We start from the raw sequence: 56,453 nt of genomic DNA, 5'->3' as shown, positions 1-56,453 counted from the left end.
CTCTGGGGCCGCGCCGCCGCCGGTGTCGAGCTCTCCGTCGTGGTGCCGTTCTACAACCCGGGTGCGGCGCTGCGCCGCACGATCGAGCGCCTGGTCGCCTGCCTGACCGACGCCCAGATCGGCTTCGAGGTCATCGCGGTCTCCGACGGCTCGACCGACGGCTCGGCGCAGACCCTGGGCGGGCTGCCCGGCGTGCGGGTCATCGACAACGCCGTCAACCAGGGCAAGGGCGCCGCCCTGCACCAGGGCTTCTCCGCCGCCCGCGGTGCCTGGATCGGCTTCGTCGACGCCGACGGCGACATCGACCCGCAGCACCTCGTCGAGTACCTGTTCGTGGCGCGGGCCGGCGGCCACGCCCTCGTCTACGCCGACAAGCGTCACGCCGACTCGAACAGCGCCGCGACCGGCTTCCGCAAGCTGGTGTCGCTGTCCTACTCGACCATGGTCGCCGGGATGTTCCGCCTCGACGTCCGCGACACCCAGACCGGCTGCAAGATCGTCCGCCGCGACGTCCTCGCCGCCGTCCTCCCCCGGATGCAGGAGCGCCGCTTCGCCTTCGACCTGGAGCTGTTCGTCGCCGCCGGTGCCGCCGGCTTCGACAACCTCAAGGGCGCCCCGGTCCGCCTCGAGGAGCGCGTCGCCGGCTCGACCGTCACCACCAAGAGCATCGTCCGCACCATCCGCGACACCTTCGTCATCTACCGCCGCCAGCGCAGCGCCCACTACCGCCCCGCCGCCGAGGTCGCCACCCCGGCCGCCCCCCGCGCCGCGGTCCGCCTCGCCTACGCCGCCTGAGCCGCCACACCGCCCGAGCCCTGCGCCTGAGCCGCCACACCGGCCGAATCGCTACACCGGCCGAATCGCTCAACGGCTCACGAGGCCGCGGCGAGATCCAGTTCGACCGCGACCGGATAGTGGTCGGAGGCCCACTCCGCCTCGTCACCGCGGATCACCCGCGCACGGACGACCCGGTCGGCCAGCTCCGGGCGAGCCATGACGTAGTCCAATCGCATGCCACAGTTGGAGAACTCCCGGCCGCCGCCCCGGGTCGTCGGCACGGTGAGGCCGTCGCCCTCACCCGCCGCACGCCACACGTCCACGAACCCGGCCCCGCCCAGCGCCTCGATCGCCCGGGTGTCGGGCCGGCCGTCGGCGCCGAGGTGCCGGCGGCGGAAGAGCGGCGCCAGAGCGGCCAGGCGCTCGGTGTGCGCGGTGTGCGGATCCAGGGCGTTGAGGTCGCCGGCGATGACGGTGAGCGGTCCGCGGTAGCGGTGGGCGAGCCAGCGGGCCTCGCGCAGCCGCCGGTACGGCCAGAACGGGTTCAGGTGCGTGCTGACCACCGTCAGCGGCCCGGCGGAGGTGGGCATCTCCACGGCGGCCGCGGCGTGGTGCAGCCGCCAGCGGACCGACGAGCGGCTCGCGACGCGCAGCGGCGGGCGTACCAGCACGGCCACCGGCTGACCGAAGGCCGACGGCGCCAGGTGCGCCACCATGCCGAGCGCCTCGGCCACCTCGCGCATGCGCTGGCCGTCGTGCCGCGCGAAGTCGCGCAGCTCCTGCAGGGCGACGACGTCCGGGCACTCCCGCTTCAGCAGGGCCACGACCGCGTCGAGCCGGCCGCCGCCACCGCCGGTCTTGATGTTCCAGGTGATCAGGTCAAGCGTCACGACGCACGTCCGCGTTCGGCCGGATCGAGAGGTACAGCACGGTCAGCCAGCCGGCGGTCAGCAGCGCGGCGCCCAGCATGTCCGTGGGGTGGTGCATCCCCCGGTACATCCGGGACACCCCCACGCCCAACGGCATGATCACGGCGAGAACCACGAAGATCCAGCGCCACCGGTACGCCCGCAGCCGCGGCAGGACCAGCACGGCGATCGCGGCGTAGAGACACATCGTCGCGGCGATGTGCCCGGAGGGGAACGACGACGTCGGCAGCTTGCCGTCGAGCTGCTCGACCGGCGGGCGGGGCCGGTCCACGGCGGCCGAGGTGCAGAGGAAGAGGGTCAGCTCGCCGACCATGGCGAGCACGACGTAGAGCACCACGCGCCAGTGCCGCCAGACGGCGAGGGCGACCGGGCAGAAGACGAGGGAGACGAGCAGGATGGCGTGCGTGTCGCCGGCCTTGCTCCACGCGTGGCTCACGTCGTCCCACCCCGGTGTCCGCATGCTCTGCAGCCACGTCGGCACGGCGTCGTCGAACCGGCCGATCCAGGTGCCCTCGGTCTGGTTCGTCAGGGTCCAGCCCAGCAGGTAGAGCAGGCCGAAGACGAAGACCCAGCCGACCAGGATCTCCATGGCCCCCGCCCACGGGTGCGGCAGAAGGTGCTCGCCGGGCGTGCCGGGACGCACGTCGGCGGCGGCCTCGGGCTCCAGGCCGTTCTCCAGCGGCACCTCCGGGCGGCCGATCTCGCGGCGCCAGACCCGGAAGGCGTACGCGGTGACGCCCAGCCAGGCGGCGCCGAGCAGCCAGCCGGCCAGCACGTCCGAGACGTAGTGCACGCCGAGCGAGATCCGGGTGACTCCGATCGCCGCGACGATCACGGCCACCACGGTGATGAACCACTTGCGGTGCCGCGCCGAGACGGCCGGGAGGAAGACCAGCAGCAGGGCCCCGTACACGACCATCGAACCGAGTGCGTGGCCGCTGGGGAAGCTGTTGCCGGGCGCGGTGGCGACCGGCACGTCGACGACCGGGCGTACCCGGTCGATCAGGGCCTTGAGCGACGGATCCATCAGCAGTGCGCCGACCCCGGTGACCACGAGATAGATCGCGAGCCGGAACCGCTTGCGGATCAGCAGGGCGACCACGGCGATGGTGACCAGCCACATCATGATCGGCCGGCCGCCGGCCCGGGCGACGAGGTCCAGCGCGTCCACCACCGCCGGTTGCGGCGACACCAGATCGTTGAGGCCGTCCGCGGCACCGGCGTCGAGGCTCTCCAGCGGGCCCCACCGCCCGCGGACGAGCAGCAGCAGCACGCCGAAGCCGAGGCCGAGCGCGATGACCACGAGCAGGCCCAGCAGGCTGCGCTCGGCGAAGTGGGCCAGGGGTCTGGCGCGCACCGGCTCCGGGGCCGCCGTCCTGTCCTGCTGCTCGGTCACCATCGGGGCTCCTGGGCTCGGGAGGGGGTGCGCCCCGGTTTACCCCGAGCGCTCTCCCGGTACACCGGATTCCTCGGTGCCCGGCTCCCAGCGGTCACGCAGCGCGGGCCGGGTGACGCCGACCCGCTGCGCCTCGAGCTGGGCGGCGAAGGCGAGGCCGAGGAAGAGCGCGATGCCGGTGAGGTTGGCCCACAGCAGCAGCGCCATCATCGCGGTGAGCGGCCCGTACGTGGCGCCGAAGCCGTCGCTGACCAGGACGTATCCGGCCAGCAGCAGGCTGGCGACCCACCACAGCACGGTGGCCAGGGCGGCACCGAAGAGCAGCCAGGTGAGCCCGGGCTGGCGGCGACGCGGGGAGTGCCGGAAGAGCAGGCCGACCGCGAAGACGATGAGCACCAGGCTCAGCGGCCACCGGACGATGTCGAAGGCCATGCGGGCGTCGTAGTCCCAGCCCACCTGCCGGGCGATCGACTCGCCGGTCGCGTGGCCGGCGACGAGCAGCAGGAAGCCGAAGAGCGCGGGCAGGCCGGCCACGACGGCCAGCACGGCGGCGCGCACGTACTTCTCCAAGGCCTTGCGGTCGCGTTCCACGCCGTAGATGCGGTTGGCGCCGCGCTCGATCTGTGCCATCGCCGTGGTCAGCGCCACCAGGCCGGTGAGCAGGCCCAGCCCCAGCGCCAGCTCGCCGGTCTCCTCGGTGCGGTCGTCGTCCTGGAGCAGTTCCCGCACCAGCGGTTCGCTGGCGCCGGGCGTAAGCGCGAGCACGGTGTCGGCGACGACCTGACCGCCCTCCTCGACGCCCAGGTCGGTGGCGAGGCCGGACAGCGCGATCATGAACGGCACGATGGCCAGGCAGAGCTGCAGGGCCAGGGCGCGGGAGTGGCTGAAGCCGTCGCCGTACCGGAATCGGACGAACGCGTCCCGCAGCAGATGCCACCGCCCGTAGTGCCGCAACGCGAGAAAGGCATCGTCCGCCGAAAGCTGGTCGCCCGGCATCATCTTGGTCTCGGGTACCGGCTCGGTGCTGCTCACTTCTTCCCCTCGGCCGCGGCGCGCACCTCCTCGGCGGCCTGCTCAGCGGCGCCGCTGTCGTAGGCGAGGTCGGGATCGCCGTCCGGCTGGGGCACGCACAGCAGCAGGGCACGGGGCCGGATCCCGATCGACATGCCCACGCCCGGCTCGATGAGGTCGCCGTCGAGCTGGCGCGGCTGCGGCGAGATGCCGCGGATCTCGACCCGCTTGGCGGTGTACCTCTCCATCCGGGGTATCCGCTCCCGGCGCCGCACCACCGCCCAGGCCAGCGCCGCCCAGTGGGCAAGGTTGCGCGGGCTGAGGATCGCGACGTCGAGGCGGCCGTCGGCCGGGTCGGCCTCGCTGAGCAGCCGTACGCCGCCCTGCAAACGCCCCACGTTGCCGACGATGACGGTCCGGGCCCGGCGCCGCAACGCCGGCTTGCCGTCCAGCGAGATGACCACGGGCATGGGCTTGTCCCGCAGGTGTTTGAGCGCGCCGCCCACGTACGCGATCCAGCCGATGTGCTTCTTGGCGGTCTCGGAGGTGCCCTCGAGCATCTGCGCGTCGAAACCCATCCCGGCCATGACGGCGAAGCACCGGTCGCCGCAGACGCCGACGTCGATCCGGCGCCGGCCGCCCTGCAGCGCGATCTCCACGCCGGTGGCGGCGTCGCCGTTGAGGCCCAGGTTGGCGGCGAGCAGGTTGCCGGTGCCGGCGGGGATGACGGCGAGCGCGACGTCGGTGCCGGCCAGGGCGCCGACGGCCGCCATGAGCGTGCCGTCGCCACCGCAGACGAAGACCAGTTCGGCGCCGTTCTCGATCGCCGCCAGGGTCTGGCCGCGGCCCGAGTCCTCCCGCGTCGTCTCCAGCCACTGCGGCTCGGGCCAGCCGGCCGTCGCCAGTCCCTTGACGATCGTGCGGCGCAGCAGGTCCAGGTCGGGAACCTTCACGGGGTTCACGACGACGGCGGTACGCGGTCCGGTCACGGCGACAGTGTGCCTGACCGGGATCACATCGGCGACCCGAGCATTCAGGGGTTACAGTGACATCAGCAACTTGAACGTGTTCAAAAGAGGAGGGTCGCGATGTGGGTGCTGGTCAACCTTCTGGTCGTGGTGGGCATGCTGCTCGTCGTCCCGGCCGGGCTGCGGCTGCTGGACGACCCGGCCGCGGCATTCGCCCGCCGGTTGTGGCCCTTCGGCGCCGCGGCCGGGGCGCTCAGCCTGTGGCTGCCGCGCGGCGAGGTCGCCACGGCGCTGGCCACCGGCTATGCGATCACGGCCGCGGTGCTCTGTGCGTACGCGCTCGGCAGACCGGCCCGACCCCGCCGCGAGTGGGCCGCCGAGGCCGCGGTGCTGACCGCCCTGATCGGCCCGGCGGTCGCCGCCGGCGCCCTGGTCGCCGAGCGCAGCGGATATCACCTGTTCGGGTTCGAGCTGGACGTGCTGTCCCTGACCGTGGCGCACTTCCACTTCGCCGGGTTCGCGGCGGCGCTCATCGCCGGCCTGCAGACCCGCGTCCGGCCCGGACCGGCCGCCGACGCCGCGGCGCTGACCGTGCCGGCCGGCACCCTGATCGTGTTCGTGGGCTACTTCACCACCGAGTGGGTCGAGCTCGCCGGCGCCCTGGTGCTGACCGTCGGCATGTGGACCGTGGGGGCGCTGACCTGGCTGCACGCCCGCACCGGCGCACCCGACCGGGCCACCGCGGCGCTGCTGGGCGGCTCGGCCCTGGTGCTGGCGGCCTCCATGGTGCTCGCGCTGAGCTGGGCGCTGGGCGAGGCCACCGGCCTGCCGCACCCGTCGCTCGCGTGGATGGCCGCGACGCACGGGGTGGCGAACGCGCTCGGATTCGCGGTGTGCGGCATGGTGGGCTGGCGCCGCGCCGGGGCAATGGTCTAGCTGAGGAAAGGACACCGATGTTCACATACGCCGAGGTCGGCGCCACCCTGCACGAGTCGCTGCCCGCCGGTTACCGGCACCTGCGTTACCGCACCCTGATCGGGCGCGACGCCGGCGGCGCGGTCTTCGACTGCGCGGCCGAGGCGATCCTGACGTTCCGCATGCACCGCCGCACCGGCGCCCGGATCCGCACGGACGCCGTCCGGGCCGCGCCGGGCGTGCGGGTCACCGTCGGGGCCGGGCCGCTGCGCGTGCCCTGCGAGGTGGTGTGGACGGCCGAGGAGCCGCACCGCGCCGGATTCGGGTACGGGACGCTGCCCGGTCACCAGGCCCGCGGCGAGGAGGCCTTCCTCGTGGAACGCGACGCCGACGGGCACGTGTGGTTCTCCGTGACCGCGTTCAGTCGGCCCGCACGCCCGCTGATGCGGCTGGGCGGACCGGTCGCGGTGCTCGCCCAGCATCTGTACGCCCGGGCCTGCGGTCGCGCCCTGAGGAAGGTGTGCGCGGCGTCCCGTACGGTTGATCCGTGACCGACACGAGCGTCACCTGGTGGGGGCACAGCACCATGTGGCTGGCCGACTCCGGCGTCAGCCTGCTCACCGACCCGTTGCTCACCGACCGGCTGATCCACCTGCGCCGGATGGCGGGACCGACACCCGCGCTGCCGGGCGCGCCGGACGCGGTGCTGCTGTCGCACCTGCACGCCGACCACTTCCACATGCCGTCGCTCAAGGCGGTGCCGGGCGAGCCGCTGCTGGTCGTTCCCCGGGGCGCGGCCGCCTTCGTGGCCAGATCTCTGGGCCGGGCGTACGGCGACCGCTGCGTCGAACTGGTCCCCGGCGAGCAGACGACGATCGGGCCGGTCACGGTCCGGTCGGTGCCCGCGGCCCACGACGGCGGCCGGGGACCCTGGTCGCGCCTGCGCTCGGTGGCGATGGGCTTCGTCGTCGAGGGCGCCGGCCGCACCTGGTACGCCGGCGACACCGGCCTGTTCGACGGCATGTCCGCCCTCGGCCCCCTCGACCTGGCCCTGATCCCGGTCGGCGGCTGGGGTCCCACGCTGGGCGCGCACGGCCACCTCGACGCGGCCGACGGCGCGGAGGCCCTGCGCCGGGTCAAGGCCGCCTGGGCGGTGCCGGTGCACTACGGCACGTTCTGGCCGGTCGGCATGGCCCGCATCCGCACGCACATGTTCCGCGACCCGGGCACGGAGTTCGAGCGCCGGGCCGCGACGGCCGCGCCGGACGCCCGGGTGCGGGTCCTGGCCCAGGGCGAGACCCTCACGATCGAGCCGGCCGCGTGATCTCCGAACTCGGCGCCCTGGCCTGGCTCTTCGCGGTCGTGGCCTTCGGCGCGATCGTCCCGGTCGTCCCCACCGGCGCGGCCGTCAGCGGCGCGGCGGTCCTCGCGTTCCATAACCACCCCCTGCTGATCGTCCTCGTGATCGCCGCGGGAGCCGCCGGCGCCTACGTCGGCGACCTCGTCATGTACGCGATGTGCCGGGCCGGCGGCGAGCAGCTCGCCCGGCGCCTGCGCTGGCTGCGCGACGAGGAACGCCTGGTACCGCTGAAGGTGAGGCTCCAGCGCAGCCAGGTCCCGGTGCTGCTGGTCTCCCGCCTGCTGCCCGGGGGCCGCGTGCCGGTCCTGCTGGCGGCGGCGTTCCTGGGTATGAGCTGGCGCACCTTCGTCGTCGCCAACCTGCCGGCGTGCGCGCTGTGGTCCGCCGTGTACGCCGGCATCGGGGTGGCGGGCGGCTCGATCTTCCCGGAGCCGTGGCAGGGCGTGGTCGCGGCCATCGCCCTGGTGCTGGTGATCGGCCAGGCGGTCAACGTGGTGAACAAGCGGCGCGCGGCCGCCAGCAGGGCCTAGAGCGTCAGTACTTCAGGTGCTCGCGGGTCAGCGTGGCAACCTTCTCGACGAGGCCGATGCCGGCATTCATCGACGGGTTGTTGTGCGACAGGACCGCGATCGAGACGTCCGTGTGGTCATCGGCCGACACGACCCGGCCGATCGAGTTGATCGCCCACCGGCCGCCGTCCGCCGTCCGGGTGTCCCAGCCGTTCTTGACCGTCGCCGCCTCGCCCCGCTCGGCGACCTGCGGGACGCCCCACTGCTGGCTGTCGACGACCGTACTCATCATCAAGAACGCGGTCTGGCGGGAGTCGGCGTCGAGCGGGCCGCGGCTGTCCACCAGCACGTCGAGCAGCTTGACCTGATCGTCGACCGTCGTCCTGGTCAGACCCCAGGCGGTCCGGACCTCGGTCTCGGTGAGACCGAGGCGCTCGTTGCACCTCGTGATGGCGGCGCGGCCACCGAGCTGCCCGAAGAGCGTGCTGGTGGCGTCGTTGTCGCTGCGCCGGATCATCGGCTCGGCCAGCGCCCGCTCCCCCGAGGTGAGCTCGCGCTCCTCGTCCTGGGCGCGCAGCAGCAGGCAGGCCAGCACCTGCACCTTGACGATGCTGGCGGTGTCGTAGGCTTCCGAGCCGCGGTAGGAGTAGTGCTGGCCCGTCCGATTGTCGAGGACGGCGACGGAGAACTCGGGGGCCTCGGCGGCGACCTTCTTCAGGGCGGCGTCGAGCTTCTTGGCCCGCTGGGCCCGCTCCGCCTTCGCCAGCTCCTCGGCGCTCGGTCCACGGGAAGCCGGGGAAGCGCGGGGCGTCGACGTGCCGCCGCCGATCGTCAGCGAGCTGGGCAGCAGCCCGCCACCGCCGCGGCCGTCCTGCACCCCGAGCCCGATCAGGGCGACGCCACCCACGATGATCACCACCGCGAGCGCGAGGATCCACTGCCGCGTAAGCCGCACCCATGCATAGTGCCGTGCTTCCGGCGAGATCCCAAGCGTTGAGGCGTCAGGATCACGTCAGAACACCCTGTGCATGATCACTTGTACGGTTCGTCATGGACACGGTGGGCACAATGAGGGGCATGTCCCTCCTCCCCTCCCCCGCTGCCCTCGTCGACCTCTCCCGCTACGCCGTCGGTCAGGTGGTGGGCACGGCCGCGACCCTCGCCACCGTCCCCGTGCGGCTGCTGAGCCTGCTGGGCCAGACCGAGCTGCTCGTCGGCCGGGTCACCATGCTCGCCGAGCGCGCCGACGGCCTGATCGACCGGATCGAGCACGCGGTCGACGCCGTCGAGTCCCTGATCGGCCGCGTGGACGAGACGGTCGCCGGCGCCCGCACCCTGATGACCCGCGTCGACAGCACCGCCACCGGCGCCGACGCGCTGATGGCCCGCGTCGACAGCACTGTCACCGGCGCCGACGCGCTGATGGGGCGGGCCGGTGGTACGGCCGGTGACGTGGAGGCGCTCGTCGCCCAGGCGGGTGGCACGGCGGGTGAGGTCGAGGCCCTTGTCGCGCGGGCCGGCGGCACCGCGGCGGCCGCGGAGGCGATCATGGCGCGGGTGGGCGCCACGGCCGAGGAGGCCGAGACGGTCATGGCCCGGATCAACGGCGCCGCCGCGCAGACCGAGGCGCTCATGGCGCGGGTCCTGCTCACCGCCGCGGAGGCGGAGGCGCTGGTGGCGCGGGTCGATCGCACCGCCGACGATGCGGGCACCCTGGTCGCCGGGGTCGGCGGCACCGTCGGGGACGCCGCCGAGGCGATCCGCGAGACCAGGGCGATCCTCGCGGCGGCGGCGCTCGCGGTGCAGGAGGTCGCGGCGATCACCAGCGCCGCATCCGCCGTGGTGGCGCAGGCCGAGGGCACCTCCACGGAGGCGAAGGAGCTGCTCGACGGCTACGCGCCGACGCTGCGCCGCGCCGCTCCGCTCGCGGCCCGCTTCGTCGAGGAACTGACGCCCGAGGAGGTCACCGCGGCGATCAGGATGATCGACGAGCTGCCGCGCCTGCGGGAGCACCTCAGCAACGACGTCATGCCGCTGCTCGGCAAGCTGGACCAGGTGGGGCCGGATCTGCACGCCCTGCTGGCGGTCACCAACGACCTGCATCTCGCCATCGTGGGCCTGCCGGGACTGAAGCTGCTGCGCCGCCGCGGCGAGGAGCGGGTGGCCGAGGAGAACCTGCCAGACGCACGCTGACCTGTGCCTATTTACCGTCGTAAACATTGACGAAACAAACTGTACACAGTTACGGTGGCGGCACCGTGAGAGCGCTCTCTCACACTCCGGCGACCCCCGATCCCCCCGGAGGTACCGATGCATCCCGCCGTCCCCCGACGCCCGCTCACCGCCACCGTCCCCTCGACCGCCCCTCGGCGCCGCCTCATCGCCGGCGGCCCCTCCGCCGCCTGGCGCCGCCTCACCGCCGGCGGCCCCTCCTCCGCTCTGCGGCGCCGCCTTACCGCTTTCGGCGCCGCCGCCCTGGTGCTCGGCGCCGGGGTGCTGTCCGTGTCCGTTGCCAGTGGCGCCGAGGCCGCGACCGTCGGCGCCGGCAGCTACACCGAGACCCTGCCGCCCGGCGCCAAGCTCCCCACCGGCTGCGGCGACCTCTCCACCAACCCGCGGAAGTACCTGACCGCGAACGCGCCCGCGGGACCCGTGCCCACCAACGACTGGTGGTCGTCCCTGCTGTTCAAGAAGGGCGACGACTGCAACTTCTCCCAGCCGCTCTACGCCGGGCCGGCCGCCTACCGGCCGGTGACGAGCGGGCTGGGACTGTCGTACCAGACCCAGGCCGCGATCAGCGGCAGCGGGACCGGGCTGGGCGAGTACCACTATCCGTACGCCCAGCACATCGTGGTCGGGGTCGACGGGCTGCGCGCGCCGCAGGCGCTGGTCGACGGCTGGAGCGACTGGACCGTCACGCCGTCGTGGAGCGACGGCAGCCGGACGTTGAAGGCCACCATCGGCCACGGTCTGCCCATGTCGTTCTTCCAGGCCACCGGCGGCGACGCGCTGCTGACCATCACCGGGCCGCCCACCGCCTGGCAGAACGCCGGCGGCCGGATCGGCTTCTCGATCGGCGGGCACGACTACGTCGCGTACGGGCCGGCCGGTGCGACCTGGACGCTCAGCGGCAGCACCATCCGCTCCGGCCTGGCGGGCAAGGGCTACTTCTCCGTCGCCGTGCTGCCCACGGACACCGGGACGAGCACCGCCGACAAGATCGCCCTCGCCGACACCTTCGGCCGGTACGCCCACCAGCACGTCACCGGCACCCGCGTGTCGTATGCCTACCACCAGAGCGCCGGCACGGTGAGCACGACGTACTCGTTCACCACGACGGCGCGCGAGGGCAGCGGTTCCGGCACGGTCATCGCTCTCTACCCGCACCAGTGGCGCTACCTGGCCGGCGGATCGCCGCTCACCCGCACCTACGTCTCGCCGCGCGGCACGATGAAGATCATCACGGGTACGTCGTTCGGCACGTCGATGAAGTACACCGGCGTGCTGCCGGAGATCCCCGCGGTGGGCGACTCCACCGGCGCGGACCTGGCCCAGATCACCACCTACCTCAACGATGAGCTGGCGGACCCGGCCGCCTTCCGGGGCGACGACACGTACTGGACCGGCAAGGGCCTCGGCCGCGCCGCGCGGATCGCGGAGATCGCCGACCAACTCGGCCTCACGTCGGTCCGCGACTCGGCCCTGAACGTCATCCGTACCCGGATCACCGACTGGTTCACGGCCTCGCCGGGCAAGACCTCGCGGCTGTTCTACTACGACCGCAACTGGGGAACGCTGATCGGCTATCCGGCGTCGTACTTCTCCGACGAGGACCTCAACGACCACCACTTCCACTACGGCTACTTCGTGGCCGCCGCGGCGACCCTGGCCAAGTTCGACCCCGGATGGGCCGCGGACAGCCGGTACGGCGGCATGGTCGACCTGCTCATCCGGGACGCCAACAACTACGACCGCGGCGACACGCGGTTCCCGTACCTGCGCGACTTCGACATCTACGCGGGCCACGACTGGGCCTCCGGGCACGGGGCGTTCGGCGCCGGGAACAATCAGGAGTCCTCGTCGGAGGGTCAGAACTTCGCCAACGCGCTCATCCAGTGGGGACAGGTCACCGGCAAGGCCACCGTCCGTGACGCCGGCATCTGGCTGCACACCACCCAGGCCGCGGCGATCAACGAGTACTGGTTCGACGTCCGGAACGAGAACTTCCCCGCGAACTGGGGACACAACTACTCGGCGATCGCGTGGGGTTCCGGCGGGGCGTACGCGACCTGGTTCTCCGGCGAGCACGCGATGGTCGTGGGCATCAACATGCTGCCCATCACCGGCGGGCAGTTCTACCTCGGCGACTACCCGGCGGCCGTGCGCAACACGTACGCGGAACTGGTCCGCAACAACGGCGGCGAGCCGACCGTCTGGCGCGACATGCTGTGGCAGTATCTCGCGCTCGGCGACCCGGACGCGGCGCTGGCCAAATTCCGGGCGAGCGGCGCCTACTCACCCGAGGAAGGTGAGAGCAGGGCGCACACCTTCCACTGGATCCGCAACCTCGCCTCCCTCGGACAGGTCGACACCGGGGTGACCGCGAACCATCCGCTGGCCAAGGCGTTCACGAAGAGCGGCTTGCGGACGTACGTGGCATCGAACATCACCGGCGCGCCGCAGACCGTGACCTTCTCCGACGGGAAGATGCTGAACCTGGCTCCGGGCCGTACCGTCGCGAGCGGCGCCACGAACTGGGCCGGCGGCACCGCGACCGGCGGCACGACCTCCTGATCCCCGGCAGGGAAAGGCCCCGGCGGGCGGCCGGGGCCTTTCCTTGGTGGAGGTATGGCTCAGTAGACCGAGACGCCGTAGACGGCCAGCGGCTCCGTCACGGGCTGGAAGAAGGTCGTGCCACCCGAGGAGCAGTTTCCGCTGCCACCGGAGGTCAGGCCCATCGCGGTGGTGCCGGCGTAGAGCGGGCCGCCCGAGTCACCCGGCTGGGCGCACACGGTGGTGCGGATCATGCCGTAGACGGTGCCCTGGGCGTAGTTCACCGTCGCGTTGAGAGCGGTGACCTGGCCGGAGTGCGTACCGGTCGTGCTGCCGCGGCGGTAGACGGTGGTGCCGACGGCCGGGGTGCCGGCGTTGGTGATGTCCTGCGAAGCCACGTAGCCCGGCTTCGAGATGCTGGTGTTGGTGTAGCGCACGATGCCGTAGTCGTTGGTCGGGAAGCTGCTGCCGGCCCGCGTGCCGAGCGTCGTGGAGCCGTTCGTCCACGTCGAACCGATATTGGTGCAGTGCCCGGCGGTCAGGAAGTAGTAGGTGCTGCCGCTGCGGACGTTGAAGCCGAGCGAGCAGCGCGAGCCACCGGTGTAGATCGCGTCGCCACCGGAGATGAGGGGGCTCAGCGTGCCGGGTAGGGACTCGACCCGGGCCCGGTCGCCCAGGGTGGCGACGGCGGACTTCACGGCGGCCAGCTTCGCACCGGTCACGGTGCTGTCGGCGGTGACCAGGATCTGGTTGCTCACGGGGTCGAGGGCGAACGAGGTGCCGGGCGTCTTGAGGGTTGCCTTGAGGGTCGCGTCGGCGGCGGCGAGCGCGGCGCCACTACGGGTGACGTAGCGGGGAATGGCGCCGGCGGCGCTCACGGACTGCGCGGTGGCCGCGTCCGTCACGTTGACGACGACCTTGCCGGCCGAGTCGACGTACGAGCCGGCGGCCCGGTCGCCGAGCCGGGTTTCCAGGCTGGCGGCGAGAGCGGAAGGCGCGAACGAGGGGTCGGCGGCGGGACCGGCCGGGACAGCGGACGCGGGTGACGCGATGACGCTGACGGCCAGCAGTGCGACGGCGAGGCCGACGGTCGGTCGGCCGAGCTTGGAGCCGGGGATACGCACGGGGTCCTCCCAGGGGGATGGGTGGTACGCCGGGAGCCCGGCGCACCGAGTGCCATCCGTAGTATTGAGAACAATCAATGACAACTCAAGGCAACAATGTCCTACCGAACGTCACCGAGATGGTTGTCAAATCACCCCTGAGCTGCGGATTCTTTCCTTGCATATCACCGGGCTATCACTCAGCCGGGATGCCGAGGCTGTTCATGATTAACATTCCGGCAATCCCGTCCGGAGACGGTCGACCGGGGACTGGGGCGCTCTTCCGGCATTTCGCCTTCGCGATTCCGCTCCGGGATTCCCCACTCCGCCGTTACCGACTCGCCGGTCCCGGTCGGCGCGCCGCCGCTTGCTGGACGCACCCCGCTCTTGCCTCGCACGCCCCGCTCTCGCTGCGCGCGCCTTCCACTTCTGCTTTGTGGACCGCGCTGCGCGCCTTCTGTTACGCCACTCCGGCGAGCACCGGGCGAGGGCGTAGATCGGTGGCGAGGCGGTGCGCCTGCGCCCGGATCTCCGGCACCGCCGTCGTCTCCCACTGGGCACCACGGCGCAGCGGGCCGATCAACCAGAGCCGCTCGTGGACCCGGCCGTCGGCGGCGACGAGCCGGCCCGCCGGGTCGATGTCGAGCCCGAGATCGTGCGGACCGAGCCGCACCAGACCCCTCTCCAGCAGGCCACCCACCAGCGGACCCGCGGCACCCGGAAGCCGGCCCGGCCCGGCACAGTTGACCACCGCGGCGTAATCGGCAAACCCCGGCCAGGCGGCGACGCCACCGCGGCGGATCTCCAGCAGCCCGGCCTCCCGCAGGGCCACGACCCGGGCGGCGACCTCGGGCGCCATCCGGTGCCGGTGGCACTCCCACGTCCGGGCCAGATGCCGCAGGAAGGCGTCCTGCTCCTGCGGAGTCAACGCGGTCCAGAGCTGATCCAGGTACGGCCGCATCCCGTCCACCACCGGCCGCCAGTCCCCCGCCTCGCCCGCGGCGGACCGTACGGCCCGTACCACGTCCCGGAGGGTGGCACAGTCGTCGAGGGCGGGCTCGGCGGGCGGCGCGGCGTCGACGGTGTGGGTCAGCGGGAGCAGCCCCCGCCGGCTGATCGCGACCACGGGCGCACTGCGGCGGTCGTCGGCCGTCAGGGTGAGCGCGACGTCGACCGCGGTCAGCCCGGTGCCGACGAGCAGCACGGGCCGATCGGTCGGCAACGCCTCCAGCACGCCGGGTCGCCACGGGTCGTCGATGTAACGAGGATGCTCGAACGGCTGCGGGGCGACCGTGGGACCCCCGACCGCCAGCACGACGTGATCGGCGCGCACGAGCGTGCCGTCATCGAGTACGACCGCGGCACCGCCGTCCTCCGGCACGATCCGCGTCGCCCGGGCGCGCCGCACCCCGACCCGGCCGGGATTCGCCGCGACCGCCTCGTCGAACACCTCGCGAAGGTAGCGGCCGTACTCGCGGCGGGGGCGGAAATCCGCGGGGGCGGCACCGGACCACCGTACGAAGTGGTTCGGGTCGTCCGGGTCGGCGCTCATCGCTGCGGCCCGCGAGTTGAGAAGATGCCAGGGCTGCGCGTTCCCGTACGCGACCCCACCGCCCGGCTCATCGGGCTCGATCACAACGACGTGGCTCTCCTCGCCGCATCGCAGCAACTCCCGCGTCACCAGGACACCGGAGCATCCACCGCCGACCACCGCCACCGTGCGCCGCATGGCACCCCCAATCTCTATCAGCACGATAGGCAAAGGAGGCCTTGAAAGCCAGGACCGCGCCGGACCGATCGTGCGGACGGCCCGCACCATTGCGGGCCGCCCGCACGATACTCGACGCCGGCACCCGACCCGCTCCACCGGCGGGCGCCCGGCCCGCCGCCGCACCCAGCCACCCCGCGGGCCGCCGACCGGCTAGTGCACCCACCGCCGACAGGCGTCCCCGTCCGCTCGGCGTTCGGCCACCCCGCCCCACCGGCACCGCTCCGCACCGGCGCAGGCACCAGCGCGCAGGCCCTGCACGCCTTCGTCGCCGCACCGGTCGCCGTCGGCCGGGGCCCGCGCCCGCGACCACCACGCCACCGTCCTCAACCGTGGCCACCGCCGCCGGTGGTCAGGACTCGCTGATCGTGATGGCGGCTTCCTCGGAGAGGCGGTAGCCGATGCCGTACACCGTGGTGATGATGTCCGGGTCGCCCAGCTTGGTGCGCAGCCGGCTGACATGCACGTCCACCGTCCTCGCGGTGGTGTGGGTATGCCCCCAGACGTGGCCGAGCAGTTGGCTGCGGCCGAAGACCTGGCGGGGGTTGCGGGCCAGGAAGACCAGCAGTTCGTATTCCAGACGGCTCAGGTCGATCAGCTTGCCGTCGAGCGTGGCGGTGCGCGGACGCAGGTCCAGGTGGAGGCCGGCGCGGGGCTGCCCCGGCACGGGGACGGGCGGCTGGACGACCGGGGCGCCCAGGGCGATGTCGGCGGCGGGACCGGCGGCCTCGATGAGGTCTCGCAGCGCCTCGAGGAGCCTCTCACCGTCCTCGGAGCCCGGCGCACCGAGCGTGATGGTCAGGGTCACCGACGAGACGGGATCGCCGACGACCGGCCGCAGGCGCGCGCTCCGGGGACGGCCACCGGGGCCGCGGCGGGCGGGCGGGACGCGGCGTGGGAACAGGTCGGCGACGGCGAGAACGGACATGCTGACCTCCGGAGATGTCACCGCTGCCGGATCTCGGCGGCGGCTGAATAATACTTTTCCTACGTGTTCAGTAGGATTATAGGCACATCGATGCGCCCGCGAGTTCATGCGAAGAAGGAGTCACGCCCACCGGCGCGGCCCCGCGGCGACCCGGCCCACCACTTCGGACGCGATAACCACATCGTCACGCGCTGAGTGCGTCGAGCGCACCCGGCGGCGCCAAGCTCGCCCCGACGCGCCGGGCTCCATGCCGACGCGGCCAGCGCACTCAGCGGCCCCGGCTCACCCGACGCCTTGAGCCACCCAGGGCCTCCGGTCCACCTAGCGCCTCGGACCACCTAGCGCCTCGGGCTGCCCAACACCTTGGCACACCTGGCGTCTCGGATCCGGCCTCACCGCTCGGCATGAGCAGGACAGACCATCGGCCCTTCGAGGCGACCGCCCGTCCCGCTTCGGGGGATCGCCTGCCGCGCCCGGGCCCCATCGCCCGCGACGCGCGGTCTGCCAGTCAGGTCACCGGAATGGCTAGCGGGCGCAACACCGGGCACTCGCACACCGGAGAAGGTCGATGGCGAGGCGGGACGTCAGTCGTACGTCTCGCAACTGCATGCCTCCGATCCTTGTTGCTCCGCGCACCCCGGTCAAAACAAATCCAGAATGCGGGAGCCATTTCTCCCGAAACAATAACGGTGCACCTCGCCGGCCGAAAAGGTGACGCCGCACACAATCGCCATTCGATCGCGATCAATGCGATGGGTGGCGCCAGATCGACGCCTGGCCACCCGGTCGCGTCGAGGGCGCCGTCCTCTCCCACAGGCCGATGGAGATCGGTCCCGTGAGCGCGACGGCGGACGAAAGGGCCACCGTGGGAGTCCGAGAGGGCGACCATCGCCGCGCACCCGGGATGCGCCGCATGAAACCTGGCACGATCGGCGCATGGAGATCCTGATGTCGGTCTCCGTCGTCGTGCTGCTGCTCGGCCTGGTCGCGCTCGCGCTCTCCGCCTCGGGGACGATACGCCGGGAACAGCACCGGACGGCCGTCCGGCTGGCGGCGGTCGAGCGCAAACTCGACGCGATGCTCGCCCACGTGGGCGCCGTCGTGCCCGAGGCCACGTACCCGGCGGTCGAGGAACTGGTCCGGCGGCAGCGGGTGGTCGAGGCGGTGCGGGCGTACCGCGAGGAAACGGGCGCCGATCTGCTCACCGCGAAGCAGGCGGTGGACGCGATCGCCGCCCGTCTCGGGAGGTGACGCCGCCGCGCTGGCAAAGCGGTGGACGCGATCGCCGCCCGTCTGGGGAGGTGACGCCGCCGCGCTGGTGAATCCGGTCCCACCGCCTGCACGAACCGGCCTCCGCCGCATGGGTGTGCCAGGGCTTTACCGCCTGTGTGAAGCTGTCGGGATGCAACCGCGCATCCATCCCGTCGTCACCCCGGACGGGTTGACGCTCACGGTCGAGGAGTACGGCACGCCCGGCGCCGCCGCATCGATCGTCTTCCTGCCTGCCCTCGGGGTGCCGCTGGCGTACTACGGCAAGTTCTTCGATACCTGGGCCGCCCGGGGCCGGCACCTCGTCGGCGTCGAGCTGCGCGGCATGCCGCAGAGTCCGGTCACCGACCTGCGCAGGGAATCGTTCGGCTACGCCCACCTCGTCAACGTCGACCTGCCCGCGGTCTTCGCCGGGTCCGCCGTCGCCGCCGCGCCGAAGGTCGCGCTGGTCGGGCACAGCCTCGGCGGTCAGCTCGCGCTGCTCTCCGGCGCGGCCGGGACCGTACACGCGGACGCGATCGTCACCATCGGCACCGGCACCAGTTCCACGGCCGCCCGCCGCAGCCGCCTCGGCCGAGTCCGCCGGGCCGCCGGCGTCCGCTTCGTGGGCGCGGTGACCTGCTCCCTCGGCTACTGGCCGGGCCACCGGCTCGGTTTCGCGGGCCGGCAGCCGCGCACGCTGATGGCCGACTGGGGATACGAGGCCCGGCACGGGCGCTACCGCCTGCACGGCGACCGCACCGACTACGAGGCCGCCCTCGCCCGGATGGAAACGCCCGTCCTGCTCGCCAGCATCGCCGGCGACCGGATGATCCCCACCGCCGCGGTGGACCACCTCGCCCGCCGCCTTCCCCCACACGTCGAACGCACCCGGATAGAAACCACCCGCGACCACTTCCTCTGGGCCCGCCGAGCCCCCGAGCAAGTGATCGAGAGCGTGGAAACCTGGCTCGACGGCCACGCCCTCTGACCGGGCCGGCCGCACAGGTGCGGCGAAGCCGTCACGCAGATCGCCCGCTGTGCAGGTAGTCCGGATCATTTCATCGGCCGAGGAACCGTGATCGCCGCCTTCCTCGTCGACACCGACGGTCGCCGGGGACACGGCGTGACCGTCGTGTGGCTCAGGCGGAGCGCGCGTAGAGGGCCAGGCGGACGCGGTTGGGGCTGTCGGTCTTGGCCATCAGGCTGGTGACGTGGGTCTTGACGGTGGTCACTCCGATGTGGAGACGCTCGGCGATCTCGGTGTTGGACAGGCCCTCGGCGACGAGGTTCAGGACGTCCCGTTCGCGGGCGGTCAGGCCCGGTACTCGCTTCGGTTGGTCGGTCCGGGCCTCCACCGCGCGTTGGACCAGGCGGCGCAGTACGTCCTGGCTGAAGGGACTGTCTCCGGCGGCCGCCCGCCGGATGCCGTCGAGGAGTTCGGCCGGGGGCGCGTCCTTGAGCAGGAAGCCGCACGCTCCCGCGGTGAGGGCCGGGTAGAGGTGGTCGTCGTCGCCGAAGGTGGTCAGGACGAGGACCCTTGTTGCCGGGCGGGCGGCGAGGATGCGGCCCGTTGCGGTGATGCCGTCGATGCCGGGCATCCGGAGGTCCATGACGATGACGTCGGGGGCCAGGCGGGCGGCCAGGGCGATCGCATCGCGGCCGTTCTCGGCCTCGCCCACCACGTCGAGGTCGGGCTCGGCTTCGCAGAGCATGCGCAGCCCGGCCCGGATGAGCGGCTGGTCGTCGACCAGCACCACCCGGATCATCCGGCATCGCCCGGCCCCGGGACGGGAGCGCCCGACGACGGACCGCCGCCGGGCCGAGAGCCGGCGGCAGGCGAAGAGCCGGCGGCAGGCGAAGGAGTGGGCACGGGCGGCGAAGCGGCGCCCGGCGGCGGGGTGGGGACGGACGGCGGGGTGGGGACGGTGGCGGGCAGGGTTGTCGAGACCTGCCAGCCGCCGGCGGAGGGGCCCGCGGTGAGGCTGCCACCGAGGACCTCGACGCGTTCCCGCATTCCGGTCAGTCCGTGACCTCCGCCGGACGGCAGGGCGGGCACGATGCCGCCGCCGTCGTCGGTGACCGACCAGAGGACGTCGCCGTTCTCCACCTGCACGGTCAGCCGTGCGTGCGCCGACGGGCCCGCGTGTTTCGCCACGTTGGTCAGGGCCTCCTGGGTCAGCCTCAATACCGCCATGCCGCGGACCGCGTCGATCGATGCCGCCTCGTCGTCGATGACGTAGTCGACGGTCAGGCCCGCCTGTTCCGCCGTCGACACCGCCGCGGCCAGCGCTGCGGGCAGGGCCGCGGGTTCGATGGCGGTCAGCGCGGCGTCCGTGCGTACGGTGGGATCGCGCAGCACCGCGACCAGCTTGCGCAGGTCCGCGAGCGCCGCGGTGCCGGTGCGGTGCACGTCGTCGAAGACGTCGGTGACCCGCGGGTCCGCGTCCGGCAGGACGTGGCGGGCCACGCCGACCCGCAGCACCATCGAGGCGACGTGGTGGGCGACCACGTCGTGCAGTTCGCGGGCGATGGCGCTGCGCTCGTCGGCGCGGGCCGCACGGCTCTCCGACTCGCGCTGTTGCCGCTCGGCCTCCGCCTTCGCCTCCGCCTGCCGGCCGAGTTCGCGGGTGGTGCGGATGACCAGGCCGAGCAGCACCGGCAGGCCGACCACCACGAGCGCGCTGAAGATGGGGGTGCCCCAGCGGTCCGGGTCGTGGAGGTATCCGGCGGCGAGGTGGATGGCCGCGACCAGGCCGGCGCCGCAGGCGGACACCAGGGGGCGCGGGGTCGCCATGGTGAGTTCGAGCAGCGCCCAGGAAGTGCCGACCTCGTTGATCATCTGGTCCTGGACCAGCACACTCGCGGCGATCAGCAGTGCCGACTGCACGAGCAGGTTAGCCACGCGCCGCCGGTGCAGCAGCAGGGCGGTGGCGAAGGCCAGCAGGGCGAGGATCCACTGGGTGCGGGTCGGTGACCGGCCCGCCTCGGTGCCGAAGACGAGGTAGCCGAGGCCGCTGAGGTCGAGCAGCAGCATGCGGACGAACGTGTCGCGCGCGTCGAAGAGCCGGCCCACCCATCCCACGACCACCACCCTAGAGGCCCTCCGGGGCGTCCTCGGCCATGCGATACCGAGTCCGGACGAGGAGGTATCCGCCAAGGCCGAGCGGACCGAGCAGGATCGTCAGCACGAGCAGCGGGGACAGCAGCCACGACGGTACGCCGCGGCGGGTGCCGTCGAGCCACGCCCAGCGGCCGGCGAAGAGGTCGAAGGCGATCATGTGTGCCCAGGCTGCCGCGGCACCGTCCGCCGTACCGAGCAGCGTGCGGATGCCGTCGAGGGCCGGGGCCGCGACCGCGGGCAGCACCTCGCCGAGCGCGGGCAGCACCAGGATCGCGTAGACGACCACGACCGGGAGGACGATCAGGGGCGACGCGACGATCCGGCGGGTCCAGGACCAGCCCGGCAGCAGGATCATCAGCGCCCAGAACGGCGCGGCGAGGGCGAAGGTCAGCGAGAACAGGACGGCCGTCATGCCGCGAGCTCCAGTTCCGGCCGCCGGGCCCGGACCACCGCGGTCGCGGCGAGGGCGGTGGCGGCGACCAGCGCGGCGACGGCGGCGACGGTCAGGGCGTCGGGCCGCAGCAACGGCTGTCCGCGCAGCGCCTGCCAGGTCAGCAGGATCGTCAGCATTCCGTACGCGCCGCCGCCCACGGCCAGCAGCCGGACCCGGGTGAGCGCGTCGAAGCGGCGGCCCAGCAGCAGGGCGAGCAGCGGCAGGATCTGCAGCGCGTGCAGCCCGACGAAGTGACCGATCCGCAGGTCGCCGCCGGTGGTGCTCCAGCCCAGCAGCGGCAGCCCCGGACCGCCGTCGGGCACCCCGACGCTGTGCGCGCCGGCGATGACGCTCTGGCCGGGCGGCGCCGCGGACGGCAGTGTCATCGGTACGGCCACGAGCATGCCGAGCAACGACAACCCCAGCCCCCACCGTACGGCGTGGGCGGCGACGCGGTCGGCGATCCGGGCCCGCAGCAGCACGACGCCGACGACGAAGTGGGCGGCGAACAGCACCATGATCGCGGTGCCCATGATCTGCCACATCAGCGCGTCGAACGGGGTGCTCCCGTTGAAGTGGCTCGTCGTGCCACGGAGCACCTGGGTCACGATGACGATCATCTCGACGACCCCGAGCGCTGCCACGACGGTCGCCGCCCGCTCGGCGGCGCGGCTGCGGCGGGGCAGCAGGGACAGCATCCAGGCGAGGGTGCCGGCGTAGAGGACGAAGGACGCGGCGAACTTCAGCGGCTTGGCCCAGATCGGCATGCCGGTCAGGATCCGGGGGTCGGCGACGAGGCCCACCGCGGCGACCACGGCGAGCGCCGCCATGGCGGCGGTGAAGGCCATCAGCGGACGGTGCAGGCGCGACAGGGTTGGCATGCCGTCGATCCTGGCCGTCCCCCGGCCCGGCTTCATCCGCCCACAGGCCCGCTCCCTCCTCCCTGGGTAGGAGGCCGGCCGGGGCAGAAGGCCGCCGGGGTGGGAGCCGCCGGGGCAGGGGGCCGCCAGGCTAGGAGACCGACAGGGTGGCAGGCCGACGGGCTGGGAGGCGGTCAGGTCAGGGCGGGGTGGCCGAAGAGGCCGGGGAGGCCGCCGCTGTGCAGGAACACCACCTTGCCGTCGGGCGGGTTGGCGCGCAGCCCGGCCAGCGCCCGGCCGGTGTACGTCGGATCCAGGAACAACCCCTCGGTCCGGGCCGCGAGCACGAGCGCCGACCGTACGGAATCCGTCAGCGCCGCATACCCCGCACCGACCTGGGAGTCGTCGATCTGCAGCGCGGCCGGGTCCACGGCGGTGCCCATGCCGTCGAGCAGCGACGCCACCGCCGCACGGGGTGCCGGGAGCGCTCCGGTGTCCACGCCGTACACCCGCTGCGGGCCGAGCCCGGCGACCAGGCCCGCCATCGTGCCGCCCGAGCCGAGCGCAACCACGACCGCGGCCAGGTCCGGAAGCTGGGTCCGCAGTTCCTGGGCGCAGTCCACGTATCCCCGGGCCGAGACCGGGGACGTGCCGCCGAACGGGATGACGTAGCCCTCCTGCGCCGCGGCCACCTCGTCGAGCGGTGCGTCGCCCGCCCAGACGATCGCCGCGCCCGCCAGCTCGTCGAGCAGCAGGTTGCCGCGGTGGATCCCGGGCGGGTCGCCGCGCAGCACCAGCGTGCAGGCCAGGCCGAGGCGGGCGGCGGCGGCAGCGGTCAGGCGGGCGTGGTTGGACTGCGGGGCGCCCGTGGTGACCAGCGTCGTCGCGCCCGCCCCGAGCGCCTGGGCGCAGAGATGCTGCAGCTTACGGACCTTGTTGCCGCCCCCGCCCAGCCCGGTGAGGTCGTCGCGTTTGATCCAGAGTTCGTCCAGGCCGAGCGCGGCGGCCAGGCGCGGGGCCGGCTCCAGCGGGGTCGGCCAGGTGCCGAGGGAGATCGGTGGGAGCGGAGAAGCCATCAGACGTCCTCGTGGTGGATGGGACCGGAAGTGCCGGAGAGCCGCTCGCCGGTGCCGTGCCAGCGCAGGGCCACGATCTCCGCCGCCACGCTGACCGCGGTCTCCTCCGGCGTACGGGCGCCCAGGTCCAGCCCGATCGGCGAGCAGAGCCGGGCCAGTGCCGCCTCGTCCAGGCCGGTCTCGCCCAGGCGCTTGTGCCGGTCGTCGTGGGTGCGCCGGGAGCCCATCGCGCCCACGTACGCGAGCGGCAGCTCGAGCGCCACCTGCAGCACCGGCACGTCGAACCTCGGGTCGTGGGTCAGAACGCACACCACCGTACGCCCGTCGATCCGGCCGGCCGACGCCTCCGCGGCGAGGTAGCGGTGCGGCCAGTCGACCACCACCTCGGCGGCCTCCGGAAACCGCTCGGCGGTCGCGAAGACCGGCCGGGCATCGCAGACCGTGACCCGATAGCCCAGGAACGCGCCGATCCGGGCCACCGCGGCGGCGTGGTCGGTGGCCCCGAAGACCAGCATCCGTGCGGCCGGGGCGAACGAGCTGACCAGCACGTCGAGGCCGGTGCCCCGGCGCTGCCCGTCCGGCCCGTAGCGCAGCAGCCCGGTACGTCCGGCGGCGAGCAGACCCCGCCCGTCGTCGGCCGCGGCGTCGTCGAGCCGGTCGCCGCCCAGCGAGCCGTGCCGGGCCTCCGGAGTGAGCACCAGATGCCGGCCGATCCGCTCGGCGGGACCGTCCACACAGGTCAACAGCGCGACCGGCCGCTGCCGGCCCATCTCGGCGGCGAGCACGTCCAGCTCGCCGAACCCGGCCCGCTCCACGAAGACGCCGATGGTGCCACCGCAGGGCAGCCCCACCTCGAAGGCGTCGTCGTCGCTGACGCCGTAGCGGACGGCGCGGGGACGGCCGGACGCGGCCACCTCGCGGCACAGCTCGTAGACCACGGCCTCGACGCAGCCGCCGGAGACGCTGCCCACGGCGGTGCCGTCCGCGCGGACCAGCATCGCCGCGCCGGGCTGCCGGGGTGCGCTGGACCAGGTCGCGGTCACGGTCGCGAGGCCGGCCGGTTCCCCGAGCCGCCAGGCCGCGACGAGGTCGTCGAGAACGTCACGCATGGCCGGTCACCGCCTCCGGCACGTCGCCGGGCAGGTCCAGGGCGCGCATGTCGCCGGGCACGTCCAGGTCGAGGTCGTCCGCGACGTCGCCGACGGGCACCACCCGCACCTCGCCGGCGTGCGTGCGCAGGTAGTCACGGGCGCCCCGGTCGCCGGTCGCGCTGCCCGCCACGCCTTCCCAGTGGTCGCGTCCGAGCAGGACAGGGTGGCCTCGGCGGCCGGCGTACCCACCGGTGACGAGGGCCGTGGGGGATGCGAGCGCGGTCACCCGGCGTACGGCCGCGGGGGTGACGCCGGGCATGTCGGCCAGCAGGACCACCACCGCCGCGGCCGGCGTGCCGGCCAGCGCGGCCAGGCCCGCCCGCAGCGAGGACGCCATGCCGGTCTGCCAGGCGGGGTTCTCGACGTAGTCGAGGTCGGGTGCGGCCGCGCGCACGCGGCCCGCCGCCGCGCCGACCACCACGACCGTGCGGGCCAGACCCGCCGCCCGCGAGGTCGCGGCGGCGCGCACCACCAGCGGTCTTCCCCGCCACGGCACCAGGGCCTTGGGCATACCGAACCGGCGTCCCGCGCCCGCCGCGAGGACGAGACCGGCGATCTCCATGGTGGCGAGCGTAACCGCCGGACGGCGTTCGTAAACGGCTCGCTCGCGGTTCGCGCCCGCGCATAGTATCGACCGGCATGAACGTCGGGATCATCGGCGCGGGACCGACCGGGCTCTCTGGCGACCGCCGGTGCCGGCCGGCCCGACCCGCGACGAGCTCGCCGAGTTGGTCCGCCGCCACGCGGGAGTCACCTGAGGGGTACGCGCGCCCGCAGGCGGCGCAGCATCCGGGCATCGCCGAAACCCACCGCGCGTGCCGCGGCCTCCACCGTGGCGCCGTGGCCGATGAGATGTTCCGCCCGCTCCACCCGCAGGAGTTGCTGATAGCGCAGGGGTGTCTGGCCGGTCGCGGCCTCGAACTGCCGGGTCAGCGTGCGCTCGCTCACCGCCGCCGCGGCCGCGAGCTCGGCCAGCGGCAGCGGCTCGGCGAAGTGCGCGTCGATGCGGTCCTGCACGCGATGGACGGCGTCGCTCAGGTGGGCCCGGTGCCGCAGCATGGCGCTGGACTGCCGCTCGTCGCCGTTGCGCCGGGCGTACACGACCATCTCGCGGGCCACCCGCGCCGCGACCGCCGGGCCGTGCCGTGCCGCGACGAGATGCAGGGCCAGGTCGATGCCGCTGGCGATGCCCGCGGAGGTCACCACCCGGTCGTCGGAGACGTAGAGCACGTCGCGGACCACGCACGCCCGCGGATAGCGGCGGGCGAGCTCTTCCTGGACGTCGTGGTGGGTGGTGCAGCGGCGGCCGTCGAGCAGGCCGGCCCTGCCCAGCGCGTCGGCGCCCGCGCAGATGCTCGCGACCGTGCCACCCGCGGCGTGGTGGGCGGCGATCCGGTCCAGGGTGCGCTCGCCGAGGTGGCCGGTGCCGGCCAACCGCGGCGAGCGCCACCCCGGCACCACGATCAGGTCGTCCACGTCCAGCCGCGGCCAGGCGGTGTCGGCGCGGAGCTCGACACCCTGATGGGTGCGGATGCCGGGCCGCTCCGCGACGTACGACAGGACATGGTCGTGCCCGTGGTCGGCCACGGTCGAGAACACCTGGGCCGGGCCGGCGAGGTCCAGCAGGTGCAGGCCGTCGACGAGCACGAACACGACGCGACTCACGATCCGGTCAACTCCCCGGTCAGTTCGGCCACGGTCGCGATGGTAGCGAAGCGGCCGGCCAGCGCGTACTCCGTCCGGGCGGTCACCGCCTCGGCGGGCAGCGTGCGCGGGTCGGCCAGCATCTCCTCGAGGCTCTGGTCGGCGGGGGCGTCCCGGTGCGGGATGGGGAAGGTCGCGGTGGCCTCGGTGACGAACGTGACGGCGTAGCCGAGGTCCGCACCGACCCGTGCGGTGGTCTCGACGCATTGCTCCGTACGGATGCCGCAGACCGTCAGCCTGCGCACTCCCCGGGCGGTGAGCAACTGCTGCAGGTTGGTCGTGGTGAAGGCGTTGTGCGAGGTCTTCGTGAGGACAGGCTCGCCGGCCAGGGGCGTGAGCTCGGCGAGGACACGCACGTGCCCGCTCGCCGGGTCGAAGACGTCGCCGCTGCCGGGCTCGGCGTGCAGCACCCACACGACGAGGTCGCCGGCGGCCCGGGCGGCGGCGGCGAGCCGGCCCACCCGGTCGGCGATCTCCGGGTTGTCGACGGCGCGCCAGAGCGGGCGGACGCGGAAGGACTCCTGGACGTCGATGATGATCAGAGCGTTGGTCATGCGTCCATCCTCGGCGTGGCGGACCGCCGGCGATAAGACACGGACCTGCCGCACACCGGAACGATCCGGTCAGACTATCGCGTCACGTCGGTGGTGGCCGCGATCAGGTCTTCGCGGGTCGGCAGGCTCTCGCAGTCCCCCGGGACCGTCACCGCGAACGCCCCCGCCGCGATCGCCGTCGCGAGCCGGGCCGCCGGCGCGGCTCCGGACAGCCGGTCGGCGAGGTATCCGGCGGCGAACGCGTCGCCCGCGCCGACCGGATCGACCACCACCACGTCCCGCGCCGGGACCGTGTGCCGCTCGCCGTCGATGAGCGCCGTGCATCCGCGGGCGCCGTCCTTGACGATCACCTCGGTGGGGCCGAGCGCGGCCAGCCCCTGCAGCGGCGGTCCGTCGACGATCAGCGCGGCCTCACCGGGGCCGGCGAACACGAGGTCGGCGCGGGAGACGAGGTCGCGCAGCACCGGACCGGCGTCGTAAGGGGACCAGAGCTTGGCCCGGAAGTTGACGTCCACCGAGACCGGGACGCCCGCGGCACGGGCGGTCTCCACCGCCTGGAAGACGGCCGCGCGGGCCGAGTCGCTCAGCGCCGGCGTGATGCCGGTGACGTGCACGATCGCCGCCGCACGCACCGCGCCGACCGGGATGTCGGCGGGCATGAGCCGCGACCCGGCGCTGCCCGCCCGGTGGTAGTCGACGTGGAGCAGGGCGCCGGTGCGACGGTGCTTGACCATCAGGCCGGTGAACGACGGATCGCGGATCACCACCGCCTCGACGCCGTCGGCGCGCAGGCGGCGCTCGATGAGGTCGCCGGTCGCGTCGCGGCCGACCCGCCCGATCCAGGTCGCGGGCAGGCCGAGCCGGGCGACCCCCAGCGCGACGTTGCTCTCGGCGCCGCCGATGCCCAGCCGGAAGCCCCGGACCCGGTCCAGCGCGCCGATGCCGTCGGCGGTGACCAAGCCCATGGTCTCGCCGAAGGTCAGCAGACCGCTCATGACCGGGCGTACGCGACCGCGTCGGCGGCCCGCCGGGCCCGGTCAGCGAGGGCGCCCAGGCTGCCTCCGGAGGCGGCGTCGCCGATCAGCGGCCCGCCCAGCCCGACCGCCGCCGCCCCGGCGGTGAGCCAGGCGGCGACGTCGGCGATCTGGATGCCGCCGGTCGGCATGACGCGCAGGCCGGGCAGCGGCCCGTGCAGGTCGCGCAGGTAGCTCGGACCGACGGCCGAGGCCGGGAAGAGCTTGACCAGGGGCGCACCCGTCCGGGCCGCGGCCACGATCTCGGTGGGGGTCAGCGCGCCCGGATAGCACGGCACGCCGAGGCCGTCGAGGCCGGCCACGGCCACCGGGGAGACGAGGAACTGAGCCCCGGCGTCGACGCTGGCCTTGGCGTCGTCGGCGCCGAGTACCGTACCGGCGCCGACCACGACGTGCTCCGGAAGCTGACGGCGCAGGCCGGCGATCGCCTCGATCGCGCCGTGCGAGGTGAGGGTCACCTCGAGCGCGGTGATGCCGGACTCGACGAGGACCTCGCTGATCGCGGAGAAGGCGCCGGCGGTGGGTGCCCGCAGCACCGCGACGACCCCGCCGCGCACCACCGCGTCAGTAACCGAAATGTCCGGCATGGAGGCCTCCCATCGAGTCTCGTCAATTGACCCGATCATCCCCGGAACCGCCCGTCCGGGCCAGGGGAACGCCACGCCGCAGGTACGACCGCAGGGATCGGGGCGAGGTATCCACAGGCGGGAGCGGCGGCGTCGCCTGGATGCCCAGTTCCTCCCGGACGGCCGCCTCCAGTTGCTGCATCACCAGCGGCACGTGGCCGAGCATCTCGCGCAGCGACTTCTCCGGGTCCACGCCGGCCCGGGGCGCCGGGCGCTCGCCGTACAGCTTCTCCAGCAGCAGGTGCACCGCCAGCGCGGCGCTGCGGACCTGGCCCGAGGCGAGCAGGCGCACCTGCATCAGCGCCGGGCCCACCTCGTCGACGTAGGTGTACGGCCCCGGCATCCGCTGCCCCGTCTCGAGCGCGGAACGCAACCGGTACGTCGCCCGCTCGAACTGCGTCAGCAGAGCGACATAGGCGTCGCGGCGCTCGGTATACCACCGGCGGGTCCGCTTGGCGCGGCTGCGCACGTAGTCGTCACGGGCCGACATCAGAACCGTCACGCCCGCCCCGGCCAGGGCAAACACGGCGGCGACGAGGGGCAGGCTCCACCACGGGATCTCAGACACCCGACCACGGTAGCGATGCCCTGCCCGGCGGTAGCGGACGTGCACCGGATCGTGACCGGGAGTCCGGATCGGCGGTCCGCTCGCCGAGCGCGCGGTCGATCGCGCCGAGGGCGGCATCGACCACATGGCCGGGTGTCAAGGCCTCGGCCCGCCGATGCGCGGCCGCCACGGCGTCGGTACCGAGGCGCTCGGCGACGGCCGTACGGGCCCGCGTGAGCCGCGTCGCCTCGGCCGGATAGACGCTCGCGGCCGGCAGGGCGGCGTCGAGCAGCGCGGCCGCCTCGTCGGCGCCGATCCGGGCGAACAGGACGACCAGGTTGCGCAGCGCGGCGGCCTGCAGGGTCTCGTTGCCCGCCTCGCGCAGCAATGCCACCACCTCCCGGAAGCGCCGCAGCGCCGGCACCGGATCGCCGTGCCGGCTGCGGACGGCGCTCGCCGCCGAGGCTGCCGCGGCCCCGAACAGTCGGTTGTCCACGCCCCGCGCCAACGATGTGGCCTCGTCGAGCAGGGCCAGCGCCCGATCCGGGTCGACGTCGGCGAGCGCCTCGCCGAGGCCGTACCGGGCCACCGCCATGCCCGTCGGATTGCCCGTCGCGTCCGCCGCCTGCGGATCGCCGCTCCAGGCCAGCACCATCGCCTCGGCGGCGAGGCCGGACGCGCGGACGGCGCCGTCCGACGCGAGCCGGGCCATCCGCCGGTAGTGGCCGCGCGCCGCCTCCGCGTCGCAGTCGACGAGCGCGATGTCGCCCAGCACCTCGTGGACGGCGGGATCCGGCCGCGCCGAGGCGAGCAGGCGCCGCGCCGTGTCGAGGTCGCCGCGTCCCCAGGCGTGCGTCGCCGCGGCCGCCAGCGCTCCCGGCCTTCCGGAGGCCGCCGCGGCGTATCCCCAGGCGAGCACCTCGTAGCGCTGGCAGTGGTAGCCGTACCGGTAGAGCGCGGCCGCGAGCCTGCCCCGCAGGTCTCCGGCGGCAACGGTGACGGCGAGCCGCAGATCGGGCAGGAGCGCGTCCAGATCCCGCACGGCCCGCGCCTCGTCCGGGCCACGCAGCCGCCGGTCCAGTTCCGCCGCGGCGTCGACCACCGCGGCGGGCGCGGCCGCGCAGCATCTCCGCGACGAGGCGGGTCTTCCCGACGCCGCCCGGTCCGGTCACGGTGACGCACCGGCGGGGGCACGTCCATGCGGCCAGCGTCGCCCGCTCACGGTCGCGACCCACGAACAGCGAGAGATATGACGGTACGGCCACCGCCGGGTCCCGCCGCGACGAAGCGGCCCCGGCGGATGCTCCGGGCCGTTGCGCCGGTTCCGGGGCGGACGCGGTGGTCACCGCGCAGCAGCGTGGTCTGCATCGCCCGCACGGCCGCCGACGGATCGAGGCCGAGCGTGTCCACGACGGCCCGTGCATGCCGCCGTAGCACCGCGGCGGCGTCGGCGCCGCGGCCGTCCGCGGCGAGCGCTCGCGCCAGCGCCAGGAAACCCCGCTACCAGCAGGGGTCCCGGTCGACCTCGGCGCTCAGCTCCGCGGGGTCGCCGCTGCCCGCCCGGTCCGCCAGCGCCGCGCGGCGCGCCTCGGTGAGCCGGGCCGCCCCGCCCCCCAGCGGCTCGGCGGAGAACTCCGGCAGTGGAGGTCCCCGCCACAGCTCGAATGCCTGGGCCACCTCTCCGTCGGCGAGCAGGTCGCAGAAGTGCAGCGCGTCCACGGCTGCCCGTGGTACCGCCAGCCGGTAGCCGGCGGGCCCGGACGTGATCGTCTCCGGCGGCAGGGCCGCCCGCAGCCGGGCCACATGCGACTGGAGGCTGTTGCGGGCGCTCGGCGGCGGGTCGTCCGGCCACAGCGCGTCGACGAGCTCGGACACCGGCACGGGCCGGCCGCCGGCCAGCGCGAGCACCGCGAGGAGGGTCCGCTGCTTCGCCCCGGCCACGACGACCGGTCCGTGCGGGCCGTCCACTTCGAGGGGTCCCAGCACCCGTACCTGCACGCCCACGACCCTAAGCGCGCACGGCCCTCGATCGCCGCCGACTTTCGCGTCATGCGAAGGATCCCGGCCCTCATGCGCGCCGAGGGCCGGGATCTCGATGTCGCGCGATGCCCGGGTGGATTCGGCCGGGGCGGTCAGCGCAGGAGATAGAAGCGCCAGAAGTCGTTCGGGATGTCCAGCACCTTCGGGTCGGCGAAGCCGGCCTCGCGGGCCCACGCCAGCACCGTCGGGGCGCGCAGCACCGTGCCGTGCGCATGGTCCGGGCTCTCGGCGCGTGTCGCCGGCAGGCAGTGCAGCACGCTGAACGCGTACTGGAGCCGCTCGATCTCCCCCGCCGGCGCGGTGAACTCGTCCGCCACCCGCTCGTCGCCGATGAACACGCTGCCGCCGGGTGCGAGCACCTCGCGGGCGGCGGTCAGCACGCCGACCGGGTCGCCCATGTCGTGCAGGGCCTCGAAGATCGTGACGAGGTCGGCGGGCCGCTCGTCCTTGACGGCGGTGGCGTCGCCGAGGGCGAAGGCGACCCGGTCGGCGACCCCGGCCGCCGCCGCCGTGCGCCGGGCCTCCGCGACGGAGGCTTCGTCCAGGTCGACGCCGCGTACGGTGATCGACGGGTACGCCAGCGCCAGCGCCACCGACGAGTGCCCGACCCCGCAGCCCAGGTCGAGGACGTGGGCGCCGGGCGCGGCACGCAGCCGCCGGTCCACCTCGGGCAGGGCCGGCAGCCACTCCCCGGCGAGCTGGTGGGTGAACATCGGCCGGTTGAAGGCGGCGATGCCGTGCCGGATGTGCCGGCCGTAGTCGGCGTACGAGACGCCGCGGCCGGTGCGGAACGCGTCGATGACGGCCGGGGTGGCCAGAGCCAGGCCGAGCGCGAACTGCCCGGCCGTGCCGAGGTAGGCCGGTCCCGTCTCGTCCAGAACGACCTCGGCCATGGCGGCCGGCAGCGCGAACCGCCCGTCCGCGGCGACGTCGATCAGGCCCGCGGCGGCCTGCTGCTCCAGCCATTCCCGGACGTAGCGCTCGTCCGTGCCGGTCGTCCCGGCCAGCTCGGCCGGTGTGCGAGGCGCGTCGCGCAGGGCGGCGTACAGGCCGAGTTCCCGACCCAGTTCCACGGTGAGCAGCTCGGCGGCGCCGATCAGTGCGCCCAGCAGGCGCTCGGCGGTCTCTTCGGAAGTCGTCATCCGACCACCCTGGACCTGACCGCGTGCAGAACGCGTGCAGACCGGGTGCGGTCAGCGCACGGTGGCCCGGTGGATCAGCTCGTCGTGCTCGGCGGGGAGCGCCGGCTTGCCGTAGAGCCAGCCCTGGGCCAGGTCGCACCCCTGCTCGCGCAGCCAGTCGCTCTGCAGCTCGGTCTCGACGCCCTCCGCCACCACCCGCAGATGCATGGCCCGGGTCATGGCGAGCACGGCCCGCACGATCGACTCGTTGGCGCCGTGCCGGCCGACCTCGCAGACGAACGAGCGGTCGAGCTTGACGATGCCGACCGGCAGGCGGTTGAGGTAGCTCAGCGACGAGTAGCCGGTGCCGAAGTCGTCGATGGCCATGGTGACGCCGAGGTCCCGCAACGCGTCGAGGGTGGCGAGCGCGGTCTCCAGCTCCTCCATGACGCCGGACTCGGTGATCTCCAGCCACAGCGCCTCCGGCGGCAGCCCGGTCTCGGCGAGCACGTCACGGACGACGCCGACCAGGGCGCCGTCGCGCAACTGCCGGACGGACACGTTGACCGACACGTGCAGCGGCCGCGCGCCCGGGCCGCGGGCGGCGCGCCACTGCGCGAGTTGCCCGGCCGCCTCGCGCAGCAGCCAGGCGCCGCTCTCGACGATCAGGCCGGTCTCTTCGGCGATGGGAATGAAGTCGAGCGGGGACACCGAGCCGAGCGTGGGGTGCTGCCAGCGCATCAGCGCCTCGAAGCCGTCGAGCTCGCCGGTCGCCAGGTCGGCGATCGGCTGGTAGTGCACCGAGAGCTCGCCGCGCGACAGCGCGCTACGCAGCGCCTGTTCGAGGTTCATCCGGTCGCGGACCTGGTCGCGCAGGGAGGTGTCGAACAGCGCGTACGCGTTGCGGCCCTGCCCCTTGGCCTTGTACATCGCGGTGTCGGCGTCGCGGATCAGCTCGAGCGCCTGGGTACCGCCCGGCGACTTCGCGACCCCGATGGACGCCGAGATCACCACGTTGCCTACGGACAGCTCGAACGGCCGGGCGAACTCATCGAGCACGCGGGCGGCAAGCGACTCGGCGAGCCGCGAGTGGGACGGGCTGGCCAGCGCGATGACGAACTCGTCGCCGCCGATCCGGCACACCAGGTCGTCGTCGCGCACCTGGGCGCTGAGCCGCCCGGCGACCTCGCAGAGCAGCTCGTCGCCGACCTGGTGACCCCAGTGGTCGTTGACCATCTTGAACCGGTCGAGGTCGATGAAGAGCAGGCTGACCTCGAGCTGGTCGGCGGCGGCCCGGTCGCCCCAGCCCGCGATGGTCTCGGCGAGCAGCTCGCGGTTGGGCAGGTCGGTGAGGGCATCGTGGGTGACCCGCCGGCGGGTGGCCCGCTCGGCCCGGGCCCGGGAGTTGTTGGAGCGGACCACGCGGTAGAGCACGGCGAGGATCAGCAGGGAGCACAGGACGGCCCGGACCACGCCGTTCACCGTGCTGCCGGCCGGCTCGACGGTCGTGATCACCACCGGGACCACCACCACCGCGGCGATCAGTCCCGTACGGATCTTGCTCAGGTCCTTGACGATGATCCGCTGCGGCTCGGTGAGGCTGCGCATGGACGGTTGCAGCCCGGCCGCCCCGACGAGCAGGAACGTCGCCGTGAACAGCACGTCGACGGTGTGCTGCGGCACGTCGGCGATCGCGCCGTCGCGGAGCATGAAGAGGAAATCGCCGGCGAACATGGCTGCGGCGGCCGCAATGAGCAGCCACAGGGCGGGCTGCCGGGCCCCGCCGGAGAGCGCTAGCTGGGCGGCGAGCACCAGCAGCACGACGTCGAAGACCGGGAAGAAGGAGTTGGCGACCCGCAGCGGGGTGAGGTCCGTCTGCTGCATCGAGGGTGCCATCAGGTAGGTCCAGCACATGAACGCCGCCGCCAGGCCGACCAGCATGGCGTCGATCCGCGCGGGATCGTCCTCCGCCGCCCGGCGCCGGCGCAGCATGCCGGCGAAGGCATATCCCATGATCAGGTACGCCGGGAGCACGAACGCGTCCGGAATCAGGGCCATGTTCGTCGGCGGGGAGGCACCCGCCCCGGGAACCACCGCGCGGATGGCGATGCCGACGAGGAAGAGGACCGCCGACCAGAACAGGCACAGCCACGGGCCTCGCTCGCCGGGCAACGCCATGCGCAGCGCGCCGTACCGCATGGCGCCGAGTCCGGCCAGCGCGCTGAGGAGCATCAGCGGGGTGCTCAGCCACGGTGGGCCGGCGGCGAGCAGGACCAGGGCGGCCCCGGCCACACCGAGATACGACCAGGCCACGGCCCTGGCGTACGGGGGAAGCACCGACCTGTCGCGGGCCGGCACCACGGGGGCGGCTGCCGCGCGCCGAGGTGCCGACACGGAGGTCACGTCCTTTCATCGGCATTCCCGTCCGGGTCATTAACCCTCCGGCCCGGTGCGTAACGGTGTCCCCGGAAAGCCCTGCGGGACCCGGAGGGAACGCGTACGTTTCATCCCTATCTGGGCCGGTCCGAAGTCTTTCGCGGGGGGAAACGCGTGAAGCCAACGCACAGACGAGTCATCAGTACGGCAATGGGCACAGCCGTCATCCTGAGCAGCGTCCTGGTGATTCTGAGCAGTGGCGGGCAGGCCGAACCGGTCGACCTGCGCTCGGCGGGCACCGCCACCGAGCCCACCCTGCAGACCATCGACCTGGCCCCGGCCTCGGGCCCGTCGCCGACCGGCCGCGACTTCTCCGCGCCAGCCGCCCGGAGCACGGTCGCTCCCCGCGCGACCGGACGGTTCAGTCTGGTCGGCGCGACCTGGGCGGATCCGGCGAAGCGGCTGACCGGCACGGTGCAGGTGCGGACCCGCTCGGCCGCCGACGGCACCTGGTCGCCGTGGCAGACCCTGGATGCCGACGAGCCGAATCCGGCCGAACCGGGCTCGGCAGACGCCGACGGCACCCGGGGCAGCACCGACCCGCTGTGGGTGGGCCCGTCGGACGGCGTCGAGGCCCGGGTGGCGGCGGAGCCGGGGCGCACCACGTCGTTGCCACCGGGCCTGCGGCTCGACCTGATCGACCCGGGCGAGGCTCCCGCGGCGCCCGCGCCGAGGGCGTACGAGCGGAAGCTGCCGGGTGTCATCGTGCCACCGCGACCGGCGCCGAACGTCGTCACCCGGGCGCAGTGGGGCGCGAACGAGAAACTGGTCAAGGAGGCGCCGGAGTACACCACCGACGTGCAGGTGGTCTTCGTGCACCACACCGCCGGGCCCAACGGCTACCACTGCGCCGACTCGCCGTCGATCATCCGCGGCATCCTGGGGTACCACGTCAAGAGCAACCACTGGAACGACATCGGGTACAACTTCCTCGTCGACAAGTGCGGCACCCTCTTCGAGGGACGCCGGGGTGGGATCGCCCGGGCCGTCCTGGGTGCGCACACGCTGGGGTTCAACGCGCGCAGCAGCGCGATCGCGGTGCTCGGCGACTACGGCTCGCGCGGCGTCTCCGCCCGCGTCCGCACGGTCATCGCGCAGGTCGCCGCCTATAAGCTCGGCACGTACGGAAATCCGCCCGCCGGCCGGACCACGCTGATCTCGAGCGGCAGCGACCGCTACGCCAAGGGCAGCCGCGCCGTGCTGAACCGCGTCTCCGGCCACCGCGACACCGGCCGGACCGCCTGCCCCGGCACCGTCCTCTACGCCCAGCTCGGCACGATCCGCGGCATCGCCTCGGCGGCGCCCGCGGACCTGAGGCTGACGAAGATGAACGGCGCCACGAGGATCGGCTCCACCTGGTTCACCCGCGGCGCGGTCCGACCGTACTGGCAAGTGGACACGGCGACGACGCTGATGCACCGCTACGACGTGTACGTCGACGGCACCCTGACCGCCTCCGTGCCGGCCGGCCAGCGCCAGCAGTTGCTGCGGCTCGCGCCGGGTCGGCACACCGTACGGGTGCGGGCGGTCGCGCTGAACGGCCGGATCGCGGTCACCGAGACCGCCGTGTTCGCCGACGAGACCCTGCCCGAGTTCACCCGCGGACCCAGCGTCGCGCTGCGGCCCGGGTCGGTCGACGGCATCGTGCCGGTCCGGCTGAGCTGGGCGGTGCGGGACGCGGGCGGCCTGCGCGCGGTGCGGCTGACCAGGCCGTCGACGGCCGACCTGGGCACCACCGCGACGGCCTGGGCCGGGGCGGTGCGGCCGGGCGTGACGACCACGTACGGCCTGCGGGCCACGGACCGGGCGGGCAACGCGCGGTCGGTGGCGGCGGTCCGGACGCCGATCATGGTCGCGGAGACGAATGCGGTGCGCGGCGGCACCTGGCGCTCGATCGGCAGCTCGGCCTACCTGGGCGGCTCGGCCCTGCGCGCGACCTCGGCCGGCGCGTCGCTGAGCTGGTCGTTCACCGGCCGCTCGGCCGCGCTCGCGGTGAGCCGCACGTCGGTCTCGGGCCGGGTCCAGCTGTATGTGGACGGCGAGCCCGCCGGCATCGTGGACCTGCGCTCCCCCGCGGCGCTGCACCGCCGTGCGGTGTGGACCCGCTCGTGGGGTTCCAGCGGCCGGCACACGATCAAGATAGTCGTAGAGGGCACCGCGGGACGTCCCGGGATCATCTCGGACGGACTGGTCTACCTGCGATAGGGCTCGGACGGGTCGCCCGTCTGCCGGTCGAGCACGGACCGCAACGCCCGCAGCGCGAAGTAGAGGCTGGACTTGACCTCGCGCACAGAAGTGCCGCGGGCCTCGGCGGCGTCCTCCAGCGCGACGCCGCCGTAGAACAGCTCGACGAGGATCTCGCGGTGCGCCGCCGCGAGATCCTCCATCGCCCGCACGATCGTGGTCCCGGTGCGGGGGGACGGCGAGCGCTCCGCCGGGGCGACCCAGTGGTCGTCATGCCCAGCGGGGGCGGAGCGCTCGCCGTCGCGCAGGACCGTACGGGCCGTGAGAACCAGCCACGGCCGTACCGCGGAGGCCCGTGGGGGGAAACGGGCCGGATCCTGCGCCGCGCGGTAGAGGGTCTCCTTGATCACGTCCGCGGCGGCCACCTCGTCGCCGCCGGTCAGCCGCAGCACGTACCCCTTCAGCGCCGCGCGGTGCGGCGCCACCAGGGCGTCGAACGCCTCGGCGGCCCGCTCCCGCGCCGCGAGGACGGCGGCGGTACCGGCATCTGGAACGAAAAGGTCGGCGTGCAGCGGCAACCGGGTGGGCCGGTCGGCCGCATGGCGGCCCATGACGTACCCCTCTCCTCGGTGATCCGTCGAGGGGTCCCATGCTGATCGACCGCGGCGCCGGCGGCACCGGGGAAAGTACCCGCGTCGAAGGATCCGGGTATCACCCGGGTAGTTCCCCGGTGTCCGCCGGACAGGGCCGGGCAACCGGGGGTCGCACACACTAACGTGCTCCTATGAGCACCGCCACGAGCACGCACGGATCCCTGGGCAACCTGCCCGCGGAGGTGACCAGCTTCGTGGGCCGGCGGCACGAGCTGACCGGTGTCCGGCGGATGCTCACCACCAGCCGCCTGGTCACCCTCACCGGCGCGGGCGGCGTCGGCAAGACCCGCCTGGCCCGGCACGCCGGGCTGGAGCTGCGCCGCGCGTTCCCCGACGGGGTGTGGCTCGCCGAGCTCGCCGAGCTGCGCGACCCCGATCTGGTCGCGGTCACCGTCGCCGAGGCTCTGGGCGTACGCGAGGAGTCGGTCCGGCCCGACGCACCGGGGCTGGCGACCTTCCTCGCCGACCGGCAGGCGCTGCTCATCCTCGACAACTGCGAGCACCTCGTGGCGGCGAGCGCGGATCTCGTGGAGACGCTGCTGCGCGCCTGCCCGCGCCTGCGCGTGCTGGTCACCAGCCGGCAGGCGCTGCGGATCGCGGGCGAGGCGACGCTGACCGTGCAGCCGCTGTCGGTGCCGGCGGCCGACCACGCGTGCACGCCGGCCGACCTGGCCCGCTACGAGGCGGCCAGCCTGCTGGTAGACCGGGCCACCGCCGTGCTGCCCGGCTTCGCGGTCACGGAGGCCAACTGCGCGACGGTCACGGCGCTGTGCCAGGCCCTGGAGGGCATGCCGCTGGCGATCGAGCTGGCGGTGGCCCGGCTGCGGGTGCTGACCCTGGAGGAGATCCTCGAGCGGCTCACCGACCGGTACCGCCTGCTGACCAGCGGTGCCCGCAACGCGCCGGCCCGGCAGCAGACCCTGCGCGCGCTGATCGACTGGAGCTGGGACCTGTGCGCGGAGCCGGAGCGCCGGCTCTGGTCGCGGCTCTCGGTCTTCTCCGGCGGCTTCGAGCTGGAGGCGGCCGAGCAGGTGTGCGCGTTCCCGCCGCTGGCGCCCGAGTCGATCCTCGACCTGATCGCCTCCCTGGTCGACAAGTCGGTGATCTTCCGGGTCGGCGACGGCCCGCGGGCGCGCTACAAGATGCTGGAGGTGGTCCGCGAGTACGGCGCCGTCCGGCTGGCCGGTGCCGACGAGCAGCCCGAGGTGGCCCGCCGGCACTGCGACTGGTTCGCCGAGCTCGCCCACTACGGCGACGTGCACTGGGCCAGCCCGGACCAGGCGGCACTGATGCTGCGGCTGCGCCGTGAGCAGGCCAACCTCCGGGTCGCCCTGGAGCACGCGGTCGGTTCCGCCCCGCCCGAGGTGGCCCTGCGCTTCGCCGCCGACCTGCAGAACCACTGGTTCGTCCGGGGCTTCCTGTCCGAGGGCCGGCACTGGCTGGACCGCGCCCTGGCGATGCCGCCACCGCGGCACTGGACCCGGGCCCGGGCGCTGCGCGTGGCCTCCTGGATCGCCTGCGTCCAGGGCGACCAGCCGCGCGCGTCGGCGCTGCTGTTCGAGGCCAAGGAGCTCGCCGCCACGCTGCCGCCGTCGGCGGAACGGGCGTTCATCCCCGTGGTCGAGGGCAACATCGCGATGTTCGCCGGGGACCACGCGACGGCCTTGCCACTGTTCGAGGAGGCGCTCGCGGGCTTCCGCGCGCTGGACGTCCGCACCGGCGAGCTGTGGTGCCTGGCCGTGCTCGGGCTCGCCCGCGGGCTGTCCTCGGCATCGCCCGACGACGGCTACGCCGACCTGACGGCCTGCCGCGACCTGGCGGAGTCCCACGGCGAGGTGTGGTGGCGCTCGTTCGCGCTCTGGGCGCTGAGCGTGCTGCGCTGGCGCGCGGGCGACCACGCGGGCGCCTCCGCCGCGGCCAAGGAGAGCCTCACGATCGGCACGGTCGTCGAGGACGAGCAGTTCACCGTCGGCCTGTCGCTGGAGGCGCTGGGCTGGGTGGCGGCCAGCGTGCGCCGGGACCAGCGCGCCGCCCAACTGCTGGGCGCGTCGGACCGCATGTGGCGGGCCATGCACGCGTCCCTGACGTCGTTCCGCGCCCTGCGCGTCTTCCACGACGAGGTCACTACGCAGCTCCGCGCCCGGCTCGGCGACCGCGCCTTCGAGGCGGCCTTCGACCGCGGGGTCGCCCTGACCGCCGCCGAAGCGATGGCGCTGGCCGTGGAGCGGGTCCCGGCGCCGCGCCCGGCCGCGGGCCCGCCCGCCCCCGCACATCTCGGCGACCTGGGCCTGACTCCCCGGGAACGCGAGGTGGCGGCGCTCGTCGCGGAGGGCCTGACCAACCGGGAGATCGCCGCCCGTCTGGTGGTCGCCCAGCGCACGGCCGAGGGACACGTGGAGAACATCCTCAGCAAGCTGGGCTTCACCTCCCGCGCCCAGGTCGCGGCCTGGCTCGCCGCGCAACGCTGAGCCCGCGCGGCGCGTCACGGCCCGGCTCGCCGCGCAACGCTGAGCCCGCGCGGCGCGTCACGGCCCGGCTCGCGGAGCAACGCTGAGCCGGGCCCGGCGTCAGTTGGCGTGCCAGATGGCCGCGTTGAGTGCGGTCGCGAAGGTCACCCAGGCCCAGTACGGCAGTAGCAGCCCCGCCGCGAGGCGCGAGATCGGGCGGAACAGTACTACCGTCGCGCCGATCGCCACCCAGAGTACGGCGATGTCCACCAGGGCCAGGCCGTAGCGGCCGAGGCCGAAGAAGATGGGCGTCCAGATCGCGTTGAGGACGAGCTGGACCGCGTACGCGGTGAGCGCCGGCGTCCAGCCCGAGCGGCGCCACACGAGCCACCCGGCGACGGCGATCATCGCGTACAGGATCGTCCAGACGGGGCCGAACAGCCACGACGGCGGCGCCCATGACGGTTGGTCGAGGCTTTGATACTCGGCGGCCGTGCCGGTCACGCCCAGGCCGCCGATCAGCGCGGCAGCCGCCACCGCGGCGCCGAAGGGCGCCAGGCTCCACACCGAACCGTGCGCGGGACCCGGGCGGTAGGCGACGTCACTCATGACGGCGCAGTACCCCCCGAGGCCGGCGATCATGCGGCGCGCCGGTAGACCACCACCTGCCACGGTTCCAGTTCGAGACCGGTCGGTGCCGGGGCGTTGGTCAGCACCAGCTCCGCCGACGACCACGCCTCGGCGCCGGGGATGTCGGCGCGGACCCGCTCGCCGGAGAAGTTGCCGATGACGAGCAGCTCGGCGTCCTCGTGCCGGCGGGTGAAGGCGTACAGCCGCTCGTCGTCGGGGAGCAGCATGGTGAAGTCGCCGTACACCACGACGGGCTCGTCATGGCGCAGCGCGATCAGCCGGCGGTAGAAGTGGTAGACCGAGTCGGGGTCGGCGACCGCCGCGGCGGCGTTGATCTCCTTGTGGTTGGGATTCACCGCGAGCCACGGCGTGCCGGTCGTGAATCCGGCCTGGGGCGAGTCGTCCCACTGCATCGGCGTACGCGCGTTGTCGCGGCCACGGGCCCGCAGCACGGTGAGCACGTCCTCGCCCGAATGGCCCTCGTGCTCGACGGCCTGCGCGTACTGGCCGAGCGCCTCGATGTCGCGGAAGTCGGCGATGGACGCGAACGGCGCGTTGGTCATGCCGAGTTCTTCGCCCTGATAGACGTACGGAGTGCCGCGGTGCAGGTGCAGCACCGCGCCGAGCATCTTCGCCGACCGTACGCGGAACTCCGGCGAGTCGTCGCCGTAGCGCGAGACGACCCGGGGCTGGTCGTGGTTGTTCCAGTAGAGACTGTTCCAGCCGACCTGCGCGAGCCCGGTCTGCCAGCGCCCGAGGATGCCCTTGAGCTCGGTGAGCCGCAACGGATAGAGCGCCCACGGGTCGGGTCCGCGGTCGACCCAGACGTGCTCGAAGCCGAAGACCATGTCGACCTCGCGCCGCGCCGGATCGGTGTAGCGGGCCGCCTCCTCGATGGTGACGCCGGGCATCTCGGCGACCGTCAGCAGCGTCTCGCGCCCGGCGAAGACCCGCTCGTGCATCTCGTGCAGGAACTCGTGGTTGCGCGGCCCGTTCATGTAGTGCGGTCCGCCCTCGCCGTAGCGCGAGCCCGGGCGCACCACTCCGTCGGGCAGCGACGTGTCCTTGGAGATATGGTCGATGACGTCCATCCGGAAGCCGTCCACGCCCCGGTCCAGCCACCAGTTCATCATCGCGTACACCGCGTCACGGACCTCGGGGTTCTCCCAGTTGAGGTCCGGCTGCTTGCGGCTGAAGATGTGCAGGTAGTACTCGCCCGTCGCCGGGTCGTACTCCCAGGCGGAGCCGCCGAAGACCGATCCCCAGTTGTTCGGCTCGGCGCCGGGCGTGCCGGGCTCCATGCCGGGCCGGGCCGGGCGCCACCAGTACCAGTCGCGCTTGGGGTTGTCCCTGCTCGAGCGGCTCTCGGCGAACCAGGCGTGCTCGTCCGAGGAGTGGTTCACCACCAGGTCCATGACCAGGCGCATGCCGCGCTCGTGCACCCCGGCCAGCAACTCGTCGAAGTCGGCCAGCGTGCCGAAGACCGGATCGATGTCCTGGTAGTCGCTGACGTCGTAGCCGTTGTCGTCCTGCGGGGACCGGCAGATCGGCGACAGCCAGATCACGTCGACGCCCAGGCCGGCGATGTGGTCGAGGCGCTGGATGATCCCCCTCAGGTCGCCCATGCCGTCGCCGTCCGCGTCGGCGAAGCTGCGCGGATAGATCTGATACACGACGGCCCGGTGCCACCAGGGGTGGTTCTCCATGGTCACTGGTTTAACACGGGAACCACGGACGAAACCCCCGATCCGCTCGCATACTGAGGATCATGAAGGTGGCGCTGCTCGGACCGATCGCATGGCGGACGCCGCCCGTCCACTACGGGCCGTGGGAGTTGATCACAAGCCTGCTGGCCGAGGGGCTGACCGCGCGGGGTGTGGACGTGACCCTGTTCGCGACGCTCGACTCGGTCACCAAGGCCACCCTGGACGGCGTCGTGAGCCGCGGCTACGAGGAGGACCCGGACATCGACGGCCGGGTCTGGGAGGCGCTGCACGTCGGGTACGCCCTGGAACGCTCGGGCGACTTCGACCTCGTGCACAACCACCTGGACTGGTTGCCGCTGGCGTTCTCGGGCCACTGCCGGGCGCCGATGCTCACCACGATCCACGGTTTCTCCGGGCCGAACATTCTGCCGGCGTACCGCCGGGCCCGGTCGGCGTTCGTGTCCATTTCCGACGCCGACCGCTCGCCATATCTCGACTACGCCGGCACCGTCTACCACGGCGTCGACCTGGACGACCTGCCCTTCACCGCGGACGGCGGCGACGGCCTGGTCTGCTTCGGGCGCATCCACCCGGACAAGGGCACCCACGCGGCCGTCGAGATCGCCCGCCGCGCCGGTCGCCGGCTCACGCTGTGCGGCATCGTCCAGGACGAACGGTACTTCCGCGACCAGGTCGAGCCGCACATCGACGGCGAGGCCGTGGTCTATCTCGGATCGGTCGGCCCCGAGGACCGGGCGCGGATCCTCGGCGGCAGCGCGGCCCTGCTGCACCCGATCCGGTTCGCGGAGCCGTTCGGGCTGTCGGTGGTCGAGTCCATGATCTGTGGCACGCCGGTGGTCGCGTATCCGAGGGGTTCGATGCCGGAGGTGGTGGACGAGGGTCTCACCGGCCGGCTCGTCGACGGCGTCGACGAGGCCGTCGCGGCCGTCGAGGGAATCGGCCGCCTCGACCGGGCCGCCTGCCGGGCGAGGGCCCGCAGCCGCTTCTCCGCGGACCGCATGGTCGAGGACTACCTGAAGATTTATCGGGAAATCATCGGGCCATAACGTGACTCTTGTTATTCTTCATAACAATTGCGGCAAATGCGTGTAATAGCGCCCATGTCGTGCTGCGGGGAGGCAGCAACCTGAGCAGAAAGGGCCCGGTCATGCCCGCCACGTACGGCTTTCTCAGCACCTATCCCCCGACCCAATGCGGTTTGGCGACCTTCAACGCGGCGCTGGCGTCCCACCTGACCGGCGGCGCACCCGGCAGCGGCGTGATCCGCCTGCTCCCCGCGGACGCGGCCGGAGGCGGCCTGGAAGTCGACCGCACGGCACCGCGGGTGGTGCACACGTGGCACACCGACACGCCCGGCGGCTGGGCCGCCGCCGCCAACGCCCTGAACCGCTTCGACGTCGCCGTGGTCCAGCACGAGTACGGCATCTACCCCGGCGTCGACGGCGACGAGATCCTGCCGCTGCTGCGCGCGCTGAAGAACCCGACGATCGTGGTGCTGCACACCGTGCTCAGCACACCGTCGCCGATGCAACGCTCGGTGCTGGAACGCATCGTGGCCCGCGCCGACGCCGTCGTGACCATGACCGACACCGCGCGACAGCGGCTGACCGCCGGATACCGGGTGGACCCGCGAAAGGTCACCGTCATCCCCCACGGCGCGGGCAGCCACTCCAGCGCCCCGCGCGAGACGCTCGAGGTGCCGCACCTGCTCACCTGGGGGCTGCTCGGTCCCGGCAAGGGCATCGAGTGGGCGCTGCGCGCCGTGGCCCTGCTCGGCGACCTGGACCCGGCGCCGATCTACACGGTCGCCGGCCGCACCCACCCCAAGGTGCTCGAACACCAGGGTGACCGCTACCGGGAATCGCTCAAGGCGCTCGCCGCCGAGCTGGGCGTGGCCGAGCAGGTGCGGTGGGAGGACGTCTACCTCGACCAGGGCGCGCTGAGCCGGCTGATCCGCTCCGCCGACGTCGTGGTGCTGCCGTACGACTCGACCGAGCAGGTGACCTCGGGAGTGCTGATCGAGGCGGTCGGCGCCGGAGTGCCGGTCGTCGCGACGGAGTTCCCGCACGCCGTGGAACTGCTCGCCGATGGCCCCGGCCTGCTCGTGCCTCATCAGGACCCGGAGGCGATGGCCGCCGGCATCCGGCATCTACTGCACGCCCCGGACGCCGCGAACCGCCTCACCGGGCTGGCCGGCGGCCCGACCCTGCGCTGGCCCGCCGTGGCGGCCCGCTACCACAGCCTGGCCGGACGCCTGCTCGCCGACCGCCGGCCCGTCGCCACATCCGTACCGGCGTGAGCGTCTCCCTGCGGCTGGTACCGCCGCCCCTGCACCTGCTCGACGCCCCGGAACCGAACTGGTCCCACCTGCTCCGACTCTCCGACGACACCGGCCTGCTCGAGCACGCCCGCAACGCGATCGTGCGGCGTGAACACGGCTACTGCGTCGACGACGTGTCCCGGGGCCTGGTCGTGGCGAGCCGCGAACCGCAGCCCGCCGGTCACGTGATCACGCTGGCCGAGCGCTACCTCGCGTTCCTCACCCATGCCACGGCGCCGGACGGCCGGGTCCGCAACCGGCTCTCGTACGAGCGCCGCTGGCTGGACGAGCCCGGCACCGGCGACTGGTGGGGCCGCGCCCTCTGGGGCCTGGGCACGGCGGCTGCCCGCAGCACCGTCCCGTGGATCCGCAAGGAGGCCCGCGAGGCCTTCTCGATCGCCGCCCGGCAACGCTCGCCGTGGCCGCGGGCGATGGCCTTCGCCGGTCTGGGCGCCGCCGAGGTGCTCCGCGCCGATCCGCGCGCCGGCGAGGCGGCACAACTGCTGGCCGACGCCGCCACGGTCATCGGGCTGCCCGGCGGCGATCCGCGCTGGGTCTGGCCGGAGCGCGAGCTCACGTACGCCAACCCGGCCCTGTCCGAGGTCCTCATCCACGCCGGGGACCTCCTGGGCGACGAACCCCTGCTCGCCGACGGCCTGCGCATGCTGGGCTGGCTCTGCCGGATGCAGGACCACGACGGGCATCTGTCGACCGTGCCGGTGGGCGGCTGGCGCCCCGGCGTCGAACGGCACCGCTTCGACCAGCAGCCGATCGAGGCCGCCGCCACCGCCGACGCCTGCGCCGCGGCCGCGGCCGTCACCGGCGACGACGCGTGGGACGCGCCGCTGCTGGCGGCGATCGGATGGTTCCTCGGCGACAACGACACCGGGACCGTCATGTACGACCCTCAAACTGGCGGGGGATATGACGGATTGACGGCTCATGGGCCTAATCTGAACCAAGGTGCCGAATCCACTCTCGCGCTCGTCTCCACGTTGCAGCACGCCCGCGCGTGGGCAGGCCGCGGCGCGACCCGACAGTCAGGTGGCCCAGTGTGACCGCGACTCTCGACCCGCACGAGGTGCGGACCACCTCCCTCGTTCAGCGCCACGCGATCACGATGCAGCCCGACGGGCGCCGCGTGGTGATCAAGCTCTTCGTGCCCGGTGAGGACACCCAGGTCGTGCAGACCCGGGCGTCCCGCCTCATCGAACGCGTCCTGCAGCTCGACGAGGACGAGATCGGCCGGCTGGTCGACGACGTGATGACCCGGTTCTCCGGGCGCCACCACGACCTGCTGCACACCTTCCAGCACCACTACGACCTGGTGCACCACCGCGTGCCGGCGGACGTCGAGCTGTCGCCCAACGCGCGCACGCTGATCGGTGCGTACTTCAGCCACGAGTATTCGGTCGAGGCCGCGGCGCTGTGCAATCCGTCGATGGTCGCGCACCCCGACCAGAGCGGACTGGGCCCGGGCCAGCTCCGGGTGGCGATCAGCCTGCGCCAGATCGGCGAGGGCCACATCTCCTCGATCGGCTTCTGCTCGGCGATCCTCGGCCCCAACGACGGGATCCGGATGGAGGATCGCAACGGACCGCTGGCGATCGGCGAACGCACCGGGGCCCGGCACCAGCGCGATCTGCTCGCCGCCGGGCTCGCCGAGCTCGACATCGACAACGAGCTGACCTGCAGCGTGCTGGGCTCCCTGCCGGAGCGCTACGACGACGAGGAGTTCGAGGACGTCCTCGGTCACCTCCCCGGCGAGCTGCTCGCGCGCCCCACCACCGGCGAGACCCTGACGGTGCTGCGCGAGCTCGTCGCCACCGACTACGCGGTGACCTTCCCGGCCACCGTGCCGCTGCACCAGCGCGTGCTGTGGCCCGCCACCCCGGCCGAGAGCAACGGCATGGAGGACGCCCGCTTCGTGCAGGTCGTCGATGACGACGGCCGCACGTCCTACCAGGCGACCTACACCGCGTACGACGGCCGGCACATCGGCGGCCGCATGCTGCACACCCGCGACCTGCGCCATTTCGAGGTCACGGCCCTGCGCGGCCCCGCGGCACGCAACAAGGGCGTGGCTCTGTTCCCCCGCCCGGTCAACGGCCGGCACCTCGCCCTGTGCCGCTCGGACGGCGAGACGCTGGGCCTCAGCGAACGCGACGAGTCGAACCAGTGGCAGGAGGCCGTGCCGCTGCTGGTGCCGCACCGCGGATGGGACCTCATCCAGGTCGGCAACTGCGGCTCCCCGATCGAGACCGACGCGGGCTGGCTGGTACTCACCCACGGCGTCGGCCCCATGCGCCGCTACGTGATCGGCGCGATGATGCTCGACCTGGAGCATCCGGAACGGGTCATCGCCGACCTGCCCCACGGCCTGCTGGACCCCGACGAGATCGAGCGCGAGGGTTACGTCCCGAACGTCGTCTACTCCTGCGGCGGCGTCCTGCACGCCGGCCGGCTCTGGCTGCCGTACGGCGCGAGCGACGTCCGCGTCGGCTTCGCGAGCATCCCGCTGGGCCACCTGCTGGACGCCATGGTGGTCGTTCCCTAGTCGACTGTAGGTGGAGCACGATCCGTTTCGTGTCGCCTGTCTTGCGCCACGGGTAGGACACGGCCCGACGTCGGCACCCAGGGCCGGCCGGGACGGCGGCCGGCGACGGATCACACGGTGCCTGCCGCGACCCAGATGGTGAGCACGGCGAGGAAGTCGCCGCGCTCGCCGGCCGTGGCGACCTGGTCGAGCCATTCGGCGCGCATGCCGGCCGGGGTCATCCAGTCTTCTTCCGGGACGTCGTGGTTGACCATCGGCAGGACCACCGCGGCCGAGGCCGGGTCCGGGAAGAAGCAGGTCACCGGCGTGGCGGTCACGTCCCGCAGGCCGTGGTCGAGCAGGCGGCGGCGCAGGGTACGGCCCATCCCGAGTTGCCGGGACGTACGCCGGGCGTGCATGTGCCCGATCACCCTGCCGGCCAGCGCCGCGTCCACGCCGTCGAACGCCAGCGAGGACCAGTCGGTGTCGAGGAGGCAGACGCGGCCGCCGGTGCGGGTCACGCGGGCCAGCTCGCCCACCGCGGTGTCGGCGTCGTCCACGTGTTGCAGGACGCGCTCGCACCAGACCCCGTCGAAGCTCTCGTCGTCGAAGTCGAGCGCGCAGACGTCACCGGGGACATACGTGATGTCGCCGGAGACGTGCCGGGTGCGTGCCGCCGCGAGGGTCGCCTCCGAGTAGTCGAGCGCCACGATCTCGCCGTCGGGGGCCACCGCGGTGGCCAGCTCGCGCGCCACGTCGCCCGCTCCGCATCCGGCGTCGAGCAGCCGCTGCCCGGGTTCGGGCCGCAGGGCCGTCCACGCGGTGTGCCGCACGCGGCGGATCTCGGGATGGCGGGACATCGCCTCGAGGGCCGCCACGAGCATGGCGAGCATGTCGGGCGGCATCCGGTCGAGGTCCGCGAACGGGGTGCGGTCCAACTGTGCGGGCTCCATGGCGCCCATACTGGCTCGGGGATCGTCGCGGCGCGGGCGCTCGTCAACCATCTGACACCGTACGTTCACTTTTCGTGTTCGCCCGGCCCGGATCGGCTGGCCGGGCGTGCTTTCCATCACGGCTGACCTGCGCCGAGGTTTGTAGGATCCGCTCCATGACGGCGACGACACGGATCGGACTGGTCGGGTACGGCTCGGGCGGGCGCATCTTCCACGCACCCCTGCTCGCGTCGGCGGACGGAGTCGAGTTCGCGGGCGTCGTGACCCGCTCGGCCGAGCGACGCGAGGAGCTCGCCCGCGCCCACCCGGAGGTGCCGGCGTACGACTCGATCGCCGACCTGGCCGCCGCCGGCGCCGAGGCCGTGACGATCTCCACCCCGGCCGCGACGCACGCCGCGCTGGCCCGCGAGGCGATCGGCCTCGGGCTGGCCGTGGTCGTCGACAAGCCGTTCGCGCTCGACGCGGCGACGGCCCGCGAGGTCGCCACCCTGGCGGCCGACCGGGGCGTGCCGCTCACCGTCTACCAGAACCGCCGCTACGACGCCGACCTGCTGACCCTGCGGAGGCTGATCAGCGAGGGCGCCCTCGGTGAGGTGCGTCGCTTCGAGTCGCGGTTCGAGCGCTGGGCCCCGGAGCGCCAGCCTCCGGCCGCGGGCGGCGGCACCCTGATCGACTTCGGCGCGCACCTCGTGGACCAGGCCCACCTGCTCTTCGGCCCGGTCACCCGGGTGTACGCGGAACTGCGCGCCGACGGCGAACTGGACAGCGACGCCTTCGTGGCGCTGCACCACGCGAGCGGCGTCGAGTCGCATCTGTGGGGCAGCTGGCGGCAGGCGGCGCCCGGCCCCCGCTTCCGTGTCACCGGCACGACGGGCACCTACATCGTCGACGGGATCGACGGCCAGGAGGCGCTGCTGAAGGCCGGCCGCTCCCCCTCCGCGCTCGGCGAGCGCTGGGGCGTCGAGCCGGAGCACGCGTGGGGCCGCCTCTACCGCGGCGCCACCGGCGCGCCCGTCCGCAGCGAGCGCGGTCGCTGGGACAGTTTCTACCCGGCGTTCGCGGCCGCGGTCCGCGGCGAGGGTCCGCTGCCCGTCGACCCGTGGGACTCGGTGCGCGCCATGGAGGTCCTGGACGCGGCCCGCCGCAGCGCGGCCACCGGCGAGACCGTAACGCTCGGGAAACCCGAAGCAGAACGAGCAGGGGCGCTCTAGAGAAGGCTCCGCAGCAGTGTGAAAAGCGCCGGCGGGTCCATCGCCTCGCTGTTGCAGAGCACCACGATGCGCCGGTCCGACCGCGGCAGGCAGGCGGCGAAGGTCTTGTATCCGGCGTTGTGCCCGCTGTGCTGGAACCAGGGCTCGCCGCCGAAGCAGCCGACGAACCAGCCGTACCCGTAGCCGCGGGAGTGCTCGTCCGCCTGGCCGGTCGGGGCCCGTTCGGTCAGCATCAGCGTGCGCCACGGCTCGCACAGCACGTCGCCGGCCCAGAGCCGGCTCATCCAGCGGACCATGTCGCCGGTCGTGGACCAGACGTCTCCCGCGCCCATGCCGACCACTTGGAGGTCCCAGGACGGCAGGGACGCGCCGTGCTCGTCGTGCCCGGCCGCGATGTCGGCGCGGTCGCCGCTCGCGCCGGCGAAGGTCGCGGTCAGCCCGGCGGGTCCGAAGACCCGGTGCGCCAGGAACTCCGGATACGCCATGTCGGCCACCCGCTCGACGACCTGCGCCGCCAGCACGTACGCCGGACTGCTGTACCGCCAGTCCGCACCGGGCCGGAACAGCGGCGGCACCGCGCGGAAGGCGTCGACCAGCTCCGCCTGCCCCACCGGTACGCCGAGGTCGATCATCGGATAGTCGTCCCAGTGCCCGATCCCCGACGTGTGCGCCAGCAGATGGTGCAGCGTGACGCCGGGCCAGCCGGCGATCCACCGGTCCAGCGGGTCGTCCAGCCGCACCCGCCTTTCCTGGGCGAGCAGCAGCAGCGCCGCGGCGGTGAACTGCTTGCTGACCGAGGCGAGCTGGTACCGGATCGGCGAGTCGCCGCCGACGACCACCTCGTCGCCGCGGTCGAGCCGCACCAGTCCTCCCTGTCTCACCCCGCCGACTCTAGGACCGCCGGAGGACCTCCGCGAGGGGGGTCGCGGGGCGACCGGTCAGCCGCTCGATCGCCGGGTCCACGGTGGCGAGCTCTCCCGCCGCCACCGCCGCGTAGGTGCTCACCCAGGCGTCCACCTGCCAGTCCGGGGCGCCGTACGCCGCGCGGGACGCGTACGCCTCCTCCCGGGTCTCGTCGTGGTAGCGGACCTCGCGGCCCGTCGCCGCGGTCAGGGCCGCGGCCATCTCGGCGAAGGTCAGCGCCTGCGGGCCGGTCAGGTCGTACGTGTGCCCCGCGTGCGGTCCCGGGTCGCGCAGCACCGCGACGATGGCGTCGGCGATGTCGTCCTGGGCGACCACCGCGGCCCGGCCGTCGCCGCCGGGCCCGCGGATCACGCGATCGTCGCCGGCCAGGGCGGGGATGAAGTCGGCGTACAGGTTGTCGCGCAGGAAGGTGTACGGCAGGCCGGTGGCCCGGATGTGCTCCTCGGTCGCCCAGTGGTCCCGCGCCAGGGTGAAGGTGGCGTCCGGGCCCGCGCCGGCGAAGGACGTGTAGACGAGATGGCCGACGCCCGCCGCGGCGGCCGCGTCCACGAAGGCGCGGTGCCGGTCGACGCGGTCGGGCCCCTCCGACGCCGAGACCATCAGTACGACGTTCGCGCCCTCGAGGCCGGCCCGGACGGCGGCGGCGTCGGCGTACTCAGCCTCGGCGACCTCCGCCCCGGGGATGCGGGGCGCGCGCGCAGCGTCGCGCACCAGCAGCCGCTGCGGGCGGTCCAGGCGCGCCGCGACCCGCCCGCCGAGGCGACCCGTCGCCCCACTCACCACGACCCTCATGACCGGAGGATATGCCGGGGCCTGACCTCCGGGCCGAGAACCCGCGCGGTCGCCAGTGAGTCGGCGAACCGAGCGGGGTCGAGGTCGAGTCCTCCGGGGATCCAGCTCGGCTCACCGTGGTCCGGCGAGGTCATCGCGGCGATGATGCCGGCGGGGGTCAGGCCGCACTCCTGCAGGGCACGGATCTCCCGCGGGTTGATCGCCGGAGGCAGCGGGCCGTTGCCCAGGTCGGTGCCGTAGCGCGCTTTTCCTCCGTACCCGAGGAAACGGCGGAGGTTGGCGACGGCGGTGGCCCGCTCCGGGGTGGGGGTGCCGTAGCCGTGGATGTCGAGCGTGCTGATCCACGTCATCCGGCCGGCGCAGGCGCGGATCAGGGCGTCGTCGAGCTCCTCGGTCCACGGCGTGTGCGCGAGCAGGTCCGCGCCGGCGTCGTAGGCGGCAGCGACCGTGCCCGCCCCCTCGGCGTGCACGACCACCGGCAGTTCCCGGGCGTGCGCCGCCTCGACCACCGCGCCCAGCGTCGCCGGCGCCAGCATCGGGCCGCCCGCGTGCGCCGTCACCTTGATCAGGCTCGCCCCGCCGGCGTGGGCCTCGGCGACCGCCTCCCCCGCGTCGGCCGCCGAGCGCACCACACGGCAGCTCCCGGGCGGTGCCCACGCGCGGTCGCTCGGATAGCCGCCGGGCGCGGTCAGGAACGGCCCGGCGAAGCGCATCCACGGATGACGGCCCGCCAGCGCGGCCAGGCTTCCGGGCTCACCGCCGAGATCCCACACCCATGCGAGCCCGCCCGCGCGCAGCGTCTCCAGGTCGACCAGGGCCGAGTGCACGTGCGCGTCGCCGAGCCCGGGCAGGACCGTGCCGGGAAGCCGCAGCCGCGGGTCCCCGGCCGGCAACTCCCCGGACGCGGCGGTGACGCCGTCGCGCAGCGCCGCCCCGGTCTGCAGCCGCCCGTCCCACCAGAGCGAATCCGGGACGAGCCAGGTCACGGCTGCTTCTCGAGCAGGTCCCGCAGGATGCTCAGCCCCCGGTGCACCTCGGCGAAGCCGGTGCTCAGCGGCGCCGGGCCGATCCGGAGCCCGTCGGGGCGCCGATAGTCGGGGATGACCCCGCCCTCCCAGAGCGGCTCCAGCAGCGCCTCGAAGCCCGGGCGGCGCAGGGTCACATGCCCGCCACGGCGGGCCGGGTCGCGCGGGCTCACCACCTCGACGCCCAACGGCGCCAGCCAGCGGTCCGCCACATCGATGACGTACTCGGTGAGCAGCAGCGACTTGCGCCGGACGGCGGCGATGCCGGCCTCGGCGAGCAGGTCGAGGTTCACCTCCAGCGGCAGCATGGCCAGGATCGGCGGGGTGCCGCTGAGCATCGCGCGGATGCCCGGCGCCGGCTCGTGCCCCGGTCCCATCTCGAACGACGCCCGGTGGCCCATCCAGCCCCAGATCGGCTGCCGCAGCTCACCCTGCAGGCCGCTGCGCACGTACGCGAAGGCCGGTGCCCCCGGCCCGCCGTTGAGATACTTGTACGAGCAGCCGACGGCGAGGTCCACGCCCCACGCGTCCAGCTCCACCTCGACCGAGCCCGCCGAATGGCACAGGTCCCACAGGGTCAGCGCACCGGCCGCGTGCGCGATCCGGTTGATCTCCGCGACGTCGGCCAGCCACCCGGACCGGTACGCCACATGGCTGAACAGCACCAGCGCGGTGTCCTCGCCGACCGCCGCGGCGACCTGCTCGGGCCTGATCCCGGCCGACGGGTCGGTCTCGATCCAGGCCAGTTCGAGACCGCGCTCGGCGGCCACGGCCTCGCACACGTACCGGTCGGTGGGGAAGTTGTCGGTGTCGAGCACGATCGTGCGGCGCCCGGGGCGCGCGTCGACGGCGGCCCGCACGAGCTTGTAGAGCAGCACGGTCGTGGAGTCGGCGACGATCGTCTGCCCGGCGGCGGCGCCGAGCGCGAGCGCGCCCAGCCGGTCACCGAGCCGCTGTGGCTGCTCGAGCCAGCCGTCGGTCCAGCCCCGGATGAGCCGGCCCGCCCACTGCTCACGGACGAACTCGGTCATCCGCTGCTCGGTCGCGCGCAGCGGGCGGCCCAGCGAGTTGCCGTCGAGGTACGAGACCACGTCGAAGTCGTCCGGCGCCAGGAACCGGTCGCGCAGGGGTGCCAGCGGGTCGGCTTCGTCCAGCGCCTCGGCCCGCTCCAGAAGCTCGTCGGTCATACGTCCACCACGCCGATCTCCGTCCGGACCGCGTACAGCTCGGGGAAGAACGTCAGGTCCAAAGCCTTGCGCAGGAATTCGACGCCGCTGGAGCCGCCGGTGCCGCGCTTGAAGCCGATGGTGCGCTCGACCGTCTTGAGGTGGCGGAACCGCCAGAGCTGGAAGTTCTCCTCCAGGTCGACGAGCTCCTCGCAGGCCTCGTACGCCTCCCAGTACTTCTCCTTGTTCTCGTAGATCGACACGTACACCGGTACGAGGTCGGCGTGGAACTCCCACGGCTGGGTCACGTCGCGCTGGAGCACCGCCGCCGGGACCTCGTGGCCCTGGCGCGCGAGGAAGCGCAGGAACTCGTCGTAGACGCTCGGTGTCTCCAGGGCCTCGGTGAGCATCTCGCGGGCGCCCGGGTCGTCGTCGAAGATCGACAGCATCCGCCGGTCCTTGTTGCCGAGGGTGAACTCGACCGCCCGGTACTGGTACGACTGGAAGCCCGACGAGGTGCCGAGGAAGCTGCGGAACTCGGCGTATTCGCTGGGCGTCAGGGTGGCCAGCACGGACCACTGCTCGGTGAGGCAGCGCTGGATGTGCTTGACCCGGGCCAGGCCCTTCAGCGCGGGGCGCAACTGGTCGGCGGCGAGCTGCCGCAGGACCGCGCGCAGCTCGTGCAGGACCAGCTTGAGCCAGAGCTCCGAGGTCTGGTGCTGCAGGATGAAGAGCAGCTCGTCGTGGTGCACCGGCACGCTGACCGGATGCTGCGCCGACAGGATCCGGTCGAGATCCAGATATTTCCCGTACGAAAGATTGACCTTGAAGTCGCGGACGATGCCCGGCTCCAACGGTCTCTGGTGCGACGACACGATGCCCTCCTCGAGTGATCCCTTGAAGGGAAGCACACGAGGTCAGATGTTGGCGAGGGTCCCGTTGGTAAGGATCGGACCCCAGTACACCCACTGACCGTCGTGGCGCACGAACCGGCTCCGCTCGCGCATGTCCCCCGGCTTGCCGCCGTCCTGATAGTGGGCGCAGAACTCGACCACGCCCTCGGCGTCGAAGAGGCCGCCGCCGGTCGCCTCGACCACGTCCAGGCCGATCCAGCGCAGCGCGGGGTCCGGCTCGACCGACTCCGGGCGGGTGTCCGGATGCCACGACCGGAGCACGTACGGGGCGTCGTCCAGCGCGAAGGCGGCGTAGCGGGAGCGCATCAGGGCCTCTGCGGTCGCCGGTGCGTGACCCTGGTGGGCGGGGCGGCAGCACTCGCCGTACGGCTGCCCCAGGCCGCAGGGGCAGAGGTCGGTCTCGGCGATACCGGCCGGGGAAGCCGGTCGGCGTCGCGGTGTGCGTCGGGCCATGGCCCTATCCTTCCCCACTGCCTTCGGGTCTCAGCCGCCCTGCTGCTCCGTGACGATCCCGCTGATCACCATCTGGCAGCGGTCCAGCTCCTCGATGAGCGACTGCATCTCCTCGATGGCCGACACCGCGTTCTGCGTGTCGGCGCGGATGCCGCCGACCTGCCCGCCGATCTCGTTCGTCGCGGTGGCGGTCTCGTTCGCAAGATCCTTGACCTCGCTGGCGACGACCGCGAATCCCCGTCCCGCCTCGCCCGCCCGCGCCGCCTCGATGGTGGCGTTCAGGGCGAGCAGGTTGGTCTGCTTGGCGATCGTGGCAATCAACTGGACGACCTTGCCGATCTCCGTACTGCTCGCGTCCAGCCGCTGGATCACCGCCACCGCCGTCTGCGCCGCCTTCACCGCCGACCTCGTCGCCGTCGCCATGTCACTGCTGACGTCCGCGAGCCGGTGTACGGAGTCACGCACGTCGGTCGTGTACCGGCCGGTGTCCTGCGGAGCCTCGGCGGACCACTCCTCGCCGGTTTCGTAGTCGCTCATCGCATCCCCGCCCATCGCTTGTCCCGGTACACCCAACATCGCATCCCGGCCGGGTGATCCGGGGCCGTTTCCCCCTATTCCGCGGCGGTCTTCTTCAGGAGGGGCGATCGGTACGCAGGGAGGTCCCCGGCGTGCCCACGCGGCGCAGGCCGGCCACGAGGACGAAGATGCGCCGACGGGCCACCGCCTGTCCCCGGCGGTCCAACTGGTAGCCGTCGAGCCACACCCAGCCGGCGTACGTGGGCCGGCCGTCGACGGCGATGATCCGGAACGCGAAGCCGGACCGGCCGGTGAACTGCACGCTGGCCGCCCGCCCGACGAGGACGACATCGCCGGGGTGCAGAGCGGGTCCGCCGTCAGTCATGGTTTATGGGCACCGGGCCCCGGGTCGCCGCAATCCCGCCTCCCGGACGAAGATGCGCCGGCGTATCACCGGCTGGCCGTACCGGTCGAGCTGATAGCCGTCGAGCCACACCCAGCCGGCGTAGGTGGGGCGCAGGTCCACGCCGACCACGCGGAAGGCGAAGCCGGCGGGACCAGCGAACTGTACGCTCGCCGACCGGCCCACGAGCACGACGTCACCCGCGCGGGTCACCTGCTCCGCAGTCGCCACTTCCATCACCTCCGGCCGGGCGACACCTTCGCCCGCACCCAGCCGTACGGAGTCGATGTCGCTCTCGGCCGGGTGAGCCGAGGAATTTGTGCACCGGCCCGGATCCACCTTGGGCCGTCCCGGCGCGGACCTCAATGCCTACCGCGGATATGGCACAAAGACCGCCGGTTCACCCGAGGCGTACGGGCCGGCGCACGCCGTCCTCCACGCGGTACATCCGGGCCTCCGCCAGGTCGAAGTAGAGGCCGGTCAAAATCAGCCGGCCCGCGTCGGCCGCCGCCCGGACGCTCGGATAGCCGCGCAGATTCTCCAGTTGCCGCGCCACGTTGGCGGTGATGCACTCCGTCTCGGAGCGGGCGTCCAGGGCCGGCCCGGCGGCGGCCAGCCAGGCGCCGAGCGCGGAGGGATCACCGGCGGCACCGCCCATCATGGCCCGCACGGCACCGCACCCCGAGTGGCCGCAGACGGTGATGGTGGTGACGCCGAGGACGTCCACGGCGTACTCGACGGCGGCGCCGACCGACGCGTCGCCCGAGCCGTACGGCGGCACGATGTTGCCCACGTTGCGGACACAGAAGAGGTCGCCCGGGCCGCTGGTGGTGATGAGGTTCGGCACGACCCGCGAGTCCGCGCACGTGATGAAGAGCTGCTCGGGCCTCTGCCCGTCGCGCGCGAGCCCGGCAAGATGGGAACGGACCAGCGGCGCGACACTGCGCTCGAACTCGTCGATGCCGGCCTGCATGGCGTCGCGGCGTTGCTCGTTGAGCGACACCCACTGCGGCCACGAGCCGGGCAGCCGCGGCCCGCGGGTGGGCTGGGAGCGGGCGCCGCCCAGCCGCCCGGCGGTGGCCCGCTGGAACCAACTGTCGTGGATCTCGCGGACGTGCACCCGGCCGCCGCCGCGCTCGTACGCCTCGCGCCAGTCCTGGATGGCCTCGAAGGCGCCCTGGTCGAGATAGTCGAGGTGCAGCTCCAGC

The 56,453-nt window shown here is 73.3% G+C and carries 55 protein-coding genes (2 of these 55 cut by a window edge); 16 read left to right on the top strand and 39 right to left on the bottom strand.

The window, feature by feature from the left end:
- A protein-coding gene (locus EDD30_RS29210; protein WP_071804810.1) for a glycosyltransferase family 2 protein crosses the window boundary here: on the top strand, positions 1-795 show its 3' portion. Its footprint begins 54 nt before the window's first position; 795 of the gene's 849 nt are visible here — the last part of the coding sequence; the start codon falls outside the window, past its left edge; it ends in the stop codon at positions 793-795.
- Positions 796-872: 77 nt separating this feature from the next.
- Here EDD30_RS29210 and EDD30_RS29205 read toward each other — a convergent pair whose 3' ends face one another.
- From EDD30_RS29205 to EDD30_RS29190, 4 genes are read right to left on the bottom strand one after another with little or no spacing between them, the layout of a single operon-like run.
- Positions 873-1,667 (bottom strand): endonuclease/exonuclease/phosphatase family protein, encoded by a 795-nt coding sequence (locus EDD30_RS29205; RefSeq protein WP_071804811.1) that lies wholly within the window; start codon positions 1,665-1,667, stop codon positions 873-875.
- Positions 1,657-3,105, bottom strand: coding sequence for a phosphatase PAP2 family protein (locus tag EDD30_RS29200; RefSeq protein ID WP_071804812.1), 1,449 nt, complete (start codon positions 3,103-3,105; stop codon positions 1,657-1,659). Before EDD30_RS29200 ends, EDD30_RS29205 begins: the two co-directional genes overlap by 11 nt.
- A 36-nt stretch (positions 3,106-3,141) precedes the next feature.
- On the bottom strand, positions 3,142-4,134 hold the full coding sequence (locus EDD30_RS29195; RefSeq protein WP_071804813.1) for a YihY/virulence factor BrkB family protein: 993 nt from the start codon (positions 4,132-4,134) through the stop codon (positions 3,142-3,144).
- Complete coding sequence (locus EDD30_RS29190; RefSeq protein ID WP_084556301.1) at positions 4,131-5,102, bottom strand: diacylglycerol/lipid kinase family protein; 972 nt, start codon at positions 5,100-5,102, stop codon at positions 4,131-4,133. The genes EDD30_RS29195 and EDD30_RS29190 overlap by 4 nt, the downstream gene beginning before the upstream one ends.
- Before the next feature lie 99 nt (positions 5,103-5,201).
- Here EDD30_RS29190 and EDD30_RS29185 point away from each other — a divergent pair, with 99 nt between their 5' ends.
- The 4 genes from EDD30_RS29185 to EDD30_RS29170 are packed head-to-tail and all read left to right on the top strand — an operon-like array spanning position 5,202 to position 7,886.
- Positions 5,202-6,017, top strand: a complete 816-nt coding sequence (locus tag EDD30_RS29185; protein ID WP_071804815.1) for a YndJ family protein — start codon at positions 5,202-5,204, stop codon at positions 6,015-6,017.
- Between the two features lie 17 nt (positions 6,018-6,034).
- Positions 6,035-6,547 (top strand): DUF1990 domain-containing protein, encoded by a 513-nt coding sequence (locus tag EDD30_RS29180; RefSeq protein WP_071804816.1) that lies wholly within the window; start codon positions 6,035-6,037, stop codon positions 6,545-6,547.
- Positions 6,544-7,320: an MBL fold metallo-hydrolase gene (locus tag EDD30_RS29175; protein ID WP_071804817.1), complete on the top strand. Its 777-nt coding sequence runs from the start codon at positions 6,544-6,546 to the stop codon at positions 7,318-7,320. The genes EDD30_RS29180 and EDD30_RS29175 overlap by 4 nt, the downstream gene beginning before the upstream one ends.
- The gene (locus EDD30_RS29170) at positions 7,317-7,886 is read left to right on the top strand and encodes a DedA family protein (protein WP_071804818.1); all 570 of its coding nucleotides are present in this window, start codon (positions 7,317-7,319) and stop codon (positions 7,884-7,886) included. The genes EDD30_RS29175 and EDD30_RS29170 overlap by 4 nt, the downstream gene beginning before the upstream one ends.
- A 4-nt stretch (positions 7,887-7,890) precedes the next feature.
- Here EDD30_RS29170 and EDD30_RS29165 read toward each other — a convergent pair whose 3' ends face one another.
- On the bottom strand, positions 7,891-8,820 hold the full coding sequence (locus EDD30_RS29165; RefSeq protein WP_084556298.1) for a serine hydrolase: 930 nt from the start codon (positions 8,818-8,820) through the stop codon (positions 7,891-7,893).
- Positions 8,821-8,942: 122 nt separating this feature from the next.
- Between EDD30_RS29165 and EDD30_RS39990 the strand changes: the two genes are divergently transcribed.
- Together EDD30_RS39990 and EDD30_RS41590 are read left to right on the top strand one after the other, a co-directional pair.
- Positions 8,943-10,058 carry a hypothetical protein gene (locus tag EDD30_RS39990; RefSeq protein ID WP_211277749.1) on the top strand — a complete coding sequence of 372 codons (1,116 nt, stop codon included), beginning with the start codon at positions 8,943-8,945 and terminating at the stop codon, positions 10,056-10,058.
- A 117-nt stretch (positions 10,059-10,175) separates the two neighbouring features.
- The gene (locus EDD30_RS41590; RefSeq protein WP_084556299.1) at positions 10,176-12,659 is read left to right on the top strand and encodes a glycosyl hydrolase; all 2,484 of its coding nucleotides are present in this window, start codon (positions 10,176-10,178) and stop codon (positions 12,657-12,659) included.
- Between the two features lie 59 nt (positions 12,660-12,718).
- On the opposite strand, the gene EDD30_RS29150 is transcribed toward EDD30_RS41590, so the two are convergent.
- The 3 genes from EDD30_RS29150 to EDD30_RS29140 form a co-directional block, all read right to left on the bottom strand.
- Positions 12,719-13,762: a S1 family peptidase gene (locus tag EDD30_RS29150; RefSeq protein ID WP_071804819.1), complete on the bottom strand. Its 1,044-nt coding sequence runs from the start codon at positions 13,760-13,762 to the stop codon at positions 12,719-12,721.
- Between the two features lie 439 nt (positions 13,763-14,201).
- On the bottom strand, positions 14,202-15,494 hold the full coding sequence (locus EDD30_RS29145; RefSeq protein WP_244945442.1) for an FAD/NAD(P)-binding protein: 1,293 nt from the start codon (positions 15,492-15,494) through the stop codon (positions 14,202-14,204).
- A gap of 367 nt (positions 15,495-15,861) precedes the next feature.
- Positions 15,862-16,437, bottom strand: coding sequence for a winged helix-turn-helix domain-containing protein (locus EDD30_RS29140; RefSeq protein ID WP_084556440.1), 576 nt, complete (start codon positions 16,435-16,437; stop codon positions 15,862-15,864).
- 936 nt (positions 16,438-17,373) lie between these two features.
- On the opposite strand from EDD30_RS29140, the gene EDD30_RS29135 reads away from it, so the two are divergent.
- Together EDD30_RS29135 and EDD30_RS29130 are read left to right on the top strand one after the other, a co-directional pair.
- On the top strand, positions 17,374-17,688 hold the full coding sequence (locus EDD30_RS29135) for a hypothetical protein (protein WP_084556441.1): 315 nt from the start codon (positions 17,374-17,376) through the stop codon (positions 17,686-17,688).
- A gap of 151 nt (positions 17,689-17,839) precedes the next feature.
- Positions 17,840-18,676, top strand: a complete 837-nt coding sequence (locus EDD30_RS29130) for an alpha/beta fold hydrolase (RefSeq protein WP_071805980.1) — start codon at positions 17,840-17,842, stop codon at positions 18,674-18,676.
- A gap of 151 nt (positions 18,677-18,827) precedes the next feature.
- Here the strand turns inward: EDD30_RS29130 and EDD30_RS29125 are convergent, their stop codons facing one another.
- The 17 genes from EDD30_RS29125 to EDD30_RS29045 all read right to left on the bottom strand — a co-directional run bounded on the left by EDD30_RS29125 (position 18,828) and on the right by EDD30_RS29045 (position 34,349).
- A complete protein-coding gene (locus EDD30_RS29125) occupies positions 18,828-19,454 on the bottom strand; it encodes a response regulator (protein WP_071805981.1) in 627 nt (208 codons plus the stop codon).
- Entirely contained in the window at positions 19,451-20,770 is a 1,320-nt protein-coding gene (locus tag EDD30_RS29120) for a sensor histidine kinase (RefSeq protein WP_084556443.1), read from the bottom strand. Before EDD30_RS29120 ends, EDD30_RS29125 begins: the two co-directional genes overlap by 4 nt.
- Positions 20,771-20,780: 10 nt before the next feature.
- On the bottom strand, positions 20,781-21,221 hold the full coding sequence (locus tag EDD30_RS29115) for an ABA4-like family protein (RefSeq protein WP_071805982.1): 441 nt from the start codon (positions 21,219-21,221) through the stop codon (positions 20,781-20,783).
- Complete coding sequence (locus EDD30_RS29110) at positions 21,218-22,123, bottom strand: hypothetical protein (protein ID WP_071805994.1); 906 nt, start codon at positions 22,121-22,123, stop codon at positions 21,218-21,220. Before EDD30_RS29110 ends, EDD30_RS29115 begins: the two co-directional genes overlap by 4 nt.
- Before the next feature lie 173 nt (positions 22,124-22,296).
- Complete coding sequence (locus tag EDD30_RS29105) at positions 22,297-23,178, bottom strand: pyridoxal-phosphate dependent enzyme (RefSeq protein ID WP_071805983.1); 882 nt, start codon at positions 23,176-23,178, stop codon at positions 22,297-22,299.
- Positions 23,178-24,287, bottom strand: a complete 1,110-nt coding sequence (locus EDD30_RS29100) for an XdhC family protein (RefSeq protein WP_071805984.1) — start codon at positions 24,285-24,287, stop codon at positions 23,178-23,180. Before EDD30_RS29100 ends, EDD30_RS29105 begins: the two co-directional genes overlap by 1 nt.
- Positions 24,280-24,891 (bottom strand): nucleotidyltransferase family protein, encoded by a 612-nt coding sequence (locus tag EDD30_RS29095; protein ID WP_071805985.1) that lies wholly within the window; start codon positions 24,889-24,891, stop codon positions 24,280-24,282. The genes EDD30_RS29100 and EDD30_RS29095 overlap by 8 nt, the downstream gene beginning before the upstream one ends.
- A 188-nt stretch (positions 24,892-25,079) precedes the next feature.
- Positions 25,080-25,994: a GlxA family transcriptional regulator gene (locus EDD30_RS29090; RefSeq protein WP_071805986.1), complete on the bottom strand. Its 915-nt coding sequence runs from the start codon at positions 25,992-25,994 to the stop codon at positions 25,080-25,082.
- Positions 25,991-26,587 carry a cysteine hydrolase family protein gene (locus tag EDD30_RS29085; protein WP_071805987.1) on the bottom strand — a complete coding sequence of 199 codons (597 nt, stop codon included), beginning with the start codon at positions 26,585-26,587 and terminating at the stop codon, positions 25,991-25,993. Before EDD30_RS29085 ends, EDD30_RS29090 begins: the two co-directional genes overlap by 4 nt.
- A 74-nt stretch (positions 26,588-26,661) precedes the next feature.
- Positions 26,662-27,582, bottom strand: a complete 921-nt coding sequence (locus EDD30_RS29080; RefSeq protein ID WP_071805988.1) for a sugar kinase — start codon at positions 27,580-27,582, stop codon at positions 26,662-26,664.
- On the bottom strand, positions 27,579-28,208 hold the full coding sequence (locus EDD30_RS29075) for a bifunctional 4-hydroxy-2-oxoglutarate aldolase/2-dehydro-3-deoxy-phosphogluconate aldolase (protein WP_071805989.1): 630 nt from the start codon (positions 28,206-28,208) through the stop codon (positions 27,579-27,581). Before EDD30_RS29075 ends, EDD30_RS29080 begins: the two co-directional genes overlap by 4 nt.
- A gap of 22 nt (positions 28,209-28,230) precedes the next feature.
- The gene (locus EDD30_RS29070) at positions 28,231-28,815 is read right to left on the bottom strand and encodes a hypothetical protein (protein ID WP_071805990.1); all 585 of its coding nucleotides are present in this window, start codon (positions 28,813-28,815) and stop codon (positions 28,231-28,233) included.
- Positions 28,808-29,896, bottom strand: coding sequence for a hypothetical protein (locus EDD30_RS29065; protein ID WP_123678564.1), 1,089 nt, complete (start codon positions 29,894-29,896; stop codon positions 28,808-28,810). The genes EDD30_RS29070 and EDD30_RS29065 overlap by 8 nt, the downstream gene beginning before the upstream one ends.
- A gap of 116 nt (positions 29,897-30,012) precedes the next feature.
- Positions 30,013-30,279, bottom strand: a complete 267-nt coding sequence (locus EDD30_RS42095; RefSeq protein WP_425321282.1) for a BTAD domain-containing putative transcriptional regulator — start codon at positions 30,277-30,279, stop codon at positions 30,013-30,015.
- A 15-nt stretch (positions 30,280-30,294) separates the two neighbouring features.
- Positions 30,295-30,792, bottom strand: a complete 498-nt coding sequence (locus EDD30_RS29055; protein WP_170047350.1) for an AfsR/SARP family transcriptional regulator — start codon at positions 30,790-30,792, stop codon at positions 30,295-30,297.
- Between the two features lie 134 nt (positions 30,793-30,926).
- Positions 30,927-31,976, bottom strand: a complete 1,050-nt coding sequence (locus tag EDD30_RS29050) for a class I SAM-dependent methyltransferase (protein WP_071806350.1) — start codon at positions 31,974-31,976, stop codon at positions 30,927-30,929.
- A gap of 51 nt (positions 31,977-32,027) precedes the next feature.
- Entirely contained in the window at positions 32,028-34,349 is a 2,322-nt protein-coding gene (locus EDD30_RS29045; protein ID WP_244945441.1) for a putative bifunctional diguanylate cyclase/phosphodiesterase, read from the bottom strand.
- Between the two features lie 192 nt (positions 34,350-34,541).
- Here EDD30_RS29045 and EDD30_RS29040 point away from each other — a divergent pair, with 192 nt between their 5' ends.
- Complete coding sequence (locus EDD30_RS29040; protein WP_071806351.1) at positions 34,542-36,596, top strand: N-acetylmuramoyl-L-alanine amidase; 2,055 nt, start codon at positions 34,542-34,544, stop codon at positions 36,594-36,596.
- On the opposite strand, the gene EDD30_RS29035 is transcribed toward EDD30_RS29040, so the two are convergent.
- On the bottom strand, positions 36,584-37,186 hold the full coding sequence (locus EDD30_RS29035) for a sigma factor (RefSeq protein ID WP_071806352.1): 603 nt from the start codon (positions 37,184-37,186) through the stop codon (positions 36,584-36,586). The genes EDD30_RS29040 and EDD30_RS29035 overlap by 13 nt on opposite strands.
- Before the next feature lie 173 nt (positions 37,187-37,359).
- Between EDD30_RS29035 and EDD30_RS29030 the strand changes: the two genes are divergently transcribed.
- Positions 37,360-39,696: an ATP-binding protein gene (locus EDD30_RS29030; protein ID WP_084556512.1), complete on the top strand. Its 2,337-nt coding sequence runs from the start codon at positions 37,360-37,362 to the stop codon at positions 39,694-39,696.
- 99 nt (positions 39,697-39,795) lie between these two features.
- On the opposite strand, the gene EDD30_RS29025 is transcribed toward EDD30_RS29030, so the two are convergent.
- Together EDD30_RS29025 and EDD30_RS29020 are read right to left on the bottom strand one after the other, a co-directional pair.
- On the bottom strand, positions 39,796-40,284 hold the full coding sequence (locus tag EDD30_RS29025) for a TspO/MBR family protein (RefSeq protein ID WP_071806377.1): 489 nt from the start codon (positions 40,282-40,284) through the stop codon (positions 39,796-39,798).
- Positions 40,285-40,313: 29 nt separating this feature from the next.
- Positions 40,314-42,011 carry a glycoside hydrolase family 13 protein gene (locus EDD30_RS29020; protein ID WP_071806378.1) on the bottom strand — a complete coding sequence of 566 codons (1,698 nt, stop codon included), beginning with the start codon at positions 42,009-42,011 and terminating at the stop codon, positions 40,314-40,316.
- Positions 42,012-42,073: 62 nt separating this feature from the next.
- Between EDD30_RS29020 and EDD30_RS29015 the strand changes: the two genes are divergently transcribed.
- The 4 genes from EDD30_RS29015 to EDD30_RS29000 all read left to right on the top strand — a co-directional run bounded on the left by EDD30_RS29015 (position 42,074) and on the right by EDD30_RS29000 (position 46,909).
- The gene (locus tag EDD30_RS29015) at positions 42,074-43,078 is read left to right on the top strand and encodes a glycosyltransferase family 4 protein (RefSeq protein ID WP_071806353.1); all 1,005 of its coding nucleotides are present in this window, start codon (positions 42,074-42,076) and stop codon (positions 43,076-43,078) included.
- A 101-nt stretch (positions 43,079-43,179) separates the two neighbouring features.
- Positions 43,180-44,331 carry a glycosyltransferase gene (locus EDD30_RS29010; RefSeq protein ID WP_071806354.1) on the top strand — a complete coding sequence of 384 codons (1,152 nt, stop codon included), beginning with the start codon at positions 43,180-43,182 and terminating at the stop codon, positions 44,329-44,331.
- Positions 44,328-45,410 carry a glycosyltransferase gene (locus EDD30_RS29005; protein ID WP_071806355.1) on the top strand — a complete coding sequence of 361 codons (1,083 nt, stop codon included), beginning with the start codon at positions 44,328-44,330 and terminating at the stop codon, positions 45,408-45,410. Before EDD30_RS29010 ends, EDD30_RS29005 begins: the two co-directional genes overlap by 4 nt.
- Complete coding sequence (locus EDD30_RS29000) at positions 45,407-46,909, top strand: glycoside hydrolase family 130 protein (protein WP_071806356.1); 1,503 nt, start codon at positions 45,407-45,409, stop codon at positions 46,907-46,909. The genes EDD30_RS29005 and EDD30_RS29000 overlap by 4 nt, the downstream gene beginning before the upstream one ends.
- Positions 46,910-47,019: 110 nt before the next feature.
- On the opposite strand, the gene EDD30_RS28995 is transcribed toward EDD30_RS29000, so the two are convergent.
- A complete protein-coding gene (locus tag EDD30_RS28995) occupies positions 47,020-47,841 on the bottom strand; it encodes a methyltransferase domain-containing protein (RefSeq protein ID WP_071806379.1) in 822 nt (273 codons plus the stop codon).
- A gap of 155 nt (positions 47,842-47,996) precedes the next feature.
- On the opposite strand from EDD30_RS28995, the gene EDD30_RS28990 reads away from it, so the two are divergent.
- The gene (locus EDD30_RS28990) at positions 47,997-49,052 is read left to right on the top strand and encodes a Gfo/Idh/MocA family protein (RefSeq protein WP_071806357.1); all 1,056 of its coding nucleotides are present in this window, start codon (positions 47,997-47,999) and stop codon (positions 49,050-49,052) included.
- On the opposite strand, the gene EDD30_RS28985 is transcribed toward EDD30_RS28990, so the two are convergent.
- The 10 genes from EDD30_RS28985 to EDD30_RS28940 form a co-directional block, all read right to left on the bottom strand.
- Positions 49,049-49,915, bottom strand: coding sequence for a serine hydrolase domain-containing protein (locus EDD30_RS28985; RefSeq protein ID WP_211277831.1), 867 nt, complete (start codon positions 49,913-49,915; stop codon positions 49,049-49,051). The genes EDD30_RS28990 and EDD30_RS28985 overlap by 4 nt on opposite strands.
- A gap of 28 nt (positions 49,916-49,943) precedes the next feature.
- A complete protein-coding gene (locus EDD30_RS28980) occupies positions 49,944-50,768 on the bottom strand; it encodes an NAD(P)H-binding protein (RefSeq protein WP_071806358.1) in 825 nt (274 codons plus the stop codon).
- Positions 50,765-51,754 (bottom strand): amidohydrolase family protein, encoded by a 990-nt coding sequence (locus EDD30_RS28975; protein ID WP_071806359.1) that lies wholly within the window; start codon positions 51,752-51,754, stop codon positions 50,765-50,767. The genes EDD30_RS28980 and EDD30_RS28975 overlap by 4 nt, the downstream gene beginning before the upstream one ends.
- Positions 51,751-52,980, bottom strand: a complete 1,230-nt coding sequence (kynU, locus tag EDD30_RS28970) for a kynureninase (protein WP_071806360.1) — start codon at positions 52,978-52,980, stop codon at positions 51,751-51,753. The genes EDD30_RS28975 and kynU overlap by 4 nt, the downstream gene beginning before the upstream one ends.
- Positions 52,977-53,834, bottom strand: coding sequence for a tryptophan 2,3-dioxygenase (kynA, locus tag EDD30_RS28965; RefSeq protein ID WP_084556516.1), 858 nt, complete (start codon positions 53,832-53,834; stop codon positions 52,977-52,979). Before kynA ends, kynU begins: the two co-directional genes overlap by 4 nt.
- 42 nt (positions 53,835-53,876) lie before the next feature.
- Entirely contained in the window at positions 53,877-54,326 is a 450-nt protein-coding gene (locus tag EDD30_RS28960) for a YchJ family protein (RefSeq protein WP_071806361.1), read from the bottom strand.
- Between the two features lie 30 nt (positions 54,327-54,356).
- A complete protein-coding gene (locus EDD30_RS41585; protein ID WP_071806362.1) occupies positions 54,357-54,863 on the bottom strand; it encodes a methyl-accepting chemotaxis protein in 507 nt (168 codons plus the stop codon).
- Between the two features lie 94 nt (positions 54,864-54,957).
- On the bottom strand, positions 54,958-55,227 hold the full coding sequence (locus EDD30_RS28950; protein ID WP_071806363.1) for a hypothetical protein: 270 nt from the start codon (positions 55,225-55,227) through the stop codon (positions 54,958-54,960).
- Between the two features lie 3 nt (positions 55,228-55,230).
- Positions 55,231-55,476, bottom strand: a complete 246-nt coding sequence (locus EDD30_RS28945) for a hypothetical protein (RefSeq protein ID WP_244945440.1) — start codon at positions 55,474-55,476, stop codon at positions 55,231-55,233.
- Between the two features lie 169 nt (positions 55,477-55,645).
- A protein-coding gene (locus EDD30_RS28940; protein ID WP_071806364.1) for a SulP family inorganic anion transporter crosses the window boundary here: on the bottom strand, positions 55,646-56,453 show its 3' portion. 1,346 nt of this gene lie beyond the right edge of the window; 808 of the gene's 2,154 nt are visible here — the last part of the coding sequence; its start codon lies beyond the right edge, outside the window — the gene reads right to left on this strand; the stop codon is at positions 55,646-55,648.

This window comes from Couchioplanes caeruleus (assembly GCF_003751945.1).
In the GTDB taxonomy this organism is placed as follows: domain Bacteria; phylum Actinomycetota; class Actinomycetes; order Mycobacteriales; family Micromonosporaceae; genus Actinoplanes; species Actinoplanes caeruleus.
The sequence above is the reverse complement of the archived record's forward strand: the minus strand, read 5'-3'. Positions and strand labels throughout refer to the sequence as shown.

Excerpts from the sequence above, each read along its gene's own strand:
- EDD30_RS39990 (WP_211277749.1), top strand. The coding sequence starts at position 8,943 with ATGTCCCTCCTCCCCTCCCCCGCTGCCCTCGTCGACCTCTCCCGCTAC.
- EDD30_RS29130 (WP_071805980.1), top strand. The coding sequence starts at position 17,840 with ATGCAACCGCGCATCCATCCCGTCGTCACCCCGGACGGGTTGACGCTC.
- EDD30_RS29040 (WP_071806351.1), top strand. The coding sequence starts at position 34,542 with ATGGGCACAGCCGTCATCCTGAGCAGCGTCCTGGTGATTCTGAGCAGT.
- EDD30_RS28960 (WP_071806361.1), bottom strand. The coding sequence starts at position 54,326 with ATGGCCCGACGCACACCGCGACGCCGACCGGCTTCCCCGGCCGGTATC.
- EDD30_RS28950 (WP_071806363.1), bottom strand. The coding sequence starts at position 55,227 with ATGACTGACGGCGGACCCGCTCTGCACCCCGGCGATGTCGTCCTCGTC.
- EDD30_RS41585 (WP_071806362.1), bottom strand. The coding sequence starts at position 54,863 with ATGAGCGACTACGAAACCGGCGAGGAGTGGTCCGCCGAGGCTCCGCAG.
- EDD30_RS29125 (WP_071805981.1), bottom strand. The coding sequence starts at position 19,454 with ATGATCCGGGTGGTGCTGGTCGACGACCAGCCGCTCATCCGGGCCGGG.
- EDD30_RS29115 (WP_071805982.1), bottom strand. The coding sequence starts at position 21,221 with ATGACGGCCGTCCTGTTCTCGCTGACCTTCGCCCTCGCCGCGCCGTTC.
- EDD30_RS29035 (WP_071806352.1), bottom strand. The coding sequence starts at position 37,186 with ATGGGCCGCCATGCGGCCGACCGGCCCACCCGGTTGCCGCTGCACGCC.
- EDD30_RS29140 (WP_084556440.1), bottom strand. The coding sequence starts at position 16,437 with ATGTCCGTTCTCGCCGTCGCCGACCTGTTCCCACGCCGCGTCCCGCCC.
- EDD30_RS29020 (WP_071806378.1), bottom strand. The coding sequence starts at position 42,011 with ATGGAGAACCACCCCTGGTGGCACCGGGCCGTCGTGTATCAGATCTAT.
- EDD30_RS29185 (WP_071804815.1), top strand. The coding sequence starts at position 5,202 with ATGTGGGTGCTGGTCAACCTTCTGGTCGTGGTGGGCATGCTGCTCGTC.
- EDD30_RS41590 (WP_084556299.1), top strand. The coding sequence starts at position 10,176 with ATGCATCCCGCCGTCCCCCGACGCCCGCTCACCGCCACCGTCCCCTCG.
- kynU (WP_071806360.1), bottom strand. The coding sequence starts at position 52,980 with ATGACCGACGAGCTTCTGGAGCGGGCCGAGGCGCTGGACGAAGCCGAC.
- EDD30_RS29075 (WP_071805989.1), bottom strand. The coding sequence starts at position 28,208 with ATGCCGGACATTTCGGTTACTGACGCGGTGGTGCGCGGCGGGGTCGTC.
- EDD30_RS28980 (WP_071806358.1), bottom strand. The coding sequence starts at position 50,768 with ATGAGGGTCGTGGTGAGTGGGGCGACGGGTCGCCTCGGCGGGCGGGTC.
- EDD30_RS29030 (WP_084556512.1), top strand. The coding sequence starts at position 37,360 with ATGAGCACCGCCACGAGCACGCACGGATCCCTGGGCAACCTGCCCGCG.
- EDD30_RS29105 (WP_071805983.1), bottom strand. The coding sequence starts at position 23,178 with ATGGCTTCTCCGCTCCCACCGATCTCCCTCGGCACCTGGCCGACCCCG.
- EDD30_RS29180 (WP_071804816.1), top strand. The coding sequence starts at position 6,035 with ATGTTCACATACGCCGAGGTCGGCGCCACCCTGCACGAGTCGCTGCCC.
- EDD30_RS29200 (WP_071804812.1), bottom strand. The coding sequence starts at position 3,105 with ATGGTGACCGAGCAGCAGGACAGGACGGCGGCCCCGGAGCCGGTGCGC.
- EDD30_RS29110 (WP_071805994.1), bottom strand. The coding sequence starts at position 22,123 with ATGCCAACCCTGTCGCGCCTGCACCGTCCGCTGATGGCCTTCACCGCC.
- EDD30_RS29135 (WP_084556441.1), top strand. The coding sequence starts at position 17,374 with ATGGAGATCCTGATGTCGGTCTCCGTCGTCGTGCTGCTGCTCGGCCTG.
- EDD30_RS29095 (WP_071805985.1), bottom strand. The coding sequence starts at position 24,891 with ATGGAGATCGCCGGTCTCGTCCTCGCGGCGGGCGCGGGACGCCGGTTC.
- EDD30_RS29010 (WP_071806354.1), top strand. The coding sequence starts at position 43,180 with ATGCCCGCCACGTACGGCTTTCTCAGCACCTATCCCCCGACCCAATGC.
- EDD30_RS29015 (WP_071806353.1), top strand. The coding sequence starts at position 42,074 with ATGAAGGTGGCGCTGCTCGGACCGATCGCATGGCGGACGCCGCCCGTC.
- EDD30_RS29080 (WP_071805988.1), bottom strand. The coding sequence starts at position 27,582 with ATGAGCGGTCTGCTGACCTTCGGCGAGACCATGGGCTTGGTCACCGCC.
- EDD30_RS29050 (WP_071806350.1), bottom strand. The coding sequence starts at position 31,976 with ATGACGACTTCCGAAGAGACCGCCGAGCGCCTGCTGGGCGCACTGATC.
- EDD30_RS29025 (WP_071806377.1), bottom strand. The coding sequence starts at position 40,284 with ATGAGTGACGTCGCCTACCGCCCGGGTCCCGCGCACGGTTCGGTGTGG.
- EDD30_RS28990 (WP_071806357.1), top strand. The coding sequence starts at position 47,997 with ATGACGGCGACGACACGGATCGGACTGGTCGGGTACGGCTCGGGCGGG.
- EDD30_RS28995 (WP_071806379.1), bottom strand. The coding sequence starts at position 47,841 with ATGGAGCCCGCACAGTTGGACCGCACCCCGTTCGCGGACCTCGACCGG.
- EDD30_RS29085 (WP_071805987.1), bottom strand. The coding sequence starts at position 26,587 with ATGACCAACGCTCTGATCATCATCGACGTCCAGGAGTCCTTCCGCGTC.
- EDD30_RS29100 (WP_071805984.1), bottom strand. The coding sequence starts at position 24,287 with ATGCGTGACGTTCTCGACGACCTCGTCGCGGCCTGGCGGCTCGGGGAA.